This window comes from Paraburkholderia sp. A3BS-1L (assembly GCF_051125215.1).
Classification (GTDB): domain Bacteria; phylum Pseudomonadota; class Gammaproteobacteria; order Burkholderiales; family Burkholderiaceae; genus Paraburkholderia.
The window spans coordinates 402397-460067 of record NZ_CP120445.1; the positions used below are offsets into that span (position 1 = coordinate 402397).

Below are 57671 nucleotides of genomic sequence, written 5' to 3' on the forward strand. Positions count from 1 at the left end.
AACCCGCATTCAAGCAGGAGTCCATGCGCATCGCCGGCCGGCAGGTCGCGACCGACGAAGTGATCGAAGTCCTGAACCCATACAGCAACGAAGTCGTCGGCACCGTGCCGGCGGGTCGTCCCGAGCATGTGCAAGAGGCCTTTGCCAAAGGCCATGCCTACAAGCCGACGCTCACGCGCTTCGAGCGTCAGCGCATCCTGCAAGCCACGGCCGAGGCGCTGCGCGATCGCAAGGAAGATTTCGCGCGGCTCATCACCGCCGAATCGGGGCTCTGCTGGAAGGATTCGCTCTATGAAGCGAGCCGCGCCTACGATGTCTGGTCGTTCGCCGCGCAGCTCACGATCAAGGACGATGGCGAAATCTATTCGTGCGACATCAGCCCGAACGGCAAGAACCGCAAGATCTTCACGACGCGCCTGCCGCTGCTCGGCGTGATCTCGGCCATCACACCGTTCAATCACCCGCTGAACATGGTGAGCCACAAACTCGCACCAGCCATCGCCACCAATAACCGCGTCGTGCTCAAGCCCACCGAGCTCACGCCGCTCACCGCGCTCGCGCTCGCCGACGTGCTCTACGAAGCGGGCCTGCCGCCCGAGATGCTGAGCGTGGTCACCGGCAATCCGCGCACCATGGGCGACTCGATGATCACGGACCCGCACTGCGACCTGATCACCTTCACGGGCTCGGTGCGCGTGGGCAAGTACATCGCGCAGAACGCCGGCTATCGCCGCACGGTGCTGGAGCTCGGCGGCAACGACCCGCTCATCGTGATGGAAGATGCCGACCTCGAGCGCGCCGCGCAGCTCGCGGTCACGGGCGCGACCAAGAACTCGGGCCAGCGCTGCACGGCGGTCAAGCGCATTCTCGTGGTGGAGAGCGTGGCCGACGAATTCGTCGAGCGTGTGCTCGTGCACGCGAAGAAGCTCAAGTGCGGCGACCCGATGGATCCGAACGTGGACGTGGGCACCGTGATCAACGAGGCCGCCGCGCAACTCTTCGAGCGCCGCGTGGCCGACGCTGAAGCGCGCGGCGCACGCGTGCTGTACGGCGCACCACGTCGCGGGGCCCTCTTCGCGCCCACCGTGGTCGACCACGTGCCCTACGACTGCGAGCTCGTGCATGAAGAAACGTTCGGCCCGGTGATTCCGATCATCCGCGTGCCGGACAACATCGAAGAGGTGATCCGCATCTCGAACTCGACGGCATACGGCCTCTCTTCGGGCATCTGCACGAACCGGCTCGACTATACGACGCGCTTCGTCAAGGAGCTGGAGGTGGGCACGGTGAACGTCTGGGAAGTGCCGGGCTATCGCACGGAGATGTCGCCGTTCGGCGGCATCAAGGACTCGGGCAACGGCTACAAGGAAGGCATGGTCGAGGCCATGAAGAGCTATACGAACGTGAGAACGTGGTCGATGCCCTGGGAATAAGGCACTCACGAAGCACGTGTTGCGCGGCCTCTGCTGATGCTCCAGGCACGGCCGCGCAGTAACCCTGGCTGGTCCCCAACAAATCGAACAGGCAACATTGCCACGCTGTTGTCACACGGCAGAACTGCAGGCAGAACTGCAAGAACACACGAGATTTTCCCAGCATCCAAACCCAACGCAAGGAAGGATGGATATGAAGACTCAACTGATCGCCGCGGTGACTTGCGCATTCGCGCTCGCAGCGGGCGCTGTCCACGCGCAATCCAACGTCGTGACCATCTATAGCGCGGACGGCCTTCATGACGGCACGCCGAGCTGGTACGGCAACCAATTCGAAGCATTCACGAAAGCCACCGGCATCAAGGTGCAATACATCGAAGCCGGTTCGAGCAGCGTGGTGGACCGCCTCGGCAAGGAGAAGTCGAACATTCAGGCCGACGTGCTCGTGACGCTGCCGCCGTTCATGCAGAAGGCCGCCGCCGATGGTCTGCTGCAGGCCTACACGCCGGCCGGCGCGGACAAGATCGAGGCACGCGACAAGGATCCGAAGGGCATGTATGTCGCGATGGTCGACAACTATCCGACCTTCATCTACAACTCGGCGGTGCTCAAGACCCCGCCTAAAGCCTATTCCGATCTGCTCGCGCCGCAATACAAGCAGAAGGTGCAGTACTCCACGCCGGGCCAGGCCGGTGACGGCACCGCGCTCATGCTGCAAACCTTTCACGCGTTCGGCAGCAAGGACAGCGGCTTCGATTATCTGCGCAAGCTCCAGGTGAACAACCTCGGGCCGTCCGCCTCCACGGGCAAGCTCACGGCGCTCGTGAACAAGGGCGAGCTCTACGTGGCCAACGGCGACCTGCAGATGAACCTCTCGCAGATGCGCGAGAACCCGAATATCCAGGTGTTCTTCCCCGCCGGTCCCGATGGCAAGCGCACGACTTTCTCGCTGCCCTATTACGTCGGGCTCGTGGCCGGTGCGCCGCATGCCGATAACGGCAAGAAGCTGATCGACTTCCTGCTGAGCGCCGCCGCCCAGCAAGAGGTCAGCAAGACCGCCTACGGCATGCCGGTGCGCACCGACGTGCATCCCACCGACGACAACTTCAAGACGCTCAACGCCATGATGCAGGGCGTCGACGTTTGGTCGCCCGACTGGAATCAGGTCATGCGCGACCTGAAAGCCGACGTGGCGAAATACAACCACGCGATTTCCAGCAACTGATCGAGCGACTCATGGCCAATTCCCTCACCATGGAACGGAGGCAGCAGCAAGCCTCCCCGGTGCCGGCTTCTCTCGCGCAAGGCGCGAGCGGCATCGGTTTCGAAAATGTGTCGGTGGCATACGGCGGGCAGACAATTCTGGATTCGCTCACGCTCACCGTGAAGCCTGGCGAGATCGTCGCGCTCATCGGCCCTTCGGGCTCGGGCAAGACGACCGCGCTGCGGGCCGTCGCGGGCTTCGTGCAGCCGAGCGCGGGACGCATCGTGATCGGCAACAAGGACGTGACGCAGTTGCCGCCCTATGCGCGCAATATCGGCATGGTGGTGCAGAACTACGCGCTGTTTCCGCACATGCGCGTGGAGGACAACGTCGCCTTCGGGCTGCGCGCACGCGGCGCCGAAGCTGACCTGATCCGCGCACGCGTGCCCGAGTGCCTCGGGCTCGTGGGGATGTCCAAGTATGCGAAGCGCTACCCGCGCGAGCTCTCGGGCGGCCAGCAGCAGCGCGTCGCGATTGCCCGCGCGCTGGCAATCCGGCCGCAGGTGCTGCTGCTCGACGAGCCGCTCTCGGCGCTCGACGCGCAGATCCGCCGCTCGATGCTCGACGAGCTCGCCAAGCTGCACCGCAGCCTGCCCTCGCTGACCGTGCTGTATGTGACGCACGACCAGACCGAGGCGCTCACGCTCGCGAATCACATCGGCATCATGCGCGACGGCAAGCTCGTGGCCTATGGCGACACCCAGGGGCTGTACCGGCATCCGCCGAACCGCTTCGCAGCCGAGTTCCTCGGCCGCGCGAACGTGCTGCCGGCGCGCCAGCTGGAGCCGCTCGACGATGGCTTCGCACGCGTGCGTTGCGGCGATTTCGTGATCGAGGGACGCAACCATCACAACCTGGCCGCGAGCAGCGCCTGCTACGTATGCGTGCGGCCGCACGACCTGCACTTCGAGCCGCGCGCGCAGAAGTCCAACAGCGTGACGGGCGTCGTGCGCAGCGTGCAGTGGCTCGGCGAGCTGCACAGCGTGATGCTCGAAGTGGGCGACGAGATGCTGCGCCTCACGCGAGCGCCGCTGTCGAGCCCACCCGAACCCGGCGCCGTGCTGCCCGTGCACTTCGATGCGGCGGACGTCACGCTCGTACCGGAGGGCGAAGGCCATGTCTGATATCGCCGATCTCGCGATAGCGCCGCCGCCGGCGCGCGCCGGCGCGGCCAGGGCGCTCGCGCGCAACCTGTGGATCGCGCCGCCGCTCGTCGTGCTCGCGGCCATCTTCTTCTACCCATTCGGCCTGATCGTGGCGCAGGCGCTGGGCGGCGACACGCACACGCTATCGCTCGAGAACTTCACCACGGTGCTGCATTCGCGGCAGTTTCTGAGCGGCCTTTATCACACGATCGCGATTGCGGTGTGCGCATCGGCGGGCTGTCTCGTGCTCGGCTTCGTGTTCTCGCTCGTGATCGCGTTCGTGCCGTTTCCGGGGGCGCGCTTCGTGGGGCGCCTGATCGACACCTTCATCGCGCTGCCGACTTTTCTGGTCGCGCTCGCATTCACGTTCGTGTACGGATCGGCCGGTCTGCTGAACCAGTCGCTGATGGCGATCTTTCATTTGAACCTCCCGCCCTTCGACTTCCTGTACACGCAATGGGGCGTCGTGCTCTCGGAAATCACGGTCTATACGCCGTTCATCATGCGGCCGCTGCTCGCCTGCTTCTCGCAGATCGACAACGCGCAGATCGAAGTGGCAAGCAGCCTCGGCGCGAAGCCGCTGCGCATCATCCGGCAGATCATCCTGCCGGCGGCGCTGCCCGCGCTGCTTGCGGGCGGCAGCCTCTGCCTGCTGCTCACCGTGAACGAGTTCGGCATCGTGCTGTTCATCGGCGCGAAGGACGTGATCACGCTGCCGCTGCTCATCTACGGCAAGGCGATTCAGGAGTTCGACTACACCACCGCATGCGTGATCGCCGTCATCAACATCGCGCTGTCGCTTGGGCTCTATGCCTGCTATCGCACTGTCCTGTCACTTTTCGGAGGTCGCCGTGCTGCTCTGGGCTAGATGGGCAAGAATGTCGACGTGGAGCGTCGCTGCGCTGCTGTTTTGCGCGATCTACGGGCTGCCCGTCGCGATGATCGCACTCGCGAGCGTGAGCGGGCAATGGAACGGCATTTTGCCGAGCCACTTCACGCTTTCGCACTACACGCGGGCGCTGCACGGCGATTCCGCCGAACTGCTGCGCGTGAGCGTCTTCACCGGCGCGCTGGCGAGCGCCGCGGCACTCGTGAGCGGCACGTGGGCCGCGCTCGCGCTCAAGCGCATGAAGGGCATGTCCAAGCGCGTGCTCGACGTGATCTTCTTCGTGCCGAGCGCGGTGCCCTCGGTCTCGATCGGTCTCGGACTGCTGGTGGCCTTCAGCCAGCCGCCGGTGCTGCTCAACGGCACGGCCACGATCGTGTTCCTCGCGCATTTCCTGCTGATCTCGGCGTTCACATACGGCAACGTCTCGGCAGGGCTCGCGCGGGTCGCGCCCGAATATGGCGAGGTGGCCGAAAGCCTCGGCGCGAATCCGTTCTACCAGCTCACGCGCGTGACGCTGCCGCTCGTTGCGCCCTACCTGCTCGCATCGTTCAGCCTGAGCTTCGCGCTCTCGATGGGCGAGCTAGGCGCTACGCTGATGATTTATCCGCCGGGATGGGTGACGCTGCCCGTGGGCATCTTCGCGCTCTCCGACCGCGGGGCGATCTTCGATGCATCGACGCTCACGATGGTCCTTGGTGCAGCCACGCTGCTCGTGCTGCTCGGGCTTTCGCGCATCTCGAACAAGGCCGCGGTGCGCTAAGACGCTCAGGATACCCAGGGAGATAGCTGGCAGGGAACGCAAAGGGCAATCACGGCGGGCACGCAGGTTGCTGCAGGCACAAAAAAAGCACAGGGAGGAACCCGTGATTCTGATCGTCCTTCATCTCGCAGGCGGCGTCGCGTTGCTGACGTGGGGCCTGCACATGGTCGAATCGGGACTGATGCGCGCGTACGGCGCATCGCTCAAGCGCTTCATGGGGAAGAGCCTCGGCAACCGCTTCAACGCTTTTTTCGCGGGGCTCGCCATCACCGGCGCGCTGCAGAGCAGCACGGCGACCGGCATGATCGCGTCGTCATTCGCAGCGCGCGGGCTGATGCGGCCCGTTACCGGCCTTGCTGTGATGCTCGGCGCGAACGTGGGCTCGACACTGATCGTGCAGGCCTTCTCGCTCGATCTCAGCTGGATCTCGCCGGCTTGCCTGCTGGTGGGCATGGGCATGTTCGAAAAGGGCAAGGGCTCGCGCAACCGTGACATCGGACGCGCCTTGATCGGTCTCGGCCTGATGCTGCTCGCGCTCACCCTGCTCGTCTCCACGGTGCAGCCCGCCGAGAGCGCGCCCGCGCTGCGCACGGTGCTGGGCGCGCTGGCCGGCGAACCCGTGCTCAACGCCGCGCTCGCCTGCCTGCTCACATGGGCCGCGCATTCGAGCATTCCTGTCGTGCTGTTCGTGATGTCGCTTGCGAACCTCCATTCGGTGCCGATGGACAGCGCCATCGCCATGGTGCTGGGCGCGAACGTGGGCAGCGCGCTCAACCCGTATTTCGAAGCCGCCAAAGGCGACGACCGCAGCCGCCGCCGGCTGCCCGCCGGCAACCTGCTGCTGCGCGGCGGCGTGTGCCTGCTGTTGCTCGGCCTGTGCACACCGCTTGCGCAACTGCTCGAGCGCATGCCCGGCGACGCGAGCCACGCGATCGCCAACTTCCATACCGGCGTGAACGTGGGCATTGCGGTGCTGTTCATCGGCGTGCTTGATCCGGTGTCGCGGCTGCTCGAGCGGTTGCTGCCCGCGCCCGGCGTAGCCGACGATTCCGATTCGCCGCGCTACCTCGACATGGATGCCTTGCAGGCGCCCTCCCAGGCGCTTGCGTGCGCGGCGCGCGAAGTCATCAGAATGAGCGAAATCGTCGACGCGATGCTGAGCGCGAGCGTGCCGGTGCTGCTCGCCAACGACCGCCGCGCGGTCAGCGAACTGGCGGACCGCGACGACTCCGTGGACATGCTGCACGATGCGATCAAGCGCTACGTCACGGACATCACGCGCGAACCGTTGACCGAGGAGGACCGGCGCTGGGCTTCGGCGATCATGACAGCCGTGATCAACCTCGAGCATATCGGCGACATCATCGACAAAAACCTGCTGGAGAACGCGCAGAAAAAGATCAAGATGCAGTTGAGCTTTTCACCCGAGGGCGCGGAGGAACTGAGCATGATGCACCGCTCGGTGACCGACAGCTTCCACCGCGCCCAGGCGCTGCTGGTCTCGGGCCGCACGCAGACCGCCGCGCAACTTATCGCCGACAAACAGGCGCTGCGGCGGCTCGAACGCGCGGCGCGCGACCGGCACCTCGAACGGCTGCGCGATGGCCTGCCGGACAGCATTGCGTCGAGTTCGCTGCATCTGGACGTGTTGCGCGATCTCGTGCGGATTCAGTCGCATATCTGCGCGCTTGCTTATCCGCTGCTTGAGCGGGAACGGGAGGAAACGCAGGTGCTGGAGGCGGCGGAGGTGCAGTTGCGCGACGTGAATTGAGGGGGGAAGACGGGCTGTCCTGAAGGCGCCGTTGCGGCGGCGCCTGTTTCGAAGCCACCGAGCGTGACACCCAGCATACGACCATGCAATCCGGTCTGCAATCGCGCAGACCACTTCTCACTCGCTAGCCGTGACGGCTAGTGGAATAGTGACGACAACGCCCCACAGCGGCAATCATTATCGACCCAAGCATAGGGTTGAATACAATTCAACGATTTCCATTATTTATTTTGTCATGGATATAATTATTTTCGCTTTGCTTGGCATGTCGCAGTAATTGAGGATTATCTATCCGGAGAATATTGATCGCCTGGATAAATGATTCGTACTATGACGCCAGATATCGCACGATATTAATAAAATTCGATTAACTGCTCCCGGCTATTCCAGGGTATTCCTCTGCCGTGTTCCGGCAACAAGACCATGCGCTTCGAACCAGACCTGTTTGACAAGCTCTTTTATAACGCGCCCGATTCATCTACGGTACGCAAGATATCGCTCGATGAACTCAAGAATTCGGTGGCGCGGAATATCGAATCAATTCTGAATACGCGCATGATATTTTCAGAGGAGTACATGACCCGATTTCCCGAATGCACCAAATCGATTCTCACCTACGGTCTGAACGATTTCACGGGGCTCAGTCTCTCGAACTCCGAAGCTCGCGATGCCATCGGCGAATCCATCAGGGTGGCCATCAAGCGGCACGAGCCCCGTCTGGTGGGGGCCGAGGTAACGCTGGAGCAGCGTCCGCAGTCTATCGGTGGATTGCAATTCGCCATCAAGGCCATGCTGGTGGTTCACCCGGCGCGGGAGCCGGTCAGCTTCGACGCGCAATTTCAGGCCACGACGGGCCAATACTCGGTCAGCCGTGCCGGCGGCAGGCGCCCTGGTGCTATCGATGGATGAACTGCTGCCTTATTACGAGCGTGAACTGGCGTTCCTGCGGCGCTATTCGGCCGATTTTGCACAGCGCTACCCGAAAACCGCGGGCCGGCTCGGGATCATCGGCGAGCATGTAGAGGATCCACATGTCGAGCGCCTGATCGAATCGTTCGCGTTTCTTGGCGCGCGCATCAGCAAGAAAATCGAGGACGACTATCCCGAGTTTACCGATGCGCTGCTCGAAGCACTTTACCCGCATTATCTTCGGCCCTTTCCGGCGTGCTCGATTGCGCAGTTCGCCGGCGCCCGGCGGCTGCCGCAACGGCGCCGCCGCCCGTTATCGCGCGCGGATCAGAGCTGAAGTCCGACAAGATGGGCGAAACAGAATGCGTTTTCCGCACCGTTCATGACGTCGTGCTGGCCCCGCTGCGGGTGTCGGAAGCGCGCCACGCCCCAATCACCGTGGTGCCGGGTCTCGAGGTCGAGTCATCCAGAGCCGCGGGGCAATGGTATGAACTGATGAAATGGCGCGCGGTTTAGACAAACTGAAAAGGGCACAAGACGATGACAAACCGGAAATTCCGTGTATGGCTGGCGGCGCTCGGTATTACGTTGCTGGCTGGGCTGGCAGCCTGCCAGTCGGCCGGAAAAGAAAAGAAATTTGGCTACTCCATGGGCGGTATCGACCACCTCGCCGATAACCTGAGCGTCACTGACTTTTGGGTCAACGGCGCGGCGGGTCAGCAGGCCGGCACCGGTAATGCAGGTGTGTCTGCGCCTCTCCTGCCGGTCAAATGGCGTCCAGGGATGACGGTGCATGTGGTCTGGGACGTGCGGGATTGGCAGCACGACAAGGGCAGCACATACGTAGCGGATGTGCCGGTCGAACCCTACCCGGAAGACGGCGGCGACCTCTGGGTGCATTTTCTTGCCAACGGCACCGTGCGTGTGGTGGTCGCCGATCATGGGCCGCGCGCACCCGATTACCCCGGCCCTCACGATCCGATTCCGATGAAGGAGCCTTGGTATATGTATCCGGCACGAACTGAAAGCCGTGACTGGGATGAGCGGCTACTGGATGCCCGGATCATCAAACAGCGGTGTGCCAGCGTGTCCGATCCGGCGACCTGCGTGAAGCAGGAGAATGAAAAAATACTCGATGACCAACGCGCGGATGCGCGCCGTTATCTGCCTCAATGCGCATCGATAAAGACCAGCTACGAATCCCAGGAATGCTTGAGAAATGCCGATCAAAGCATGCGTGCCGCGCGCTTCGCCCGACGCTGCCAGGTGTCGCCAGGCTTGCCTGAGTGCGCGCCTCAAAAAAGCACCACGACTACTTCTCATCGTGACGCAGGAGCACCCAGCCAATGAGCGACGATATCAGCCTGTTGCAGGCCGCCGCGCACCCGGGCAACACAGAAGGTGTGACCGCAACGACACAAACCATGAGATACCGTCCGGAAAAATGCGAATTTGCACTCCATATCGGTGTGTTCTTCGATGGCACCGGCAATAACCAGGACTGGGACGAGTCAGGTAAGGGAGGGGGGACGCAACTCGCGCTAAAAAAGACAGCAACGTCGCGCGCCTGTACCGGGCATATCCGACAAACAAACTGAAAGGTTACTACCCGGTCTATATTCGCGGCGTCGGCACGCCATTTCCCCAGATCGGCGAGAAAGGGCCAAGCATGCTGGGAATGGGCTTTGGCGCGGGTGGCGACGCGCGCATCGTATTCGGCCTGCTACACGTGCTTAACGTCATGCACCAGTCACTCGACAACTATGACACGCCCATGATCGAGCGGCAAACCGTCCAGGCGCTATGCAGCAACGCATGGCTGTCGATCCAGACCGGCGTAGAAGGCGGCACTCCCAACACCCTTTCGCCAGCCGATCAACGGGCGCTGGACAAGGTAGGCATGAAAGACCAGGGCGGACTGCTTACCCTCAATGGCCATTCTCACCGGACAACGTTCCTGAAACAGCAGTTCGCACAACTCGCGCAAAAAATCGACGAAATACCCTCTCCGAAGCTGGTCGAGGTCTTTATCGATGTGTTCGGCTTCAGCCGTGGCGCGGCTGAGGCGCGCGTGTTCTGCAACTGGCTCGATGAATGTTGCGACGGCGACACGCTCGCGCAGGTCAAGACGCATATCCGTTTTCTCGGCATTTTCGACACGGTGGCCGCCGTCGGCCTCGGGCCGGCAGCGAGCCGCTGGACCAATGGCCATGAGGCCTGGGGCGAAGCAAAGAATCTGCGTATTTCTCCACGTGTACGTCACTGCGAGCACTATGTCGCGATGCATGAGCAGCGCGAATCGTTTCCCTTGGAGGACGTGAAGACACCCGGCGACGAGCTGCCACCGCGCTGCCGCCAGTTCCGCTTTCCTGGGATGCACTCCGATCTGGGTGGAGGGTACCTGCCTGGAGAACAGGGCAAGAACGGCGGAGACGATGAGAACAAGCTGGCCCGCATACCACTGAACATGATGTATCTGGCGGCCAAAGCGGCCAAAGTACCAATCGATATTCGAAACGCGACCATCCGTGACGGCTGGGACGCATTCGTGATCGGTGAGCAGCTTCAATCCGACTACGACGCCTTCATTCAGGCCAACGGCAACCGGAATGCGCGCTATCACCGACTGCCTGATCGATATTCTCGCGTGGCGCTACGAGTACCGCCATGCCTACGACACGCTGCCGTTCGTGCAAAGCGCCGGCTGCGCCGACCAGAATGATCTGCTCGGCGCACACAAAATATTCCCGAAGAACATCGGCGAAAACGGCAGCGCAACTACTCAAGCCGACAACGCCCAAAACGAAGCCTGCTCGCGGAAGCCATCGCTGCGCAGCCGGCTCTTCGGCAAGAACGGTTCCAAACCCGCACGCACACCACTCTCCCAGGACATGCCGATCCTGCCGAAGGAGCGGCGCGAGATCCTTGACCGGATCATGCAGCGCAGGCCCGGCGAGGATGAGCTGAAATTGTTCAGCACGTACTGCCACGACTCATACGCCGGCTTCAAGCCATTCACATCGAAAGCCGCCGCGCCTCTGCGCAACGCGCCATGGGAAAGCGGTGGCTATCTGCAATACCGCACGCGTTACGCGGGCGAAAGCCTGCGGCTCGCAATGCTCGAATCCCTCCAGCAGGAAGAGGCAATAGCCTCCAGCGCGTAACACGGAGAACCGCAAATGAAAGACGAACACGGTCGAGGCGTTATTCGCCTTCACGACAAAACCACGCATGGCGGTGAAGTCATCACCGCGTGCGACGAGATAATGGCGATGGGGGTCCCAGTTGCCTTGCAGGACGATTTGACGTGGTGTCCTAAATGTAACGGGAAATTCAGAATCCTGCCTGAGATCGGTCAACGTAGTCACCACGGCAAGCGGGTTGCATACCACGATGACCCCACCGAATGCGGCGCCCGTCTGATTTCATCGGTGTAGCCAGACACAACCGCAGTCCGTCGGCCACTGCTGCTGCACCTCGAACCATTCAAAGGCTGACACCATCGCCCAAAGCTCGCCCGCCTGAACCAATACACCCCATGCCACCCCAGCCCCAAGCCCCCTCTCCTCTCGACCACCTACTAACCGAGCCCTGGCGCTTCGAGTTCTTCAACGCGGTGCGCCTGCTCGAACGCTGGTTCGTCGAGCACGGCGGAGCACGGCCACGCGACGCACTCGCCTACCGAATCACGTTTCGCACGACGCTATCGACCACATTTCCACCCAGCGAGATCAAGCAAATCGTGTCGTATAACGTCGCTGGCGAACGTCTGACCGACACGTCGCAACATACGGCCTCCGAGGTATTCCGCGTCGACCTCACCCCAGCCTTCTTTGGCCTGCTCGGCAGCCAGGGCGCACTGCCCCTACGCTATACCGAACAAATCACGAACGAAGAGCATGCTAACCGCGACCGTTCCGGCCGTGCGTTTCTCGACATCTTCTCAAACCGCGCGACAGCCCACTTTTACGCCGCATGGAAGAAGTACTGGCTGCCCCACCACTACGAACTCGACCGAAACGAGCGCTATTTGCCGATTCTGCAATCGCTGGCCGGCATCGCCGACGCCAGCACGCAGCAGATGCTGCACAGCCAACCCGGCGCGCTCATCGGCGATGCGGTCGCAGGACACGGCACAGTGGCACCCCATCGCGCCGTCTCGGCGTATTACCTGCAGCGCACGCTGTCCGATTACTTCGATGTGCGCGTCCGCATCGAGCAATTTGTCGGCCATATGTACGATTTACCGCCCGTTCGGCAATCGCAACTCGGGCAAAGCAATATCGTCCTTGGTGCGACCGCGTTAGCCGGAGAGCGGATCTGGCTGCGCAACCTGCGCGTGCGTCTGGTCATCGGGCCGCTAACGGCCGCGCAGTACGACAAATTCCTCCCTGGTTCGGAGCGCTCGCTCGCGCTTGCCCGCATGCTGTATCTATTGGTCGGCATGACGCTCGAGTATGAGGTCTGTCTCATACTCCATCGCGAAGGCGTGAAACCGATTGAACGCGGCAGCCATGGCCGGCTCGGCTTCAGTGCCTTCCTCTCCACGCGTCCCTCCGGAATCAATCGCCCCGATATGTCTTACAGGTTACGCAGGCCACGTTGAACTTGCCCGAGCATCATTACCAACATGAATGCTCACTCATTCACCAAATAAACTTCATCAATACCACCGCCACCCACTAAGCTAGCCCTACTCCTCCAATATCTAGCGAAGCGATGGCTGAACTCTTTCTGATCAGGCACGGGCAAGCGTCTCTAGGCGCGGACGACTACGACCGCCTCTCCGCCCGAGGCGAGCAACAAAGCCTCTGGCTCGGCGAACATTTCGCTCGCGACGGCATCCAGTTCGACCGCATCATGACCGGTACGCTGCGCCGCCACGCGCAAACGCTCGACGCGATCCGCCGCGCCATGCCCGGCCTTCCCGCCCGTTGCGAAGTCCACGCCGCGCTCGACGAATACGATTTTTACGCGCTATTTGCCGCGCTGCCCGACGAGCATCGCCACCTTGCCGATACCGCGAAGCATGATTCGCGCGAATTCTTCAAAGCCTTGCGGCAGGTTCTGCACCTATGGACCGAAGGCGCGCTCGACGAGCGCGCGCCCGAAACGTGGAGCGCATTTCAACAGCGCGTTGCCCACGCCCGCGCCGCCATTCAGCAAAGCGTCGCGCAGCGCGTCCTGGTGGTCAGTTCGGGCGGCGTCATCGGCGCATTCGTTCAGCAGATCCTGCAAGCTCCCGCTGCAACGGCCATCGCGCTGAACATGCAAATCCTCAATAGCAGCGTGACGCATTGCTATTTCAACCGCGAGGCGCTGCAACTGTCGAGCTTCAACGGCCTCGCCCATCTCGACGATCCGCAGCGTCACGCGTTTCGAACCTATGGCTAGACCATTCGCAAGATCAGCCCCGAACCCGTCAAGCATCGAACGATATGACCACTGAACTCTCCAGCCCGTCGCTCGACCTCGACCGGCTCACGCCCTACCTCGAACAGCATCTCTCGGGCTTTCGCGGCCCCGTGCGGGCCACTAAGTTCCCGGGCGGCCAGTCCAACCCCACCTGGCTGATCGAAGCGCCAAGCGGCCGCTATGTGCTGCGCCGCCAGCCTCCGGGGCAACTGCTCAAATCCGCGCACGCCGTCGACCGCGAATTTCGTGTGCTGAGCGCGCTGGCCGAAACGCCGGTTCCGGTGGCACGCGTCTGGCACCTCTGCGAAGACCGCGACATCCTCGGCAGCCTGTTCTATCTGATGAGCTACGAGGATGGGCGGATCTTCTGGAACCCCGCGCTGCCCGAAATCGACCGCGATGCACGGCGCGACTATTACGCGGCCATCATCACGACGCTCGCGGCGCTGCACGATGTCGATCCCGAACGCGTGGGCTTGAGCGACTACGGCCGGCCGGGCAATTATTTCCAGCGCCAGATCGAGCTCTGGACCAAGCAATACCGCGCCGCCGAAACGGAGCGCATCGCGCCCATGGAGGCGCTAATCGAATGGCTGCCCGCGCATTGCCCGGCCGACACGCAGCGCCCCGCGCTCGTGCACGGCGACTTCCGCATCGACAACCTGATCTTCGACCACGCTGCCCCGCGCGTGCGCGCCATACTCGACTGGGAGCTTTCGACGCTCGGCAACCCGCTTGCGGATCTCGCGTACTTCTGCATGTGCCTGCGTCTGCCTTCGAAGGGGCATATCACGGGGCTGCGCGGCCAGGACCGTGCCGCGCTGGGGATTCCCGAAGAAGAAGAAATGATTGCGCAGTACTGCAAACTACGCGGCCTGCCCGGCATCGCCAACTGGAACTTCTATCTGGCGTTCAGCTTCTTTCGCCTCGCATCGATTGCGCAGGGCGTGAAAGCGCGCGCGCTGCAAGGCAATGCTTCGAATGCGAACGCACACGAAGTGGGCAGCATGGTCGAACCGCTCGCGAGTCTCGCAGCGGAACTGATTGCGTGACGCCTCACCGCGTCGAGACACTCACACCGAATTAAGGAGACGAGATTGACCACGAACCCGTTTGACCTCTCGGGGCGGATCGCCCTCGTGACCGGCGCGAGCCGCGGCATCGGCGAAGCCATTGCGAGGCTGCTGGCCGAGCAAGGCGCCCATGTGATCGTGTCGAGCCGCAAGCTCGAAGACTGCGAAGCCGTTGCCGCCAGCATTCGCGAGAACGGCCACAGCGCCGAAGCGCTCGCCTGCCACGTCGGCCGCATGGAAGACATCACCGCCACGTTCGCCCATATCCGCGAGAAGCACGGGCGGCTCGACATTCTCGTCAACAACGCGGCGGCCAATCCGTATTTCGGCCATATTCTCGATACCGATCTGGCTGCGTACAACAAGACCGTCGAAGTGAACGTGCGCGGCTATTTCTTCATGTCGATCGAAGCAGGCAAGATGATGAAGGCGCAGGGCCGCGGCGCCATCGTGAACACCGCTTCGGTCAATGCGCTGCAGCCCGGCGATCAGCAGGGCATTTATTCGATCACGAAAGCGGCGGTTGTCAACATGACCCGCGCGTTCGCCAAGGAGTGCGGCCCGCTCGGCATTCGCGTGAATGCGCTGCTGCCCGGTCTCACGAAAACGAAGTTTGCCGGGGCGCTGTTCGAGAACAGGGACATCCACGACAGCTGGATCAGTGCGATCCCGCTGCGCCGCCACGCCGAGCCGCAGGAAATGGCCGGCACCGTGCTCTATCTGGTGTCCGACGCGGCGAGCTATACGAACGGCGAGTGCATCGTCGTCGATGGCGGACTGACGATCTAGCTTACGGAGTGAACCCATCATGAATTTCGCTTATAGCCCCAAGGTCGATGACCTGATCCGCCGCGTGCGCCACTTCATGGACGAGCACATCGTGCCGCGCCAGCGCCAATGGCACGAGGAAGTGCACGCGGGCCGCTACCCGGTCTCGTTCATGGAAGATCTCAAGGCCCTCGCCAAAGCCGAAGGCCTGTGGAATCTGTTTCTCCCGCATTTGCACGACGACGAACCCGGCACGCGCCTGACCAACCTCGAATATGCGCCGCTTGCAGAAATCATGGGACGCGTTTCGTGGGCGCCCGAAGTCTTCAACTGCAATGCGCCCGATACCGGCAACATGGAGTTGCTGCACATGTTCGCGACGCCGGCGCAGCGCGAGCAGTGGCTCGTGCCGCTGCTCGAAGGCAAGATTCGCTCGGCGTTCGCCATGACGGAGCCCGACGTCCCCTCGTCCGATGCGACCAACATCACGACCTCGATCCGCCGTGACGGCGACGACTATGTGATTAACGGCCGCAAATGGTTCATCACGAACGCGGCGCACCCGAACTGCAAGATCTTCATCGTGATGGGCAAGACCGATCCCGATGCCGAAACCCACCGCCAGCAAAGCATGATTCTCGTGCCGGCGGGCACGCCCGGCGTGAAGATCGTGCGCAATATCACGGTCATGAACCACGTCTCGCCGGAAGGTCACTGCGAAATCACGTTCACCAATGTGCGCGTGCCGGCATCGAACCTGCTCGGCGAGGAAGGCAGCGGCTTCGCGCTCGCGCAGGCGCGCCTGGGACCAGGACGCATTCACCACTGCATGCGCTCGATCGGCGCGGCGGAACTCGCGCTCGAACTGATGATCGAGCGCGCGCAGGAGCGCAAGACCTTCGGCAAGTATCTGCATCAGCACGGCACGGTGGGCGAAAGGATCGCGAAGTCGCGCATCGAAATCGATCAGGCCCGGCTGCTCGTGCTCAAGGCCGCGTGGCTGATCGACGAGGTGGGCGCCAAGGCGGCGCGCAAGGAGATCTCGATGATCAAGGCGCTGGTGCCGCAGGTTCATACCGCGGTTTGCGACCGTGCGATGCAGGTATTCGGCGCCATGGGTGTGAGTCCCGACACGCCGCTGGCCGATCACTGGACCTGGGGGCGCGCGCTGCGCTACGCCGATGGCCCCGACGAAGTCCACCTCCAGGCCATTGCGAAAATGGAGCTTGCGAGCGGCAAGGAACGGCTCGGCGCGATGGCGGCCTACCTGAACGCCCCGCTGCGCGATTGATCACTCGCGCAGCACGGCGAAAGAAGACCGAAGCGGAACGAACGCATCGTCACCGCACCTCTCGTTTATGATGACGGCAAACGGAGACTGTGAGATGCGTTCCCCCAAACTGGATCTGAATCTATTCGTCGTATTCGAATCGATCTACGAAAAGCGCAATCTGACTCGCGCAGCCGAGGCGCTCTTCATCACGCAACCCGCGGTCAGCAATGCACTGGCCCGCATGCGCAAGGCGTTCGACGATCCGCTTTTTGTGAGCACGTCGACGGGCATGGTGCCCACGCCGCTCACCGAGAACATCATTGGCCGGGTGCGCGAGGCGCTGCAACTGCTCGAAGCGAGCGCGACCGAAGGCGATGTGTTCGTGCCCGCCACTTCGGAGCGAACCTTCCGCCTGAGCATGCCCGACTTGAGCGAGGCCATGCTGCTGCCCGCACTGGGCGAGGTGCTCCAGCAACAGGCGCCCGGCATGAGCATCGAATGCTATTTCACGCCGCGCAGCGAAATGTCCACGGCGCTGGCCACCGGCAAGATCGACTTTGCGATCGACGTGCCGCTCGTCGACGACCCGCAACTGCATCAGGCACCGCTCGGCAACGACCACTATGCGTGCATGCTGCGCCACGATCACCCGTTTGCGGGCGAGACGCTGACCATGGACGATTACCTCGCGCTTGGCCATATTCAGGTGTCGAGCCGCCGCCAGGGGAGCGGCTTCGTCGATGCGGAATTGAAGAAACTCGGCCGGCAGCGGCGCATACAAATGCGCGTGCAGCACTACATGGTGGCGCCGCTCGTGGCGCTGCGCACCGACCTTGCGCTAACCGCGCCGGTCGAGCTTCTGCAACGCCACGACGCGCGCATTTTCGAACTGCCGTTCGAGCTTCCCGATCTGCAATGGCATCTGTACTGGCATCGCAGCAGCGAGCAGGACCAGGCCAGTCTGTGGCTGCGCGCCCAGATTCTCGAGCTCATGAACGGCATGAGCGGCGCGCCCGTGCAGTCCGCGGCGAAGCGCGCGGGGCGCCGGCCCGCGCGCTTCGCCCGCTCATAGCGTCTGCACCTGAACCGGCGCGCCCGGCTTGCCCTCCACGAGCGGGACCACCACCAGATAGCGGCGCTTGTCGCCGGACGTGCTCGTTTCCGGCGTGACCAGTTGGCGAATCTGCCCGAGCGCGTTGACGATTGCGGAACCCGCAGGGTTGGTCATGAAGTTCGCAAGCACCTGCACGTCGCCGGTGCCATCGGGATGATCGGCAAGTCCCAGTGCATAGTGCTGTTTCGGCTGCAAGCCGGTCACGGCGGCCTGCAGAACCTGCACGAGCCCCTGGTCGAACAAAGCAACCGTGGTAGGCGAGTGCGCGGCGTCCGTTGCACTGCCCGAAGCCGCAGAACCCGCCGGCACCAGCGCAACGTGGGCGGTCTGCCCCGCGAGTCCCAGCGGCTGCAGGTTCTGCGTGCCATCGCCTTGTGGCACCGCGTCCGGCACGTAGGTCACAGCCTGCGGAGCCTGGCCGATCGGCACCGTGGCAACCACGGTGTTCGTGAGCGTGTCGATCGCCGCCATCGCATCGGCGTTTTCCAGGCCGACATAGATGCGGCTGCCGTCGCCCGATGGCCAGAGGCCGTGCGGCAAGCTGCCGACCGGAATCGTCGCGACTTGCGAAAAGTCGTCGGTCCGGAACACCTTCACAACATTCAGTCCTCCTACCGTTACATAGGCAAACGTGCCCTTCGCGTTATGCACGATGTTCACGTGATTCGTGATCGGGCCCGTGTCGATGGTCTTGAGCACGGCAAACGGCGGCTTGGCGTCGAACACCTGCACCTTGCCCACGTCCTTGAGCGTGAACCAGACCTGCTTTCCATCCGGCGTGGCGGCAAGATCCGGGCAGAACGGGCTGGCCTGCTTGACCGTGCCCACGATCTTGTGGTCGGCCACCGAGATCACCTCGGTCTGCGGATTGAAGGACGAGCACACATAGCCATACTTCCCGTCTGGCGAGAAAATCTGCATGCCGGGGCCTGCCGGAACGGTAATGCGCGTTTTCTCCTCATACGTCGTCCCGTCGAGTACGGCGACATAGTTTTCGCCGCGCACGGTCACCCATACTTCCTTGCCGTCAGGCGTGAAGAACGCCTCGTGCGGCGAGCGGCCCACGTAGGTGACGTGCTTGACGGCGTTGGTCTGCGTGTCGATGAACGAGACCGAGTTCGAACCGATCGACACCACCGCGATCGTGCGATGGTCCGGCGCATAACCCATGCCATGCACGAGCAATTGCCCCTTGTACAGCGGGCTGAAGTTACCCGGCGACGGATCGCCGAGACGGATCAGGCCAAGCAGCTTGTTATCGGCCGGGTCGATCACCGAGACGGTGTTGGAAAATTGCTCGGCGGCATAGACGCGATCGTGGTGGCTTACCGGAATGTCGGGGGCGGATAGCAATCCTGGGGCCTGCCCGGCCCAGACCAGCTGCGCGGCTGCCATAGCCGCCGCCGACATGGCGACGGTGCAAAACGATATGCGTTTCATCACGGCTCCTTCTGTGTGGGATTCGGCATGCGCATCGGCATGCCCTGATGTGTCGACGGATCAAGGTGGGCTGCGGGTCCGGAGGCTGGCCCTTGCTGCTGATCGGGCGTGCTTGCAGGAGGAGGCAAGGGTTGCCCGAGCGCGAGGCGCATGGCAACGATTTCCTGCTGTTGCTCGACCACGATCTCTTGTGCAATGCGGCGCAATTGTTCGTTGTGCCCGTGGCGCAACTCGGCCTGGGCCATGTCGATGGCGCCTTGATGATGCGGGACCATCATCGCGACGAAATCGCGGTCGATGTCGCCGGTCGGTTTGACCGACATGCCGTCCATCATCCTTGTCATGGCGGCGTCGTTCTCGGCCATGAAGGACGTTTCGTCGGAAGATGCGGCCTGCGAGCCCGCCGCGAATGCAGCCGGACCGCACAACCCGAGAATGACAACGCCGGCCGTAAAGGCGCGCTGGACTATTCGCACGATGGTTCCCCCTGCAAGTCATTGAGTCTTAATGGGGTGAACCAACCGCGTGCGAGATTATTCCGGGTGAGCCGGATATTTCTTGCGTAATCACGCCGACGGCAGGCAAGCAAACGCCGTGGGCGCCGTGCGCCAGGGCGTTATTCCGCTGGGTTTGCGTTGGTCGTGCTATCGGCTCGCATCGGCGTGCTCATCGGGCACGTCCTGGCGCTTGCGCGTGGGCGCAAACAGCGTGCTGCGCGGAATCCATACCTGGCGGAAGTGCTCCAGTTCGCGCTCCTCGGCGAAGACCTGCATCGAAGGCTTGACCAGGTCGTGCCGCGACACCACGCCGAGCAGGCGCAAGGTTTTCGCGTCATCCACGACCGGCACGCGGTCGAGGCCCGTAATGGCGAGCCGCGCCGCCACATTGCGGCAAGTCTCGCCGGGCAAGGCGATCTCGGGCTGCGTCCGGGCAAAAGCCGAGCCAATCGGCATCCCGGCCTTGCCCGGCGCAATCCGGTCGAGCAACGTGCGATCCACCATGCCCACCAGCACGCCGTTCCTGAGCACCGGAAACGCGCGAAACTTCTGCCCCTTGCCGAAATAGTCGTCGAGCACGTGGGCAACCGTTGTGGCCGCATCGATCGTTACTACGTTGCGCGTCATTACCTCGTCGACATAATGGCGCTCGAGCGGATCGATGCTGTATTCGCGGTAGATGTGATAGCCGCGCCGCGCAATTTTCTCGGTCAGGATCGAGCGGCGCATGAACATGACCGTGAAGCCATAGGCCACGGCGGCGGCAGCAAGCAGCGGCAGCAACGCGTTGGCGTCGCCGGTCAGCTCGAAGGCGAACACCGCAGCCATCACGGGCGCGCGCATCATGCCGCCAAGCGCGGCGGCCATGAAGATGAGCGGCCATAGCGCGGGGTCATGGCCCGGCATGTAGGGCCCCATCAGTGCCCCCACGCCCGCGCCCATCATCAGCAGCGGCGCGAGCACGCCGCCCGACGTTCCCGAGGCCAGCGCGATCACCCAGATGATGGCCTTCACCACGACGATGCCGATCACGGCCTGCATGGCCAGATGATTCTGCAGCAGGTCGCCGATCACGTCGTAGCCGACACCGAGCGTGCGCGGCTGAAAATATCCGCCGATGCCCACGGCAATCGCGCCCAACGCGGGCCACCACATCCAGTGAACCGGCAACTTGCCGAACAGGTCCTCCACCTTGTAGAGCCACGTGGACAAGGCCCACGACAACGCGCCCGCGATCACGCCCGCAATGGCCGCCGAGACGATGCCGATCGGCCCGATGGGCAGCGTATGCAGCGGAAACAGCGGGCCGCTGCCCAGAAACAGCGGGCGCGCGAAGCCCGCCACGGCGCAGGCGATGGCAACCGGCAGGAGGCTGCGGGGCCGCAGTTCGAACAGCAGCAGCTCGATGGCGAGCAGCACGGCGGCCACCGGCGTGCCGAACACGGCGGTCATGCCGGCGACGGCGCCCGCCACCAGCAGCGCCTTTCTTTCGGCGCTCGACAGATGGAAGAACTGCGCGATCAGCGAGCCGATCGCGCCTCCCGTCATGATGATCGGCCCTTCCGCGCCGAACGGCCCGCCGCTGCCGATCGCGATGGCCGAGGCGAGCGGCTTGAGCACGGCCACCTTCGGCGACATCTTGCTCTTGCCGAACAAGATCGCCTCGATGGCTTCGGGAATACCGTGGCCGCGAATCTGCTCCGAGCCAAAGCGCGCGATCAGCCCCACCAGCAGCCCGCCGATCACGGGCGCAGCCACCACGAACCACCCTAGCGTGTTCTGCGCAGGCGAATGATTCCCGGTCGACAAGGTCTGGAAGAAAAACAGGTTCGTAAAGAAGCGGATGAGGTGCAGCAGAAAGTCGGCGGCAAGGGTGCTCAGTGCACCGCCCACCGCCGCGATGGCGCTGATGCGCAGAAGCCGGACATCGGTTGCGAAATCGCCCTTGTGCGCGCTGTGCTCGCTCATGATTCCCCTTGGCGGGTGCGGGAGGGTCGGTGTCACCCACGGGGATATTTATATCACAACGTGATGGAACAAATCTGGTCGTTCCTCTCGCCGGCGCAACGTCTTGCGGCGAGAGGGACGACACACGGCAGGTGGAAATGGCCGTTTGCTTACGCGCTCGCGGCCATGCGCACCGGGTTGCGGTATTCGCGCAGCCATTGCTCCCGCTTGCTGGCTGCAGCGCGAATATTGTTCTCCTTCACGTGACCGAAACCGCGAATATCGTCGGGAATGCCCGCCAGCTTGAGCGCCATCGCAAGACGTTCGGCATCGAGCGTCGCGCAGAATTCCTCCACCAGCGCGAGGTAATCGGCAATCAACTGACGTTCGCCGCGCCGCTCCGCCGTGTGGCCGAACACGTCCAGCGCCGTGCCGCGCAGCCCCTTCAGGCGCGCGAGCGCATGCAGGGCCGGAAGTACCCACGGACCAAATTGCTTTTTCTTCAAGCGGCCCTGTTCATCGCGCTTTGCGAGCAACGGCGGCGCGAGATGGAATTTCAGCTTGTAATCGCGGCCCGGCTCGCCTTCGAATTGCTCGCGCAGCTTCGCAAGGTAGACTGGATCTGCATAGAGACGCGCAACTTCGTACTCGTCCTTATAGGCCATGAGTTTCGCGAGATTCACGGCAACCGCACGCGTGAGCGGCAGCTTCGCATTGCCGGTGGCTTGCGTTTCTTTTGCGCGAATCCGCTCGACGGCATCGCGATAGCGCCGGGCATACGCCGCGTTTTGATACGCGGTCAACAACGCTTCGCGCGAGGCGATCACCGTGTCCAGCGACTCGGGCATGCGCACGACAATCGCCTGCTGCGCGGGCTTCGCATGCGCCTGAATGGCGGCTTCGCCGTGATGCGCCACATGGCGGCCCCAGTTGAACGCAAGACGATTCTTCTCGACCGCCACACCGTTGAGCTCGATCGCGCGCAGCAGGCTCGCAAGCTCAAGCGGCAGCCAGCCCTTTTGCCACGCAAAGCCCAGCAGCAGCGGATTGCTGTAGATGGTGTCGCCCAGCAGCGTCAGGGCGAGTGCATTGGCGTCGATGAACTCGCAGCCCTCGCCGATGCTCTCGCGCAGGCTCGCTTCCGTCTGCGCGCCAGGGAATGCCCACTTGGGATTGCGCACGAGGTCCGCCGTGGGCGTCGCGCCGCTATTGACCGCGGCCACCGTCACGCCGTGCTGGGTGCGCGAAAGCACATCGCTCGATGCGCTCACCAGCGCGTCGCAACCGATCACGAGCCGCGCTTCGCCCGTGGCGATGCGCGTCGCATGCAGCGCGCTGGGCGCGGACGCAATCTGCACGTGGCTGAGCACGGCGCCGCCCTTCTGCGCGAGGCCCGCCATGTCGAGCACGGTCACGCCCTTGCGCTCGATATGCGCAGCCATGCCGATCAGCCCGCCGATGGTCACCACTCCCGTGCCGCCCACGCCGGTGACGAGAATGCCGTAAGGCCGTGCAAGCGCGGGCAGCGTGGGCGCGGGCAACGCGTCGAAATCGGGCGCGGCGGCATTGCGCGCGGCTTGGGGCTTGCGCAACTGCGCGCCTTCCGCCGTCACGAAGCTCGGGCAAAAACCCTTCACGCACGAAAAATCCTTGTTGCACGATGACTGATTGATCTTGCGCTTGGTGCCGAGCGGCGTGTCGAGCGGTTCGACGGACAGGCAGTTCGATTGCACCGAGCAATCGCCGCAGCCCTCGCAAACCGCGTCGTTGATGAACGCGCGGCGCGCAGGATCGGGATACGTGCCGCGCTTGCGGCGGCGGCGCTTTTCCGTCGCGCAGGTCTGGTCGTAGATCAGCACGGTCGTGCCCGGCACTTCGCGCAGCGTGCGCTGCACGGTGTCCAGTTCGTCGCGGTGGAAAATGTCCACGCCCGCGGGCAGCGTGATACGCGAATCGTATTTCTCCGGCTCATCCGAAACGATCACGATGCGCTTCGCACCTTCGGCATGGACCTGGTGCACGATCTGCGAAACGGTCAGCACGCCGTCGATAGGCTGGCCGCCTGTCATGGCGACGGCATCGTTATAGAGAATCTTGTACGTGATGTTCGCGTTGGCCGCGATCGCCGCGCGAATGGCAAGCAGTCCGGAATGAAAATAGGTGCCGTCGCCGAGATTCGCAAAAACATGCTTGTCGCCGGCAAAGTGCATTTGCCCGATCCACGTCACGCCTTCGCCGCCCATCTGGCTGAAGGTTTCGGTCTTGCGATCCATCCAGATCGACATGTAGTGGCAGCCGATGCCCGCGAGCGCGCGTGAGCCTTCGGGGACGTTGGTCGAGGTGTTGTGCGGGCAGCCCGAGCAGAACCACGGCTTGCGCTCGACGCCGACCTGGGGCTTCGCGGCCTCGCGCTCCTTCGCCTCGATAATGGCCACGCGCGCCAGCATGCGCGCCCGCACATCGTCAGGCAGATCGGCGCGTGCAAGACGGCGAGCGATGGCCTTCGCGATCAGCGCCGGCGACAGTTCGTAATGCGCGGGCAACAGCCAGTTGCCGCGCGGCACCGACCATTCGCCGCCTTCGTTGTCGCGTTCGTCGAACTTGCCGTAGATCTTCGGGCGCACGTCTTCGCGCCAGTTGTAGAGCTCTTCCTTCAGCGCATATTCGAGAATCTGGCGCTTTTCCTCCACCACGAGAATTTCTTCGAGGCCGGTGGCGAATGCGCGCGCGTCCTGCGCATCGAGCGGCCACACGCAACCCACCTTCATGACGCGCAAGCCGATCCGCGCGCACGTTTGATCGTCGAGGCCGAGGTCGCTGAGCGCCTGGCGCACGTCGAGATAGGCCTTGCCCGCGGTCATGATGCCAAAGCGCGGCTGCGGCGAATCGATGACCACGCGGTTCAGCTTGTTCGCGCGCACGTAGGCAAGCGCCGCATACCACTTCTCGTCGAGCAGGCGGGCTTCCTGCACGAGCGGCGTATCGGGCCAGCGGATATTGAGGCCGCCCGCGGGCATGGCGTAATCGTCGGGCGTGACGATCTCCACGCGGTCCGGATCGAGATCGATCGATGCCGTGGATTCGATCACGTCGGTCACGCACTTCATGGCCACCCACAGGCCCGAGTAGCGGCTCATCGCCCAGCCGTGCAGGCCGTAGTCGATGTACTCCTGCACATTGGACGGATAGAGCACGGGAATGCCCGCCGCGATGAACGCGTGCTCGGACTGATGCGCGACCGTGGACGACTTCGCCGCGTGGTCGTCGCCAGCGAGCACGAGCACGCCGCCGTGGGCCGCGCTGCCCGCGGAATTCGCGTGTTTAAAGACGTCGCCGGTACGGTCGACGCCCGGGCCCTTGCCGTACCACATGCCGAATACGCCGTCACGCGTCGCGCCCGGCCACAGGTTGACCTGCTGTGAACCCCACACGGCGGTGGCAGCCAGATCCTCGTTTACGCCCGGCTGGAACACGATGTCGTTGTCGTGCAGATGCTTTTTGGCTTTCCACAGCGACTGATCGAGCGCCCCCAGCGGCGAGCCGCGATAGCCCGAAATAAAGCCCGCGGTGTTCAGCCCCGCCTTGCGGTCGCGCGCCTTTTGCAGCATCGGCAAGCGCACCAGCGCCTGCGTGCCACTGATGTAAACCCGCCCGCGTTCGAGCGTGTATTTGTCGTCGAGCGAAACCGGGGTGGCCGGCGAGTCGATCGTTACGTCCTGTGCATCGTGTGCAATCGGGTCGCGCGCATTCATGGGGGTTGTGTCTCCAATGGATGATCGTTTTCCGGCGAGTATAGGAAGCCATATTCGTATCGTAAAATCACAAATAGGCAACTCTGATATGCGAAAAACAGATGGCGTTCGATCTCACTCTGCGGCAGCTCCGCTACTTCGTGGCGGCGGCGCAAACGGGCCAGTTCTCGATGGCGGCGGCCAACGAGCACGTCTCGCAATCGGCGATCACCAATGCCGTGCTCGCGCTGGAAAGCGGGCTGGGCACCCGACTCTTCGAGCGCCTGCCCCATGGCGTCGTGCTCACGCCGGACGGTCAGGATTTCTACAATCACGCGCGCCGCGTGCTGGACGCCGCGCGTGATGCGGTGCACAAACCACCGTTCCGCGCGTACGACATGCGCGGGACCGTGCGCATTGCCGCGACCTATACGCTGCTCGGCTATTTCCTGCCCGAATTGCTCGCGCGCTTTCGCGCGACTTACCCGTTCGTGGATTTCGACTTGCAGGACCGCGAACGTCCCGATATCGAAACCGCGGTGCTGAACGGCGAACTGGATCTGGGCGTGGTGCTGCTATCGAACGTCGAACGCCTGAACCGCTTCGGCAGCCATGTGCTCAATCGCTCGCGGCGGCAGTTGTGGATGGCGCCCTCGCATCCGCTCGCGCAGATCGACGCGCCGTCGCTCAAGGACATCGCCGCGCATCCCTACATTCTGATTACAGTGGACGAAGCCGAGCAGTCGACACTGCGCTACTGGAAAAAGAAAAGCGCCAAGCCGAATATCGCGTTCCGCACGTCTTCGATGGAGGCGCTGCGCGGGCTCGTCGCGCATGGTTTTGGCGTGACGGTGCTATCGGATATGGTGTTTCGGCCGTGGTCGCTCGAAGGCAAGCGCATCGAGGCGCGCCCCGTGCTCGACGCGATTCCGCCCATGGAAGCCGGCATGATCTGGCAGAAGAATGGGCAGATGAGCGGGCCCGCCGCCGCGCTGCAACAGTTTCTGATTCATGCGTGCGGAACTTGAGCCCGCGCGTCATCGGCTGGTTGTGCATCGGCGCAAGTCTTTCAACCGGTCGAGACGCGCAAGGAGGTCTTTGGCCTGCTCCTGTGCGTGCATCGGCAGCGCCGGCGTGGCCAGGATCGCGCGGATCCTGGCCTGCCAATAGTCGAGACTCGTCATCGGGCCAGTTTCAGGCACGCGTCCTCCCACCGCCGACTGCTCCAGATAGCAGAGAACATTGCCAATGTGCGCCAGATCTCTTTCGGCGAAATCGTTGCTCAAGATAGATCCCCGTCGCTTGTTGCAGGACTACATGTCCTGTCGGCGTCGCTGCCAATTCAACCTCGTTGCCGCTCGAAAGACGCCGTTGCCCCTGCCGTCTTTTTGATTCGTGATACTTAGCGTATGAATCGAATCTATCGGTACCCATCGTGATGATCGAGGCTGCGCAGCCGCTCTCCTAGCGCACGCGCGCCACCGCGCGCAATAGCGCATCGCCACGCGGCGTCACGCGCGGTAGCGGAACGCCGAATTCCGGCGGGCCGATATCGATCAACTGAAGCTCGCGAAGCGCGCCGAGCTCGATCCGGTCCGGCTCGATCCATTCGGGCGCACTCTTCACCAGCATCAGCGTCGCAAGCTCGTGAGGACTCAACATGACCCTACCTCCACCCGTAAAGCCGAAAACAGAATGAACAAATACCTGCAGCAGCGGCTGCAGGTCAGCGCTGTCGATGGAGCGCCGTGCGGCGCTGGGAACGTTGGCTATCGAGCCGATACGTCACGCCCCCGAAAAGGGCGTCGTCGTTTTTGCGGAGCCAATACCGTTGCAGGCGCAACGTAGCCGGCCAGGGCGAGCAGGACGGCCGCGCTGGATTCCGGCGTAGTGGCAAAAGACGTTCTTTCAGGAACCGTCACGCATCGTCTCCCGTTTTCATCGACAGGCTGGCCGTTGCCACAGCGGCCAATGACCGGCGTCACGGCAGCCAGAAGCTCTGCTGCCTGCATAGGGATGCGCCGCTCAATTTAGAGACTTCATTCTAACTTTGTTAAATCTGTCCCGTTCATTCAGGATGTTTGGGGGTTTCCCCAATTCATGGCGGCCGCCTAATCGTGGTTCGAACACGCCGGTACGTCTCTCGCGGCAGCGCGTTCCTGCGGGGTCGGAGCGAATCGGGGCACAGATGAACTGACATTTCAATGTGCATTGGGCATCACCAGACAGCATTATTGCGCCGGCATCCTGAATAATATGCAGCCCGTTTTCATGCGGGTTTAACACTATCAATCAACGGTTTGTTGTGCCGTCAGTAAAGGTGCGGAATGGGTAATCTCACGACCGAATCCACGGTACAGCTACCAGGAAATATTCTCCGATGTACACACTCAGCTTCCGGCAAAAACTCTGGCTGCCGCTCGTAGTCAGCCTGACTGCATTGCTCCTTGTATCGATCGGCTCCGCATGGCTCTCCTATCAGACACGCATGGAGGAACGCCGCAATGATCTGAAGAATATCGCGCAGGTCGGACTGCGCATCGTCGAGGAATATGCCGCGCTCGCGCACGGCGGCGCGCTAACGCTGACGCAGGCGCGCAAGGAAGCGCTGGAACGGTTGCGCGGCCTGCGCTATGGCAGCGACGGCTACCTGCTCGTGATCGATTCGACGCCCCGCATGATCATGCATCCGATCAAGCCTGGCACCGAGGGCAAGAACCTCTCTGAGGTGGTGGATGCCGATGGCAGGCGCCATTACCTGACCTTCGCGTCCGTCGCCCAGTCCCCGGAAGGCGGTTTCGTCGACTATGTGTTTCCGCATCCGAACGTCGTGCCGGCCAAGGCCGTCGACAAGCTCGGCTATGTCGTTCGCTACGCGCCGTGGGACTGGATCATCTCGACAGGCGCCTACATCGACGACATCGAACGCGCGTTTATCCAGTCGCTCTATGTGTCGGGCGGCGTGTTCGCCGCGGTGGCCGCGCTGCTCGGGCTGATCGTCGTGTACACGAACCGCAGCATCGAGCACACGATCGGCGGCGATCCTCGCACGGCAGCGCACATGGCCGGTGCGATTGCCGCCGGTGACCTGGCGACACCTTTCGCCATTCGCGAAGAGGACTCACGCAGCCTCATGTTCGCGATCAGGCAGATGCGCGACGCACTTGCGATGACTGTCGCGCAGATACGGGCAAGCGCCGGCAACGTCGCGGCCGCTGCGGGAGAAATCGCCAACGGCAACATGGACTTGTCCGCGCGCACCGAAAGCCAGGCCGCTGCGCTGCAAGAAGCGGCGTCGAGCATGCATGAGTTGACTGGAATGGTCCGCAACACCTCGGAAAACGCGCGAGCAGCGAGCGAACTGGCCGGCACCGCCGCGCAGATCACGAACCGCGGGGGCGACATGGTCACGCGCGCCGTCGCAACCATGCAGGAGATTCGCGACGAATCGCGCAAGATGGTCGACATCATCGGCGTGATCGAGGGCATCGCGTTTCAAACCAACATTCTTGCGCTGAATGCCGCCGTGGAAGCGGCGCGCGCCGGCGAGCAAGGCCGGGGCTTCGCAGTGGTGGCGGCCGAGGTGCGCACGCTCGCGCAGCGCAGCGCGAACGCGGCAAAGGAAATCCGCGCTTTGATTGGACAGGCGGTCGAGCGCGTGGGCAACGGTGCGGAACTCGTCGAGGCCACCGGCGCGACGATCAGCGAAGCACAAAGCGCGATCGGACGCGTGAGCAGCATCGTTCACGAGATCGCGGCGGCGGCAGCGGACCAGAGCAATGGGCTGGAACAGATCAATGCCGCCGTCGCACAGATGGACGACAAGACCCAGCAGAACGCGGCACTCGTCGAGCAAGCGGCTGCGGCCACGCAATCGCTCGAGGAGCAGTCGCATCGTCTTCAGGAAGCGGTCGCGGTGTTCAGAACGACAGCGGACGCGCACGGCTAACGTTGCCTCGGACAGGTCTTGCAACTATGCTGATTTCTGCATCGGCAGAGTTTATTTCCCACAAGACCCGACAAGCTCCGGGTTCGTATATTGGTGACAGCCGACCGTAAAGAACGGAACGCGAGGAGACATGTGCCTGCAAGGCTGTCGTGGGTGCGGGCACCTGCACGATTTACCATCGAGGAGCACAACAAGAATGACGTTTCATCGCACTGCCCTTTCCGCCGCATGTATCCTGGGTTTTACCCTGACGAGCGCTTCCGGCGCCTTTGCAGCCTCGCCGGTCGACGTGAAGATCGGCTTCGCAGCACCGCTCACGGGTGGCCAGGCGCACTACGGCGCCGACTTCCGCAGCGGTGTGGAACTCGCCGTCGAGGACATGAACGCCACCAACCCGGTCATCGGCGGCAAGCCCGTGCATTTCGTCCTTGACGCCCAGGACGACCAGGCCGACCCGCGCACCGGCACGACGGTCGCGCAAAAACTCGTGGACGACGGCGTAGCCGCCGTGATCGGCCACTACAACTCGGGCACCAGCCTTCCTGCCGCGCCGATCTACGCCAAGGCGGGCATCCCCGAAATTGCCATGGCCACGGCGCCTACCTACACGCGTCTTGGCCTGCCCACCACGTTCCGTCTGCTGACTTCGGATACGCAGTTGGGCAGCGTGCTTGGCGACTACGCAGTGAAGGGTCTCAAGTTCAAGCGCATTGCGATCGTGGACGACCGCACCGCCTACGGGCAAGGCGTGGCCGTGGAGTTCGCCAAGGCCGCCAAGGCAGCGGGCGCGACCATCGTCGATCAGGAATTCACGAACGACAAGGCCGTGGACTTCCGCTCGATTCTCACGAGGATCAAGTCATCGAACGTGGATGCGGTGTTCTACGGCGGCGCCGACACCCAGGCCGCGCCGATGCTCAAGCAGATGCGCTCGCTGGCGATCAAGTCCACGCTGATCGGGCCGGACATGGTGCAGTCGGAAAACCTGATCAAGATTGCGGGCGATGCGGCGGAAGGCACGCTGGCCGCATCGGAAGGCAGCCCGCTCGACCAGATGCCGGGCGGCAAGGCGTTTGCCGAGCGTTATGAAAAGCGCTTCAATCACCCGGTGGAACTGTATGCGCCGTATGCGTACGACGGCACGATGGCGGTGTTCAACGCCATGAAGAAGGCGGACTCGACTGATCCGCATGTGTTCCTCACGGCACTGAAGGCGACCAACATGAAGGGCGTCACCACCAGCGAGCTCTCTTACGATCAGTACGGAGACCTGAAGTATGGCGGCGTGACGGTGTACAAGGTCCAGGGCGGCAAGTGGGTGCCGTTGCAGACCGTGGGCACGAAGAAGTAACTGCTCGGGAAATTTGCGCGCCGCGCTCGTGTGTTTCGCGAGCGCAGCGCGTTTTAGGCCGATTGCGGATGCGGCAGCCGTCACATCCCTATGGTGAACGGCTGGATGCATTCTCTTAAAACGTTGCCCACTCGCCGCTTGCCGCAGTGATCGCGGCCTTTTCCGGCTTCGACGGTTCCGGACGACGCGTGGTTTTCTTCACCGTGCCATGCACCTTAGGGGCTACAGGCTCCTTCTGGGACATAGCGTCGACCCGGAAGATGGACACCGCTGCTCGCAGGCTTGCCGCCTGATCGGCCATCGACTGCGCCGCGGCGGTTGCCTGCTCGACCAGAGCCGCGTTCTGCTGGGTGACCTCGTCCATCTGGGTCACGGCGACGTTGACCTGTTCGATTCCGGTGCTCTGCTCCGCGGACGCAGCGGCGATTTCACCCATGATGTCGGTGACGCGCTTCACTGAACGGACAATCTCGTCCATGGTCGTGCCAGCGCCGGCAACCAGCTGCGAACCAGCAGCAACATGCGATACCGACGTCTCGATCAACTCCTTGATCTCCTTGGCCGCCACCGCACTGCGCTGCGCCAGGGTGCGCACTTCCCCAGCGACGACAGCAAAACCACGCCCCTGCTCTCCTGCGCGCGCCGCTTCGACTGCCGCGTTGAGTGCCAGAATGTTGGTCTGGAAGGCGATGCCCTCGATAACTGAAATGATCTCGGCAACCTTCTGGGAACTCGATGTAATGTCTTCCATCGTACCGACTACCTGCCTGACCACTTCACCGCCGGACAAAGCGGTCTGCGAAGCCGTTACCGCGAGCGTACTTCCCTGACGGGCGTTGTCGGTGTTCTGCTTCACCGCCGACGTGAGCTCTTCCATGCTGGCAGCGGTCTCTTCGAGCGATGCGGCCTGCTCTTCGGTGCGTTGGGAGAGGTCGACATTGCCCTGCGCGACTTCATTAGCGGCAACGGATATGGACTCGGCAGAGGTCTTGATCCCTTGAACGATAGACGTGAGCCTTGCGCGCATGGCCTCCAAAGACGCCATAAGGCTGGTTGAGTCACCGCGCCTCAGGTGCAGATCCACCGTCAAGTTGCCATTGGCGATCTCCGACGCGACAGACTGGGCGAGTGCTGGTTCACCGCCAAGCTGCCGCAGGATGCTGCGGGTGATGAGGATCGCTGCCGCGGCCCCCGCAAGCATGGAGCACGCAACGATGACCGAGATCAGTACCCGAACGCTCGAGTAAGTGGCAACTGCGTCCTGCTGAGCCTGCACGCTAAGCTGGTCCTCGAAATCCGCCAGCTCTGTCGCATGTGCCAGCCATACCCCCTGGGGTGGTCTGACATTCTGCAGCAGCTCTGTCCTCGCACCGACCGTATCATTCGACAATCCTAGCTGCGCTGCTTTGCGCAGTGGAGGCATTGCCGCCGCCTCGTCCTGCCTCAGCTGTGCAATGAGTGTCCTTTCCCGCTCGGTAGTGCCCGGTTCATCTGCAAACATCCGGGAGAGCTTCTGGTATGCGTCTGCATAGATCTGCTCCTGTTTGCTGATGCGCTCGGCTTCCTTCGCCATTTCCTGCGCATCCGTAAGCAACGCCAGGTTTCGCACGGCAATCGCACGATCCTGTATCGTTGAGCGCAGGCGATTAGCCAAACGCGCTTCGCTGTTATTCACCCGCGCGATCGCGTCCAGCTGTACGTTCAACTGCCACAGCCCGTAAAAAGCGGTCGCCGCCACGGTCAGCAATAGTGCTGCCAACAACCCGAACCCAGTCATCAGGCGGGTGGATACTTTCATGTTTTTCATTGCGGCTCCCAGACCGTGTCAGAACATCCTTCCTTTTGTTTACGGTTGGTTTGCGCGATTGCTGAAGGGATGGGCAGGCCCTGCGACTGCTTGCTCGGGCGAGCTTTCAAGGGACAGAGACGCAGCCAATGACGGCGATGATCTTGAAAGCGGACTCGTGCGAGACGGTGAGCCGAATGGCGGTTCAGGGACGTGTTATGCCGCTAGCATGAGGGGCGCACCCGATACGATCGCCGCACCGGCGCTCAGGCGCCAGTGGGCCCGACAGGAGATGTTGTGGCAGGTTCTCCGGTTGTCAGTCGAACGGCTGGCAAGCCCGGGATACGACCTGCCTGCGCGGATCCCTGGTTAGTGGCATTACTGTGCGCAAGGCCACAGAAATTCGCGAGTATGTCCTGCATGGTCATGGAGAAAAGGATCTTGTCGCGACAGACAGGAAGTCGCAACCGGCAGACCTCCGCAGAATTCGGCGACGTGTAATCCACAGATTGCTCAGGGCGAACAGCGTATGCCGTTGCTGCGTGCTCTTCATCAACCCGCGATTACGCACCGTCAGGTGGCCGAACTGCGTGTCCTTGTTCAATGGAGACAACCATGTCAGCAATTAAAGTCCTTAAACTTATCACCCCTCCGCTGATTACCATTGGAGTCAGGAAACTACTCGCCCCCGAAAAAAGGAAGGGTCTTTTCGATGGCGATGACGCAATGTTCAAGCGACTCACAGCCTCGTCGAGCCTCTATTTTGAGTACGGCTGCGGAGAAAGCACGATTTGGGTAGCAGAGAATACCAAGGCAAAGATCCATAGCATCGACACGAGCAAAGAATGGATTGATTTTGTGCGGAATAGAATCGGCGAAAAAGACGCCATAATTGAGTGGATCGATTGCGGAGAACTGGGGGAATGGGGCGCTCCAATTAGCTATAAAAGGAAGGAAAATTTTTTTAGATACGCCAATGCCCCATGGACAGGCCACCACAACCCCGACATTGTTCTTATTGACGGTCGGTTTCGCGTTCTATGCTTTTTAACAACACTGAAATTATCCAATGAAGGGACGAAAATCATCTTCGACGATTACACGAATCGCCCTCATTATCATATAGTCGAGGACTTCATTCCTCGTGCCGACACTTTCGGCAGACAGTGCCTGTTCATAGTCCCCAACAAGAAAAATATTGACATGAAGCTTATCGACCACATGATTACTAAATTCGAATATGTTATTTCATAATGCGTGACTCCACAACAATTGCAAATCCTCGCCACAGATGCGCACGAGACCAAGCCGTTTCGATACGGCAGATTCATCGTTGAACGCGTCCCTGGGCCGCGTGCTCCCGCACAAGTCACCACGTGGCCAACGATCCTGCAATGCGCACCTTCACGGCCGCCACGCAGTCAAGCGCTGTCGCCAGTACGGGGTTGGGTGACGTATCGCTGTAATAGAGGCGCACTGTCTCCAGAAATCGTGCGCCCTTGAGCGCGAGAATCGCCAGCGCACCGCGCTCCACGCCGCGTCTTGCCACGGTCAGCGGCATCAGCGCAAGAAAGGGATAAAGGCCAAGCATCGTTTCATTCGCCTGGAGCGAAACCGACTGCACGCAACCGGCCGGCAGTTCGAGGCCGCCCTGCTGAAGCCAGCGTTCGAGCGCAATGAACGTGGGCGCTTCACGCGGCGGCAAGATCCACGGCAGGCCTGCCAGATCGGCACGCGCGACGGCGCGGCGTGCGGCCAGCGGATGATCTCGTCCGCACACGATCACAATCGGATCATCCAGCAGCGCGCGCGACGCAAGCCCGGCAACGTCGTCCGAAGGCTCATTGCGGCTCAGCACGATGTCGAGCCCCGCCGCTGCGAGCATCAAAAAGAGCCGGTCGCTCGTCGCCTCGAAGAACGACACGTTCACGTGCGGCGCGCGCTTTTTCAGTTCGAGCACGAGTTCGGGCGCGAACACGGACAACACCGTCGGCACGGCACCCACCGCAATGCGCCCCGACAGGCCGCTGGTGAGCACATCGACTTCATAGCGCGCCCGTTCGATCTGATGGAACACCTCGCGCGCATGACGAAGGAGCACCTCGCCCACAGCAGTGAAATGAAGCCGGTTGCCCACCCGCTCCAGCACCGGCGTGCCGAGTCCCGCCTCAAGGTCGGCGAGCTGCTTCGACACCGCAGGCTGGGTCAGATTCAGCCGTTCCGCGACAAGACGGATTTGCCCGACGCTGTCAAACAGCGTCAACAGGCGCAGGTGGCTCAGCTTCAGGCCTGCCTCGAAAAAGCGTTCGATCGGATCCATGGGGTTCTGGCGCGGAGGGCGGTTCTTTTACGAATAACTAAAAGTTATTCGTACAGCAAAAATGGTCACTTGCTTCTCATGCGCAAGCGTACCACCATTGACGGCAGGAGACGCAGCCCGGCCATCCCACGGGCTGCCAGCGAAAACATCCATCATGCGACCGACCAACGTCCTTTTCATTCTTTCGGATGAGCACCAGCACGGCCTCATGGGCTGTGCGGGTCACCCGTTCATCCGCACTCCGAACCTCGACGCGCTGGCCACCCGTGGCACGCGCTTTTCCAACGCCTACACGCCCTCGCCCATCTGCGTGCCCGCGCGCGCGAGTCTCGCAACCGGCCGTCACGTCCACGACATCCGCTGCTGGGACAACGCACTCGCCTACGACGGCGTGCCCAAAGGCTGGGCGCATCATCTCGCCGAGCACGGCGTGCTCTGCGAATCGGTCGGCAAGCTGCATTACCGTTCGGAAGATGCGCCAGTCGGGCTTCATCGGCAGCATCATGCCGTGCATATCCTGGAAGGCATCGGGCAGGTGTGGGGTTCGGTGCGCGAGCCGATGCCCGAGACGATGGGCCGCTCGCCGCTCTACGACAAGATCGGCGCGGGCACATCGAGCTATAACCGCTTCGACATGCGGGTCGCGGACACGGCCGCCACCTGGCTCTCCGGGCATTCGCGCGACGAGCAGCCATGGGTGCTTTACGTCGGACTGGTTGCGCCGCATTTTCCGCTCGTCGTGCCGCAGGAGTGGCTCGATCTTTATCCGCCCGAGTCGCTCGATCTCCCGTTGCTGCATCCTTCGACGGGTTATGTGCGTCATCCGTGGGTCGAACGGCAGGCGCGCCACATGGACCACGACGCGGCCATCGGTGGCGAGGAACGGCGGCGTCTCGCGGTGGCCTGCTATCTCGCGCTCGTCTCGTTCATGGACGCGCAGGCGGGCAAGGTGCTTGACGCGCTGCGCGAACACGGCCTCGAAGAGACAACCACGGTCATCTACAGCAGCGACCACGGCGACAACCTGGGCAAGCGCGGCATGTGGAACAAATGCCTGATGTATCGCGAATCGACGGGCGTGCCCATGATCCTTGCCGGCCCCGGCATTCCGGCGGCCAACGTGAACGAGACGGCGGTTTCGCTGGTCGACGTTCAGAACACGCTGCTCGATCTGGCCGGCTGTCCGCCCGGCTTGATGACGGGGCCGGGAACGTCGCTGGCGCAGCTCGCTAATGAGGCCGCGCAACCCGATCGCCTCGCCTTCAGCGAGTACCATGCCGTTGGATCGGAAACGGCGGCCTACATGCTCGCCGATGCACGCTACAAGTATCACCACTACGTGGGCCTGCGCCCGGAGCTGTTCGATCTCCAAACCGACCCCGAGGAGCTGAACGACGTGGCGAACGATCCCGCCTACGCCAGCGTGCTCGCGCATTACGAGGCGCGATTGCGCGCGCTGCTCGACCCCGAAGCCATTGATGCCGCCGCGAAAGCCGATCAGGCGCGCCTCGTGGAGGCATTCGGCGGGCGCGAAGCGGCCCTGAAAACCGGCACACCGGCGGCAACGCCCGTGCCGGCTGCCTGAGACGCGCAACCAGGCCCACAACGAGGCACACAGCGCGCCTGCATAGACCACAACGACAAAACAGACCGGAGACGACGATGCACCCAGCCCAACACACCACCGTGGCCGCGCCGGCCGCTCGCGACGGCCTGAGGCGCAAATGGAAGACGGTGATACTCGCGAGCCTCGGCGGCTCGCTCGAAATCTACGACTTCATCATCTACGGCGTATTCGCACGCGAGATTGCGCGGCAGTTCTTTCCGGCCGCCGATCCGCTTGCCTCGCTCATCAGCGCTTTCGGCGTGTTTGCGATCGGGTACGTTTCGCGTCCGCTTGGCGGCATCGTGCTCGCGAGCCTCGGCGACCGCTTCGGGCGGCGCGTGATCTTTCTCGTCTCCGTGCTCGCCATGTCCGCTTCGACGATCGGCATCGGCCTGATTCCGGGCTACGCGAGCATTGGCGTATTCGCACCCGTGCTGCTGGTGCTGCTGCGTCTCGCGCAAGGCTTCTTTCTCGCGGGCGAGCTGCCCTGCTCGATCACCTACGTCGTCGAAGAGATACCGCAGCGCGCGAGCCTCGTGGGCGGACTCGTCGTGTTCTGCCTGAATTCTGGAGTGCTGACGGCTACGCTGATGAGCCTCGCGCTCCATGCCACCCTCGATGCCGCCGACGTCGTGACTTATGGCTGGCGCATCGCGTTCATCTTCGGCGGTCTGATCGGCCTGCTGTCCTACTGGCTGCGCACCTCGCTCGAGGAATCGACGGAATTCCAGCGCCTGCGCAGCCACAAGTCCAGGCGGCCGTTCCGCACGGTCCTGCGCGCGTGGCCGTGGCACATCGTGGCGGGCGTGGGGGTGGCGGGTATCGTGAATGCCGCCAACAGCTTACTGTTCGTCGTGCTGCCTTCGTATCTCACGACTGTGCTGCACGTGGCGGCGCCGCTCGCGAGCGCGGCGCAGAACGTTGGTATCGCAACGATGTCGGCGTCGCTGCTCGTGTGCGCGTGGCTCGGCGACCGCATTGCGCCGCGTCTCGTCCATCGCGCGGGCGCGCTCATCATGCTTGCGGGCAGCTATCCGTTTTATCGCCTCGTTGCCGCGCACGCAATCGATCCTTTCACGATGTTCGCCGTAATCGGCTTCGTCGGCGGCTTCGTGAACGGAACATACGCGTTTTTGCTCGCGGACCTGTTCCCCACGAACGTGCGCTTCTCCGGCATCGCGCTCTCGCTCAATCTCGCGACAGTGGTCTTTACCGGCATTACGCCGCTCGTCGTCACCGACCTGCTGCATCGCATCGGCCCCATTGCGCCTGGCATCTACATGACGGCGATTGCGTGCATCGGGCTCGTCGCCGGTCTCGCGCTAAAGCGACTCGGCGGCAAGGTCGAGCGCGTGAGCCATGCCAACTGAGACGCCCTGCACGCACTTCCCTCCCGCTCCCGATTAAACGATCGCCATCCGAACCCATGCACGCTTCGCCCACCATCTCCCTGCACGACGCACTCGCGAACGCCATTGGCGCCGAGCGCGTGAGCGCCGACCCGACAATCGCCGACGCGCACGCCGCCGACTGGAGCGACGCGCCGCGCTGCGCGCCGTCGCTCGTGATTCTGCCGCGCACTCCCGAAGAGGTTGCCCGCGCACTAGCGGTGCTTGCCCGCTACGGCCAGCCGGTGGCCGTGCAAGGCGGCCTGACCGGCCTTGCCGGCGCGGCCACGCCGCAGGCCGGTGAGGTCGCGCTCTCGCTTGCGCGCCTGAACGCCATCGAGGCGTTCGATACGACGGGCGGCACCGTGACGGTGCAGGCCGGAGTCGTGCTCGAGCAACTGCAAACGCAGGTGGAAGCCGACGGTTGGTTCTTCCCGCTCGATCTCGGCGCGCGCGGCTCGTGTCAGCTCGGCGGCAACGCGGCGACCAATGCGGGCGGCAATCGCGTCGTGCGTTTCGGGACCATGCGCGAGCGCATCCTGGGCCTCGAAGTCGCGCTGCCCGACGGCACCGTGCTTTCGATGCTCAATCGCGTGACAAAGAATACGACGGGCATCGACCTCAAGCAGTTGTTCATCGGATCGGAAGGCTTGCTCGGCGTGATCACGCGGCTCGTGCTCAAGCTCGAACCGAAGCCCGCCGCCGCGCAGACGGCGCTCTGCGCCCTGGGATCGTTCGACGCCGCCGCGCGGCTGCTAAAGGCGCTGCGCATGCGCCTGCCAGGCCTCTCATCCTTTGAACTCATGTGGGACGACTTCCTGGCGGCGGCGTGCGAGGTAGCGCGCCTGAAGTCGCCGTTTTCGACGCGTTATCCGATCTATGCGCTGGTCGAAACGCTCGGTGACGCCGATGATGACGCGCAACGCGCGCTCGAAAGCGCGCTCGGCGACATGCTGGAAACCGGAGTGATCGACGATGTGGTCGTCGCGCAATCGATCGAGCAAGCAAAGCAGCTGTGGGCCGCACGCGAATCGGTCGGCGAATTGCTCGCCGCTACGCGCCCGCACGCGGCATTCGACGTGGGCGTGCCGATGGACGAAATGGAGCACTGCGTCGCGACGCTGCGTGCGCGCCTTCGCGAGCGCTTTCCTGAGCAGCGTCATCTGTTTTTTGGCCATCTCGGCGACGGCAATCTGCATGTCCTGAGCGGCCCGTTTGCCGGCGAAGCCGCGCTGCTCGAAGTCGAGGCACTCGTTTATGAAGCCGTGCGCGATGCAGGGGGATGCATATCGGCGGAACACGGCATTGGCGTGGTCAAACGCACCTTCATCGGTCTGACGCGCTCCGAAGCAGAACTCGATCTCATGCGCAAGATCAAGAGCGTTATCGACCCAGCTTCCATTCTGAATGGCGGTCGAGTCATTCCTTGACTGCAATAGTGCTGCCTTGATCGGGGCGACGTTCGATTGCTCTGTTTTTCGCGCTTCAGTGGAAAACCCATCTAGCGGTCAGCAACGCGGCTCTCCCTGAGAACGCGCCGCCGAATCCGATCTAACGCACTCCGATTCGTCCCATGGCCTGATCGAGGGCCAGGAATCAATCCGAACAGAACGCGCGCCGCAAGCCGGGGCTTTATCGCTCGCGGCCTTTCGCTCCGCCCCCAATTTGTATTGATTAGACAACTTCAAGCAGGCTTACGCCGAGTAAGCCGCAAGAAATCCCCGCAAATTCGGCTACAAATCACCTTTGCGTAAACCCTCATATCCGCAAAGTTGTCTATACAATATGCTTCGAGCGTGGCAGTAAACCTACTTGCCTTAGCGATCAATTTTCTATGTGGAGGAAGTCCGTGACTTCGCGTTGCCAGGATACCCATCAAGTTACGGCGCTGTGCATCACCCCCGGAACGCTCACGCTCCCGCAGTTGCGCACCGTGCATCAGAACCCCGTGCGACTCTCGCTCGACGCCAGCGCCAATGAGGCCATCGAGCGCAGCGTGGCCTGCGTCGAGCAGATCATCGCGGAAGACCGCACGGCCTATGGCATCAACACCGGCTTCGGTCTGCTCGCTTCGACGCGCATCGCGCGCGAAGACCTCGAAAATCTCCAGCGCTCGCTGGTGCTCTCGCACGCCGCAGGCGTGGGCCAAGCGCTGGACGATGCGCTCGTGCGCCTGATCATGGTGCTCAAGATCAACAGCCTCGCACGCGGGATTTCGGGCATCCGCCGCTCGGTGATCGACGCGCTCATCGCGCTCGTGAACGCCGAGGTGTATCCGCGCATTCCCGTGAAGGGTTCGGTGGGCGCTTCGGGCGACCTCGCGCCGCTCGCGCACATGTCGCTCGTGCTGCTGGGCGAAGGTGAGGCGCGCCACGACGGCCGCTGGATGCCGGCGCGCGAAGCGCTCAAGATCGCCGGTCTCGAGCCGCTCAGCCTCGCCGCGAAGGAAGGTCTCGCGCTCCTGAACGGCACGCAAGCCTCGACCGCCTACGCGCTCAAGGGCCTGTTCCTTGCCGAAGACCTCTACGCCGCCGCCAGCGTGTGCGGCGCGCTGAGCGTGGAAGCCATGCTCGGCTCGCGCGCACCGTTCGATCCGCGCATTCACGCCGCGCGCGGCCAGCGCGGCCAGATCGACGCTGCCGCGGTGTATCGCCACCTGCTGGGCGCATCGAGCCCGGTGGGCGCATCGCACGCGAACTGCGAAAAGGTCCAGGACCCGTATTCGCTGCGCTGCCAGCCGCAAGTCATGGGCGCGTGCCTCACGCAGATCCGCAACGCCGCTGAAGTGCTCGAAGTGGAATCGAACGCGGTGTCGGACAACCCGCTCGTGTTCCCGGAGGAAGGCGACGTCATTTCGGGCGGCAACTTCCACGCCGAACCCGTTGCGATGGCCGCCGACAATCTCGCGCTCGCGATTGCGGAGATCGGCTCGCTCAGCGAACGCCGCGTCTCGCTGATGATGGACAAGCACATGTCACAATTGCCCGCGTTCCTCGTGGCGAACGGTGGCGTGAATTCGGGCTTCATGATCGCCCAGGTGACGGCCGCGGCGCTCGCCTCGGACAACAAGGCGCTCGCCCACCCCGCCAGCGTCGACAGTCTGCCGACCTCGGCCAACCAGGAAGACCACGTGTCGATGGCGCCCAATGCCGGTCGCCGTCTCTGGGAAATGGCCGACAACGTCAAGGGCATTCTCGCGATCGAATGGCTTGGCGCGTGCCAGGGGCTGGACTTCCGCGAAGGCCTGAAGACCACCGACGCCCTGGAAACCGCACGCTATATCCTGCGCAAGGATGTGCCGTTCTACGAGAAGGACCGCTACTTCGCGCCCGATATCGAAGCAGCGAGCGCGTTGATTGCCCAGCGCCACCTGAGCGCACTGCTGCCCGCCGCCACGCTGCCGAGCCTGTAAAGGCCGCATCGCGTATCAAGCACGCACGGCCCTGAGGAATCCCGAGCAATTCCCGGTGATCCTCTGCGGCCGTGTCCAGGAGAAGACGAAGCGGGCCGGCGGTTAGCCAGGTTGGCGCCAGCCACCGGGGCCGGCCCGCTCAAGGAAAGAGACATTGGAAAATCTTCAACGTAATCTCGGCGCCCGCCACATCCGGTTCCTCGCAATCGGTTCGGCCATCGGCACGGGACTATTCTACGGATCGGCATCCGCGATCCAGCTCGCAGGCCCGGCGGTCATCCTCGCCTATATCTTCGGCGGCGCAGCGGTCTATATGGTCATGCGCGCGCTCGGTGAGATGTCCGTGCGCAATCCGATATCGGGCTCGTTCAGCCGCTACGCCGGCGACTACCTCGGCCCGCTCGCCGGCTTTCTCACCGGCTGGACCTATATCCTCGAAATGATCATCGTGGGCCTTGCGGACGTCACGGCCTTCGGCATCTACATGGCCTTCTGGTTTCCGCACGTGCCGCAATGGATCTGGGTGCTGGCAATCGTGCTGCTGATTTGCGGCCTCAATCTGTGCAATGTGAAGATCTTCGGCGAAATGGAGTTCTGGCTCGCACTCGCGAAGATCCTCGCCATTGGCGCGATGATCATCGGCGGCGCCGCCATTCTCGTGCTGGGCATCAGCATGAATGGCGAGCAGGCGCACGGGCTCTCGAATCTCTGGACCCACGGCGGTTTCGCGCCGCACGGCGTGGGCGGCCTGATCGCCTCGCTCGCGGTGGTGATGTTCGCGTATGGCGGGGTCGAGATCATAGGCATCACGAGCGGCGAGGCGAAGAATCCCGAAGTGGTCCTGCCGCGCGCGATCAACGCGGTGCCGGTGCGTATCCTGCTGTTCTACGTGCTCACCATGGTGGTGCTGATGGCGGTGTTCCCGTGGAGCAAGATCGACGGCCAGGGCAGCCCGTTCGTGCAGATCTTCTCGGGACTCGGCATCAAGTCCGCGGCGACGATCCTGAACGTGGTCGTGATTTCCGCAGCGGTTTCGGCGATCAATAGTGACATCTTCGGCGCGTGCCGCATGATGTACGGCATGGCCGCGCAAGGCCAGGCGCCGCGCGTCTTCGCGATCACGTCGCGTGCAGGCGCGCCCTGGGTGACGGTGCTCGTGATGGGCGTGGCGCTGCTTGGCGGCGTGCTGCTCAACTATCTGATCCCTGACCAGATCTTCCTGATCATCGCTTCGATCGCGACGTTCGCCACGGTATGGGTCTGGCTGATGATCCTGCTTTCGCAGGTGGCCATGCGCCGGCGTCTGTCGAGCGACGAAGTGCGCGCGCTGAAATTCAAGGTGCCGCTGTGGCCCGTCGGCCCCGCCGTGGCGATCGCGTTCATGATTTTCGTGATCGGCATTCTGGGCTACGAGCAGGACACGCGCATTGCCCTGTTCGTCGGCATCGGCTGGATCGCGCTGATGACCGTGGGCTGGTGGGCGTGCAGCAAGCTCAATGGCGAGCCCGCTTCCAGCGAGGAAAAACGCGAGCTGGTGAAGCAGAGCTAACGCGTTATTGCAGACGGTATTGCAATGCGCCCCGTATCTGGCATATCCGGATACGGGGCGCATTTTTTATTTCACCATGATTCCAGCCCGGTACTTCGCTGGACGAGGCCGAACGGCGCTTCCAGTACAGGTCCGCAAGGCTCCCGCAGCCGATGTGTGACGCGCAACGGCCTGGTGCCCTCATTCGTCGCGAGTCGGATCGTACGGCACGACCTGCTCCTGTTCCTCCGGATGATTGCGCGCGACGATTGCCCTTGCGGGCGTCGTCGCACTCAAATTGAACGGCTGATGCGGCACATCGGGCGGAATGAACAGAAAATCGCCGGCTTCGGTGATTACCGACTGACGCAGCCCCGGGCCATAGCGCGTCTCGACGCTGCCCTCGAGCACGTAAATGCCGGTTTCGTAGCCGCAATGACTATGCGGCTCGGCGTGCGCGCCGGGCGGGATGACGACCAGATGCATCGACAATCCCTTCGCTCCGGCCGTCGTGGAGGAAATGCCGACGAAGTAAGGCAAGCGCTGAGTCGTGGCGAGTTCCCTTGCGGGATGAACCGTAACCACAGCGGCCTGTGCGTCATTCGAATCGCGTTGCATGATGTGCCCTCTGCATCGTTCAGCCCGAATTCTCCTGCGTTTCGGTCCGACCGCGCTCCTGGTCGCTTTCCTGGCCGCCCCGGTTTTCGTCCGCCAGTTCAGCGTCGGGCCGCCAGGCCCACGCCTCGAACTGCTCGGGTGGCACGGGTTTCGAATAAAGAAAGCCCTGAGCGAAGTCGCATCCCACCGCTTTAAGAAACGCCTCTTGCTCCGCCGTCTCCACGCCCTCGGCAATCACCTGAATACCGAGCTTGTGCGCGAGCACCACCATCGCTTCGCAAAGCGCCTGATTATCTGCGTTCACGCTCAAGTTCTGCACGAACGACCGGTCGATCTTTAGATAATCAATTTCGAAGCGCTGGAGATAAGCCAGCGACGAATAGCCCGTGCCGAAATCGTCGATCGAAATGCCGATGCCGGCACGGCGCAAGGTCCGCAGCTTTTCATCGATATTCGATTCCGACTGCAATAGCAGGCCCTCGGTGATCTCCACGGCAACGCTGCCGCCGGCCGCGCCTTCGCGCGCGAGATATTCGGACCATCGCGCACATTGCATGCTGTCCTGGCGGACCTGCACCGGAGACACGTTCACGCTCACCTGAAACGCGCCGTGATACCGCTCGCGCCAACGCCGCGCGTGCTGCATCGCCTGCAGGAATACCCAGTCGCCTATCGGCACGATCAATCCCGTGTCTTCGGCCAGCGGAATGAATTCGAGCGGGCTGATCATGCCGCGCACCGGATGGAACCAGCGGATCAGCGCCTCGGCTTTGCACACCGTGCCGGTCGCCAGTTCGATGATCGGCTGGTAGAAGAGTTGAAACTGATTTTCCGGCAAGGCGGCGCGCAAATCGCTCGTGAGCCGCAAGCGTCTTTCCGCCTCCACGCGCATGGCGGGCGTGAAGTAGCAGAAGCGATTGCGTCCAGCGTTCTTGGACGCGTACATGGCCTGGTCGGCGTTCTTGAACAGCATGTCGAGTTCGCCGGCATCGTCGGGATAAAACGTAATGCCGATGCTCGCGGAAATGAATTCTTCGTCCGCACCAAGCTTGAATGGCAAGGCCAGGCCCGCATTGATCGTTCGCGCGATCCGCTCTACCTGCTCATCGTCGTCGAGTTCCGGGAGAATGACCGTGAACTCGTCGCCGCCCAGGCGCGCCACCGTGTCCGTTTCGCGCACGTACGCGTTGATGCGCCGAGCCGCCTCCACCAGCAGCACGTCGCCCGTGTCATGTCCGAGCGAGTCGTTGACCTCCTTGAAGCGGTCGAGGTCGATCAGCATCAGCGCCATGCGCCGGCCCGAGCGGCGTGAGCGCTGCGCTTCATGCTCGAGACGCTCATGGAACATCTGGCGGTTCGGCAAGCCCGTGAGCGCGTCGAAATTGGCCTGCCGCCAGATTGTCGCCTCGAACGCCATGCGGTCCGAGAGGTCGCGCCCGACAGCCATCACCGAATTCACCTCGCCAAAGAGGTCGATTTCCGGCGTGATGCGAATATGCGAGCATTGCTCGGCGCCTTCCTTGCCGATCCATCTCAGCTCGAATTGCGCGCTTTTCCCGCTGGCAATGACTTCGCGGATCTTCCTTTCGTAAATGAGCGCGTTGGGGCCGCCAGGGAGTTCCGATGGCCGCTTGCCGAGCGCCTCGACAAGACGGCTCCCGGACGACGCGCAAAACGCAGGATTCGCATAAATGCGGCGAACGTCGCGATCGTAACGGGTAATGGTATCCGGCGAATTTTCGATCAAGGTGCGCGACTCGCGCTCGCGCGCCACGAGTTCGGCCGTGCGCTCGACAATGGTCTGTTCGAGCGAGGCGTTGATCTCGTTGATCTTCTGTATTTTCTGGCCGATCGCGCCGCGCATTCGCTCGAAGCGCAATTCGAGCCTCGCGAGCTCGTCCTGCCCCCGCGCCGCTGTTCCCGTCGGCGCGCCGTCCTCGAACGGCACGCCCGCATCGTCGCCGGCATCGTGCATCTTGCGCACCAGCTTGCTGAGCGGCTCCGAAATGCTGCGCGAAATGAAATACGCCAGAAAGAGCGAAAGCAGAAAACCCGAGATGCCCACCAGCACGATCTGGTTGCGCACCGCGCGCGCCTCGGTCGTCAGGCTCGTTTCCGCAATCGTGCTCACCACGAGCCAGCTTGTGCCGGGAATGCGCGTATAGGCGACGAGGTAGCGCTCGCCCTGAATGCCCGGCACGCTCAGGAAGCGGCTTGCATCGCCTGCTGGCCCGTTGGCTTCGATGCGCCCTGGCAGGCCGGACACCCATGGCTTATCGCCGTGAACTGTGGCATCGTCGGCGCGGATAATGACGGCTTTGCTATCTGCATCGAGAATGCAGATCTCCATGCCGCTTCGCGAAGCCACGTTGCTGAAGATCGTGGAGAAGTACTGCGGTCTCACCACCAGAACCAGATTGCCGATTTTCCGGTCGTTGCTCTTGTCGAAGATCCCGGTGACCACACCCAGGTTTTGCTCGCCGACGCCGTTATCGTAGCTGCCCCAGTAAGTGCGTTCGTTCTGGGCCCCGGCGCGCTCGACGAGGCTGGTGACGCCGCGCGTCAATTGCGCGAACGCCTGCGTGTCGAGAATGCGATTGTTCTTGTCGAGCAGATATTTCTGGTTGATGAAATCCACCGAACCGAAATGTTCGAGCAGCAGGCGCGCGATGTCTTCGCGTGCCTCGCTGCCGCGCCCGGCGCTCGCCGCGCCGGCAAGCGCACCTTGCAGCCGGCTCGACACCACGAGCAGCCTGCTCTCGGTCTCGATCTGCTCCATGCGCATGCGCACGTTCTTGGAGACCTGCTCGACCACTTCGCGCGAAAGGACCTCGGCATTCTCCTTGATCGCCGCGACCGATTTCACGTACGAGATGCAGCCCGAAATGATCACGGGCAGCAGGCACAGCAGCACGAACGCCGCCATGAGCCGGTGACGGATCTCGACGCGACGAAGCAGATCCTGCGAGAGGTAGTCGAATGCGGGTCGTAGCGGAGCGGGGATCAAGTTCATTATTTGTATTGCATTTTCGCTTCGTTCTTGACCGACCGGTCCAGTCGCTTCGCGGCTTGCCCTGGTGTGATCTTGTGAAGCAGCACATCCTGCATGAGCCCATGCACGTATTCGATGGTATTCGACGGCAGCGACGAATAATACGGACTCGCCGTGACGGGATAGCGGCGGACCGCGTTGGTGTAATCGACGATCACCGGGTCGCTCACCGCGGTGCCGGCATTTTCGCGGAACGGTGAAATGTTATGCCGTTTCTTTTGCAGAATCAGGAAGCCCGGGCCCGCCATGAATTCCAGAAAGCGCACGGCTGCGGCCTTGCGCGGCGTTTCGCACACGGCAAACCCGGTTTCGCTGCCGAGCACCGGCACGACCTGCGCGCCGCGCGCATTCCACGGCGGCACGAATACGCCGGTCCGAAAGGCGTTACCGTGCAGCATCGAGCCAGCCGACCAACTGCCTTCGAAAGCCATTGCCACCTTGCCCTCCTTGAAGAGCCGGATGCCTTCGTCGTAGCCCGTCGTCATGAAGGCGGGCTGAACGTATCCGCGTTCGGGAATCAAAGCCATCTTGGCGAAGATGTCCGCCACCGCCGGGGTGTCGAGATTCAGCGTGCCGTCAGCCATTTTGTTGCGCCAGTCCGCCTCGTTGGCCACTACGTCGTTGGCAAAACCCGAAGCAAAGGGCCCGTTGCCGAGCATATTCGGAAATCCGCCGCTCCACATGATGGGCGTGAAGCCCGCCCGCTTGAGTTGCGCGCACATCCGCAGGAAAGCATCGAAGTCGGTCGGCGCCTGGGTGATGCCGGCCTTTGCGAACATTTCCCGGTTGTAATAGATCATGGTCGTCGCAACGCCGCCCGAAATGCCAAACCCCTTACCGCGGCGGCTGGTCCAATCCGCCTTGAGGGGAGCCAGCATGTTATTCCACGCGCCGGTCCGCCGTAAATCAGCAAGAACGCCCTGGTCCGCGAGTTCGGCCGAGTAGCCGTTGGGATTGACGCTCACGAAATCGGGCAGCGTGCCCGCCGCCACGCGCGGCTTGATATTTTCCTCGACCGAATTGCCGATCATGAACTGGACGTCCACGCGCACGTCGGGATTGAGCTTGCTGAATTCGGCGGCAATCTGAAGCATTTCCTGCGGCCAGTCGGGCGCCCACACCAAAGCGGTGATGGTGGTCCGGGCGGCAGGAGGCGTGGCTGGCGTAGCATCTTTGTGCGCGTGGCAGCCGGAAAAGAGAAGCAGGACAGCCAGGCCAGTCAAACCGTATCGCCACCACCAGAAGAGCTTGGCTCGTCCCATGCAAGGCTCGCTTTCAGATTGATGAGGATGGCACTTCATCGGAAGCCGGGCCGGTTCACAATGATGCCTCATCTGTCTATCGGCGGGAAAAATCGATCCTTTAATTTACTCGCTGCAATCGTGACAATTGCCATGCAGCGTCATTCGAATCGCCTTCAACGGGTAATCAAAGTGCGTTCAAGCGATTGAGAATCTCATCGAACAATGGCCGCACGTCGACGTGCTCGTTCAGACAATCCGCTATCAGCGAGTCGAATCCGGCCGCGCCATCGGTGGAAACCGGGGCTACGCGTTGTGCAAGCTCTTGGAGCAGGCAGCCGAACGCGCGCACCTCGATCCGCTCGAACGCCTGCGCCCGTGCCGGATCGTCCGTTTCATGAAACGATGCTGCGCCGAAGTCGCCGAGTAACGCGTGGCCCGCGCCGTCATGAAGGATGTTGTGTGCGTAAAGATCGCCATGCATGATCCCGCGCCGGTGCAAGTGCCGCGCCGCGGAAGCAATCCCTCGCGCGATCCGCAATGCGGCTGACCGGGTGAACGACACATCGTTTGCATACACGTCGCGCGTGCATGAGTCCAGGCTCGGCGGCCCCGCGAGATTGCCGAACGCCGGGTCGATCAGCGCCATCGCGAGACCATGCTCGTCGAGCGGATGCCCCGTGATCTTGCCCAGCACCGGAATCAGATTGGGATGCTGCCCGGCTTGCAGGCAAGCCGCCATTTCGAGGTCCGGCAAGCCATCGCTCGTTACCGCGCCCTTGAACAGCTTTACCGCAACGGCGCCGGACGGATGGCCGTCCTGCAAAAGACGCGTCGCGCGATGAATCACGCCCGATGCGCCCTCGCCCAGCGTCTGCCCGAGCGCAAGCGTATGCCAGTCGATATCGGGCACCGGCGCGCCAGCCAGCGCCGTGCGCTCGCGCGCGGCATTCAGCGGGTTGCCGGCATAGGCGAGCCACGCGAGCCGCGGCAGGCGCAGCAGCCAGTCCGGCAACGCATCCAGTCGATTCGCGGAGATCCGCAGCAGTTCGAGGCAGCGCAATCCGGCCATGGTTTCCGGCAGCGCGCGCAGCCGGTTGCCGGCGAGCATCAGTTTCTGCAGATTCGCACGCTCGCCCAATTCCTGCGGCAGTGTCTCGATGGCGTTGTCGGTCAAAATCAACCAGCGCAATTGCGGCGGCAGCGCACTCGCCGGCACGTGCCGGATCTGGTTCGACTTGAAGCCGACCATGCTCACCGAGGCACAGTCGCCCAGCATGTCCGGCAACGCCGTGAACGGATTGTTCGAGGCAAACAGAATGCGCAGCTTGCGCAGCCTCGGCAAATCGTCGGGCAGCGCGCTCAGTGCATTGCCGGAAAGGTCGAGCACTTCGAGCGTATCGGCAAGCTCGAAAATTTCGCGCGGAAATTTGGTCAGCCCGCAGGCGAGCTTGATCTGTCGTGCGCCGGCGAGCTGGCCCGCGCGCAGTTGTTCGAGGGTGGAGGTCGTCACGCGTGGAATGAACCGGCCATGGCAAGGAATTCGGAAAGCGCCGGCGCGCAACGCGGCGCCGGTCGTGCGCAATTCTAACGGGAGTGCGCCGAAGTGCGGCCCTTCGCGCTGGGCATTGCGCCACTCATTGCGCCATTTCCAGATCCTTGATGACGGCGGCCAGAAAGCGCGCCGCCTCTCCGCCGGTGACCACCCGATGATCGAACGTCAGGCTCAGCGGCAAGATCCGGTGTACGGCGGGCGCGCCCTCGTGCGCCACGACCTGATCGTGCATGCGTCCCGCGCCGAGGATCGCCACCGTGGGCGGCACCACCACGGGCGCCGCATATTTGCCGGCAATCATGCCGAAGTTCGATAACGTGATCGTATTGCCGCGCATTTCCTCGGGCGGAATCTTGCGCGCCCGGATATCGGCGCGCATGCGGTCGAGTCCGGCGCGCAAGTCCGCCGCGTCGCGCTGCGCGACGTCGCGCAGCACCGGCACGAACAGGCCCTCGGGCAAATCGACGGCAATGCCGAGATCGATTTTCGCGAGCACATGGCGCCGCTCCATCTTCGCGTCGAACCAGGCATTCAATCCCGGCTCCGCACGGCACCCGGCCACCAGCGCACGAACCAGACGGATCGTGACATCGGTGTGCGGCGGCCATGCATGGATGTCGGCATCGTCGATGACGGTGGCGGCCGCCACCTCGTTCTGCGCGCGCGCCATGTTCTGCGCCATCGCCCGCCGCACGCCGCGCAGCACTTCGGGCGGACCGAGTTCGGCGAGCAGCCGCGCCGCGCGTTGCACATCGGCCGCCGTGATGACGCCTTCGGGGCCGGACGGCGTCACCATCGCCAGATCGACATCGAGCTTGCGTGCCAGCGCGCGCACCGCGGGCATCGCCTTGATCGCCCCATGCCCCGCTCCCGCGCCACTGCCGAGCGCGGCGGCCGCCTCCTGCACCGTTTGCCGGCCCACCTCCATGTGGCCGACCACGGTGCCCGCATCGGCATCCTCGGCGCCCGCGCCATCGCCTTCGAACGCACATAGCGGCGCGCCCAGGTGCACGATGTCGCCCGGCTTGCCGAACAGCTTCGCGACGCGCCCCGCTTGCGGCGACGGAATCTCGACAATCGCCTTGGCCGTCTCGACCGAGACGAGCGGCTGATCCGCGAGAATCTCGTCGCCGCTCTTGACGTGCCATTCGACGATTTCCGCTTCCTGGAGGCCTTCGCCCAGATCGGGCAGCTTGAAGATTTTCATGGCTTCACTGCGCCTCCAGCGCTTGCCGCGCCGCCGCGACGATGCGCGCCGTGCCGGGCATATAGTGGCTTTCGAGCCGATAGAGCGGAACCACCACATCGTATCCCGTGACGCGCTGCACCGGCGCCAGCAGCGAATAAAGACCGCGCTCCGCAATGCCGGCGGCAATTTCGGCACCCACGCCGCCCGTGCGCGAACCTTCGTGCACGATTACGCAGCGGCCTGTTTTGGATACCGAAGCAAGAATGGTGTCCATGTCGAGCGGCTTGAGCGTGGCCACGTCGATCACCTCCGCACTCACGCCTTCGAGCGCCAGCAGGTCGGCCGCCGCCAGCGCTTCCTGCAGCGCACCGCCCCAACCAACCAGCGTAATGTCCGCACCGTCGCGCAGCACGTAGCAGCAGTCGAGCGGCAGCGCCTCGCCGTTGTCCTCCACCGACTGCCTGAAGAGACGATAAAGGCGCGTGGGCTCGAAGAAGATCACCGGGTCCGGATCGCGAATCGCCGCGAGCAGCAGGCCGTAAGCGCGCGCGGGCGACGAAGGGGTCACCACGCGCAAGCCCGGTATGTGCGCGAACAACGCTTCGGGGCTTTCGGAGTGATGTTCGGGCGCATGGATGCCTGCGCCGCTCGGCGAGCGCACCACGAGCGGACACGCCAGCCTGCCGCGCGTCCGGTGCCGCAAACGCGACGCATGATTGAGCAGATGATCGATCGCGGGGTAGATGAAGCCGCTGAACTGAATCTCCGCGACGGGCTTCAAGCCCATTGCAGCCATGCCGACCGCCGCGCCGCCGATCGCCGTTTCCGCAAGCGGCGTATCGATCACGCGCTGCGCGCCAAAGCGTGACTGCAAGCCCGCCGTGGCGCGAAACACGCCCCCGTTCACGCCGATGTCCTCGCCGAGCAGCACCACGTCCGGGTCATGCCCGAGCGCCCACGCGAGCGCCAGATTGATCGCCTCGACCATGTTCAGATCAGCCATGATCGTTCTCCGTGGCCGGACCCGCCGGTGCAAACCGCTGCGCCATCGAAAGTTGCTCATGCATGGCGCGCGGCAGCACCTGGTAGAGATGGTCGAACATCGACGCCACCTCGGGCGGCGCAACCGCGAGATACGCCGCAACCGCCTGCTCGACCTGCTCGTGACAAGTTTTGCCGAACTGCTCGTCTTGCGCCTTGTCCAGCACGTTCATGCGCATGAGGTAAGCGCGCAGGCGGCGCAGCGGCTCGTGTTCCCATTGCTGGCTGAGCACCTCGGCGTCGCGGTAGCGCGTGGCGTCGTCTGCGGTCGTGTGATCGCCGAGGCGATAGCTGAGCGCCTCGATCAACGTCGGGCCCTCGCCGCGCCGCGCCTTCGCTAGCGCCGCCCCCACCACCTGGTGCACGGCAATCACATCGTTGCCATCGACCTGCACGCCGTCGATGCCGGCGGCGATGGCTTTTTGCGCGAGCGTTTGTGCGGCGCTCTGCTGGCTGCGCGGCAGCGAAATCGCCCACTGGTTGTTATTGATGACGAGCACGAGCGGCGCGCGCCACGCGCCCGCGAAATTCATCGCCTCGTAAAAATCGCCTTTGGAAGTGGCGCCGTCGCCAAAAATCGTGACGGCCACACGCGGCTCTTGCCGAAGCAGGAAAGCATAAGCCGCGCCCGCCGCATGACAAACCTGGGTGCCAATCGGCACGCAATTGGGAAAGTCGAAGCGCGGCCCGGCAAAGTCACTGCCCCGCTCGTCGCCGCCCCAATAAAGCAGGCTTTCGGTCATGGTGACGCCGCGCAGCAATTGCGCAGCGTGATCGCGATAGGAGGGAAACAGCACGTCTTCGGGCCGCATCGCGCTGGCCACGCCCACGCCGATCGCCTCCTGGCCCAACGACGAAGCAAAGGTGCCGAGCTGGCCCGTACGTTGCAGGGCCACGGCCTTGGTATCGAACGCCCTGGTGAGCACCATGGCGCGATAGAGCGGCAACAGCGCGGCGGGGTCGCTTGCGAAGGGCGGCAGTGGATGAACGGGTTCGCCGTCGTGCCCGAGGTACTGCGTGTAGCCGATTTGAAAACTGGCAGCCGTGGTCATGACGGCCTCCTTGGTGTTTTCAAATATCGTAGGTCTTATCGCGCGGGTGTGCTGTGACGAAGATTTTACGCAGCGCTGAAAACCACCGCGCCCCGATGGGAAACCTCGGTGAATGCCCGCACGAAGCGATAAGTCTGCCCGCCAATGGTGAGTTCATTGAACCCCGAACTTGTCACGCCCAGCACCGCGCTCGCCACGGCATTGCGGATTTTCCCGTACCGTGTCCAGTCCTCTTCGGGCTCGCCCGCGTCGCCGAGGAACACGTCGCTGCTTTCCGCCTGGCTTCGAACCAGAATCAGGCTCTTGCCCTTGTCGAGCAGAAGCTCGAGATATTCGGCCAGCGTGGCCAATGCCTCGGCATCGGCGTCGTGAGATTCGCGAGAGGTTGAAATCATGAGGGCACCTGCGCTGATTGGAACTGCACGGCATTACGGCTTCTATCGTACACGGCCATGACGCAATTGCGCGCCGACTTGCCATTTCATCCACACGATCGCTGAAAAAAGCGGCACGCCACTTCGCTGCAGCAGGCGTACCATCAATGCTTACCCTGCGGCGAACACCGCTTGATCAAAGGGGAGCCAACATGAGACGTCTTTACTTCCTGGCACCTGACATACCCACGGCGAAAGCCGTCGTGGACGACTTGCTGCTGGCGCGGATTACGTGGCGGCATCTGCACGTTCTCGCGAATCACACCGTCCAGCTCGATCAATTGCCGGGCGCCTCGTTGCTGCAAAGCAGCGACGTCGTGCACGCGCTCGAACGCGGCGTGGCGCTAGGCGGCGCGGCCGGCGCCATTGTGGGTCTCGCGGCGCTGGTTTTTCCGCCGGCCGGACTGGTCATCGGCGGCGGAGCGGTCGTGACGTTGACGTTGGCGGGCGCGAGCTTCGGCGCGTGGACCGCCGCCATGATCGGCGTGGACGAACCGAACGCCCGGCTCCAGCGCTTTCGCGAAGCGATCCGCAACGGGCAATTCCTGATCATGGCCGATGTGCCCGCCGCGCGCGAGGAGGAAATTGCGCAGACGGTCGCAAAGCATGTCCCCAGAGCCGATCCGGAAGGCGCCGAACCGACCACGCCGATATTCCCATGAGCGCGTGGCCGAGTCTTCGCGCGGCCGCGCAAATCATGCAGAGGCCGGATTCCGGAATGTCACGGAATGCGCGAAACCCGCGAAACATGCGAAACGCGATAGCTGCCCGCGCAACTACTGGTCTTGTGCCAGCGCGGTGAGACGCGCATCACCCGCGTCTTTCGCCGCGCGTTGATTGACATAGGTTTCGTCGGATACCAGTACGCGGCGCACGTCTCGCGCGGCGAAGTCGACCAGCGAGATAACCCATACCCAGCCGCCAGTGCGCTCGGCGGTGTGCACGAATGCGCGCACGTCGGCGTTGTTGCTAGCGTTCATGTGACCTCCGTGGAAAAAGATCGAATAAGCACTACCCGTTCCTGCCATCCCGGACCCGCTTGCGCGCATCTCCGTGATGAGCATCCGGTGGACGCGCGCCGTCTTTGCCTGGCTGCCCGCGTTGCCTGCTGCGCCAGCTCATCAAGTTGACCACCAGCGCCGCAATGAACGTCACGACAGTGGAACTGGACGACGCAATGAGCGTCATTTGCGCGGATTTCAGCGGCGGCGCTGAACGACTGGATTGGGTGGCCGCGGAGAACGACATGATCGCGGTGCCGCGCGGCAAGGCAGGCGAGGCACCGCTCGACTGCACCGCGGCGACCTGCGGGAGCGGATGCATCGATTTATATCGGACAAAAAGGGCTGTCGTTACACAAAAGAAACCCACAAAAAGTCCGATAAACAATCGGCAAAGCAACTCTAGCCGCGTGGGGATGGCCATGTCCGCCTCCGTCGTCTTCAACGGTTGCCACATGCTTTATATTGCGCCGGAATACGAGGAAACGCGAAAAACCCGCCAAAAAATAACCCTCGCCGATTTGCCGATCGCACACGGCGGCAATCTCAATCGTCGAACTTCCCGGCCTGAAGCGCCTCATCGAAATCGGTGATCCACGGAGCGAAATGGTCGGTGTCGTAGATCTCCGTCTTGCCGTTGACTATACGTGTCACCGAAACCTGCCGGATTACCGCCTTCCCGGCGCCAGCAGAATCGCTTTCCTTATCCGTGATCCTGAATTCACCGAGTTCGAACCCTCGGCTTAGAAGAATCGCCTTGACGTCCGCCTGTTCATCCCAGGAAAACTCGGCAAAGTCGTGGTCAGCCATGTTCATCTCCTCGGCGCGGCGGGCGCGAATGTCGTGGCACGGTGACAAGGTGAATCCAATCTTAGCCGACACATTGCCATTGTTCGGCCAAAGTTGCCATCATGCATCCGCGTCAAAATTCAGACGTTTGCAGATGTGTTTGCAGATGTGCCGCTTGCCTCGCACGCCAACGATTGCCCATCTGCACCCGGAGGCGAAACGCAACGCGCTATGCTTGCCGTTTCGACAAGGACCTGGCAAGGAGGCCAGTAGGCATGGAAAGAACGGTGACGGTGGCGGGCGTGGTCGGCACGGGGCTGATGGGCGTCGGCATTGCGACGCAATGTGCGCTGCATGGCCTGCGCACGATCGTGCATGACGTCGATCCCGCCCGGCTCGCGAGCGTGGCGGCGAAGGCCGAGGCCGTGCTCGACGAACTCATCGACGCCGGGCGCATCGATGCCGCCGAGCGTGCAGCCGCGCTCGCGCGCATCGAAACCACGGGGCAGCTCGACGCCATGGCGCAGGCACAGTTCGTTTTCGAAGCGGTGCCCGAAGTGCTCGACCTCAAGCACCGGCTCTATGCGCGGCTCGGCGCCGTGCTAGCCGCCGATGCGATTCTGGGGAGCAATACGAGCGGCTTCGAACCCGATTTGCTAGCCGGCCCCCTGCCCGCGCCCGAGCGCTTCGTGATCGCCCATTTCTGGAACCCGCCTCATATGATTCCGCTCGTCGAGGTGGTGCCGGGCCGCGCGACCGCGCGCGAGGTCACGGCGCGCACCGAGACGCTCATGCGCGCGATCGGCATGGAGCCCGTCGTGCTCGCCAAGTCGATTCCCGGCTTCGTCGGCAACCGTCTGCAATTCGCCGTGCTGCGCGAGGCGCTCAACATCGTGCGCTCGGGCGCAGCGAGCCCCGACGTGGTCGATCGCGTGATGAAGGCGTCGCTTGGCCGCCGCTGGGGCATCGTCGGGCCGCTCGAAAGCGCGGACATGGGCGGCCTCGATACCTTCGTCGATATCGCTTCGCATCTCATGCCCGCGCTCGCAAAGGACGAAGACGTGATCGATCTGCTGCGCGAGCAGGTGGCCGCCGGACGCGTTGGCGCGCGCAGCGGCGCGGGCTTTTACGACTGGGACGAGGCGCATCTCGCCCGCGTGAAGGCGGCGCGGCGCAAGCTGATCGCGGGCGATTGAACTGTGATTGCGCTGCGATTGAATGGCCAATCGAGTGATCGATCGAGCCGCCAGTCCGGCTCAATCGATCGGGCTCATGCCGCCTTGCGGGCGTCGGCAATGCGCGGCGGCGCTTCGGAGCGTGCATAGAGCCGCTCCAGATAGGCCTGCAAACGCGGAAAACCACCGAGCATCTGGAATTCGTTGGCCCAGTCCATCAGGTACACGGTCACGCAATCGGCCGCCGTGAGCCGGTCCCCCACGATGAATGCGCGTGTTTCCAGATGCTTTTCGAGCACCGCCGCCATGGCTGCGAATTCGTCGCGTGCCAACTCGATATCGGCGGGCAGGCGCTTGTCCGCCGGATAAAGCATCGAGTGCTTCGTGATGCGCCACAGGGGCTGCTCGAGTTCCGTCACCGCAAACAGGATCCAGCGATAAGCCTGCGCCCGCGCGTCCAGATCGGCCGGCATCAAGCCTTTCTCCGGATATTTGTCCGCGAGGTACAGCACGATCGCCGCCGATTCGGGAATGACCCGGTCGCCGTCGATCAGCACCGGGACCTTGCCGGCCGGATTGACGCGCAGGAATTCCGGCCGCTTATGCTCGCCTTCGAGCAAATTGACCGATATGAACTCGAAATCTGCGTCGACTTCCTTGAGACCCCATAGCGCACGCTGCGAACGGGTTCCACCAAATCCGTAAAGCTTCATCACGATTCTCCAAAGTAATCCGTCGAAAAGCGCCTGCGCGGTTCAGCCCGGAGGAATCGGCAGCACCGGCATCACCTCGACCGCATCCCCGGGAAAGATCGTGAAATGCGGATGGCCTTCGAACAGCTTCATGGCCTCGTCGATGGAAGCGCTGCGCACGACCGTGAAGCCTGTTAGCGCATTGGTGGTGTCCTTGATGCCGTCCGGGCCAATGCGTTTGGTCTTGCCGAGCGGTCCGCCGAGTTCGACGATGTCCGCCTTGTGCTGCTCCACCCACCCCTTCCATGCCGCGATGCCCTCGCGCTCGCGGGCGTGCCGCTCGTCTTCGGGAAGAGCCCACCACGCCTGCGCGCGCGGGTTGTCGTGACTGCCGAGAAAAACGGCGAGAAACAATTTCTGGTCGCTCATGCGTCCTCCGTCTGCTATTGCGAGCAACGGGATGTTGCTCATCCGGCCTTGACAATATAGGTTGATATCAACATAATTGCAACATGTCACGCGCAAAGAAAATCCCTTTCGAAACCACGCTCATGGTGCGCGATTGCTGCCTGTGTCTGCACATGCAGCGCGCGGCGCGCAACCTCGCGCGCATTTTTGACGAAGCGTTGCGCCCGCTCGACCTCACGAATGGTCAGTTCTCGCTGCTGATGTCGCTCAACCGGCCGCATCCACCAGCCATCAAGGATGTGTCCGCGCTGCTGGCCATGGACCGCACCACGCTCACGGCTGCGCTTAAACCCCTGGAGCGCCGCGGCCTCGTCAGCATCGAACAAGACCCGGACGACAAACGCAGCCGCCTGCTCAGCCTGACACCCGAAGGCGAACGCCTGCTCGCCGAAGCATTCCCCGTGTGGCAGCGCACGCACGCCGAGATCGAGCAACCGTTCTCCTCTGCAGAGGTCGACCGGCTGCGCAAACAGTTGCGTGCGCTTTCATAAACTCATTATGCATGACTACGCAATTCGTTGACAAATCAACTTTATTGCGCCTGATTTCTCCCCTCGTTAGCCGGAAAGGCTTTCCGCAGACGTTATAATTCTGG

51 protein-coding genes and 1 pseudogene (1 of these 52 running past the window's edge) are annotated in these 57671 nt (G+C 62.9%); 31 read left to right on the forward strand and 21 right to left on the reverse strand.

What is annotated here, in order from left to right; translation table 11 throughout:
* The 19 genes and pseudogenes from phnY to P5W99_RS32635 all read left to right on the forward strand — a co-directional run.
* On the forward strand, positions 1-1433 hold the 3' portion of the coding sequence (gene phnY, locus P5W99_RS32545; protein WP_421028658.1) for a phosphonoacetaldehyde dehydrogenase. It extends 16 nt beyond the left edge of the window; the window shows 1433 of its 1449 coding nt (coding positions 17-1449); its start codon lies off the left edge, out of view; the stop codon is at positions 1431-1433.
* A gap of 193 nt (positions 1434-1626) precedes the next feature.
* The gene (locus tag P5W99_RS32550) at positions 1627-2658 is read left to right on the forward strand and encodes a 2-aminoethylphosphonate ABC transporter substrate-binding protein (protein ID WP_434666477.1); all 1032 of its coding nucleotides are present in this window, start codon (positions 1627-1629) and stop codon (positions 2656-2658) included.
* An 11-nt stretch (positions 2659-2669) separates the two neighbouring features.
* A complete protein-coding gene (locus P5W99_RS32555) occupies positions 2670-3821 on the forward strand; it encodes an ABC transporter ATP-binding protein (RefSeq protein ID WP_421028660.1) in 1152 nt (383 codons plus the stop codon).
* A complete protein-coding gene (locus P5W99_RS32560) occupies positions 3814-4710 on the forward strand; it encodes a 2-aminoethylphosphonate ABC transporter permease subunit (protein ID WP_421028661.1) in 897 nt (298 codons plus the stop codon). Before P5W99_RS32555 ends, P5W99_RS32560 begins: the two co-directional genes overlap by 8 nt.
* Positions 4711-4720: 10 nt before the next feature.
* Positions 4721-5491, forward strand: a complete 771-nt coding sequence (locus P5W99_RS32565) for an ABC transporter permease subunit (RefSeq protein ID WP_434666481.1) — start codon at positions 4721-4723, stop codon at positions 5489-5491.
* A gap of 103 nt (positions 5492-5594) precedes the next feature.
* On the forward strand, positions 5595-7262 hold the full coding sequence (locus tag P5W99_RS32570) for a Na/Pi cotransporter family protein (protein WP_421028663.1): 1668 nt from the start codon (positions 5595-5597) through the stop codon (positions 7260-7262).
* A 423-nt stretch (positions 7263-7685) separates the two neighbouring features.
* On the forward strand, positions 7686-8171 hold the full coding sequence (gene tssE, locus P5W99_RS32575) for a type VI secretion system baseplate subunit TssE (protein ID WP_434666485.1): 486 nt from the start codon (positions 7686-7688) through the stop codon (positions 8169-8171).
* Positions 8164-8651: pseudogene (locus P5W99_RS32580) on the forward strand (type VI secretion system baseplate subunit TssF); the annotation flags it as partial. The gene tssE and the pseudogene P5W99_RS32580, both read left to right, overlap by 8 nt.
* Before the next feature lie 60 nt (positions 8652-8711).
* Complete coding sequence (locus tag P5W99_RS32585; RefSeq protein WP_434666488.1) at positions 8712-9521, forward strand: DUF3304 domain-containing protein; 810 nt, start codon at positions 8712-8714, stop codon at positions 9519-9521.
* Positions 9518-9769: a hypothetical protein gene (locus P5W99_RS32590; protein ID WP_421028666.1), complete on the forward strand. Its 252-nt coding sequence runs from the start codon at positions 9518-9520 to the stop codon at positions 9767-9769. Before P5W99_RS32585 ends, P5W99_RS32590 begins: the two co-directional genes overlap by 4 nt.
* Before the next feature lie 71 nt (positions 9770-9840).
* The gene (locus P5W99_RS32595; protein ID WP_434666490.1) at positions 9841-10893 is read left to right on the forward strand and encodes a phospholipase effector Tle1 domain-containing protein; all 1053 of its coding nucleotides are present in this window, start codon (positions 9841-9843) and stop codon (positions 10891-10893) included.
* Positions 10862-11335: a hypothetical protein gene (locus P5W99_RS32600; protein ID WP_434666492.1), complete on the forward strand. Its 474-nt coding sequence runs from the start codon at positions 10862-10864 to the stop codon at positions 11333-11335. The genes P5W99_RS32595 and P5W99_RS32600 overlap by 32 nt, the downstream gene beginning before the upstream one ends.
* A gap of 15 nt (positions 11336-11350) precedes the next feature.
* Positions 11351-11608 (forward strand): PAAR domain-containing protein, encoded by a 258-nt coding sequence (locus tag P5W99_RS32605; protein ID WP_421028669.1) that lies wholly within the window; start codon positions 11351-11353, stop codon positions 11606-11608.
* 101 nt (positions 11609-11709) lie between these two features.
* Complete coding sequence (tssG, locus tag P5W99_RS32610; protein ID WP_434666496.1) at positions 11710-12777, forward strand: type VI secretion system baseplate subunit TssG; 1068 nt, start codon at positions 11710-11712, stop codon at positions 12775-12777.
* 113 nt (positions 12778-12890) lie between these two features.
* Complete coding sequence (locus P5W99_RS32615) at positions 12891-13565, forward strand: histidine phosphatase family protein (protein WP_421028670.1); 675 nt, start codon at positions 12891-12893, stop codon at positions 13563-13565.
* 44 nt (positions 13566-13609) lie between these two features.
* Positions 13610-14638 (forward strand): phosphotransferase, encoded by a 1029-nt coding sequence (locus tag P5W99_RS32620; RefSeq protein ID WP_434666500.1) that lies wholly within the window; start codon positions 13610-13612, stop codon positions 14636-14638.
* Positions 14639-14683: 45 nt separating this feature from the next.
* Positions 14684-15448 carry an SDR family oxidoreductase gene (locus P5W99_RS32625; protein WP_421028672.1) on the forward strand — a complete coding sequence of 255 codons (765 nt, stop codon included), beginning with the start codon at positions 14684-14686 and terminating at the stop codon, positions 15446-15448.
* A 19-nt stretch (positions 15449-15467) separates the two neighbouring features.
* Entirely contained in the window at positions 15468-16718 is a 1251-nt protein-coding gene (locus P5W99_RS32630; RefSeq protein WP_421028673.1) for an acyl-CoA dehydrogenase family protein, read from the forward strand.
* A gap of 94 nt (positions 16719-16812) precedes the next feature.
* The gene (locus P5W99_RS32635) at positions 16813-17772 is read left to right on the forward strand and encodes a LysR family transcriptional regulator (RefSeq protein WP_421028674.1); all 960 of its coding nucleotides are present in this window, start codon (positions 16813-16815) and stop codon (positions 17770-17772) included.
* On the opposite strand, the gene P5W99_RS32640 is transcribed toward P5W99_RS32635, so the two are convergent.
* From P5W99_RS32640 to P5W99_RS32655, 4 genes are all read right to left on the reverse strand, one after another.
* Entirely contained in the window at positions 17767-19254 is a 1488-nt protein-coding gene (locus P5W99_RS32640; protein ID WP_421028675.1) for a YncE family protein, read from the reverse strand. The genes P5W99_RS32635 and P5W99_RS32640 overlap by 6 nt on opposite strands.
* The gene (locus tag P5W99_RS32645; RefSeq protein ID WP_421028676.1) at positions 19254-19730 is read right to left on the reverse strand and encodes a DUF305 domain-containing protein; all 477 of its coding nucleotides are present in this window, start codon (positions 19728-19730) and stop codon (positions 19254-19256) included. Before P5W99_RS32645 ends, P5W99_RS32640 begins: the two co-directional genes overlap by 1 nt.
* Positions 19731-19898: 168 nt before the next feature.
* On the reverse strand, positions 19899-21719 hold the full coding sequence (locus P5W99_RS32650) for a chloride channel protein (protein ID WP_421028677.1): 1821 nt from the start codon (positions 21717-21719) through the stop codon (positions 19899-19901).
* 149 nt (positions 21720-21868) lie between these two features.
* Positions 21869-25450: an indolepyruvate ferredoxin oxidoreductase family protein gene (locus P5W99_RS32655; RefSeq protein WP_421028678.1), complete on the reverse strand. Its 3582-nt coding sequence runs from the start codon at positions 25448-25450 to the stop codon at positions 21869-21871.
* A 101-nt stretch (positions 25451-25551) separates the two neighbouring features.
* Between P5W99_RS32655 and P5W99_RS32660 the strand changes: the two genes are divergently transcribed.
* Positions 25552-26457: a LysR family transcriptional regulator gene (locus tag P5W99_RS32660; protein WP_421028679.1), complete on the forward strand. Its 906-nt coding sequence runs from the start codon at positions 25552-25554 to the stop codon at positions 26455-26457.
* A 9-nt stretch (positions 26458-26466) separates the two neighbouring features.
* Here the strand turns inward: P5W99_RS32660 and P5W99_RS32665 are convergent, their stop codons facing one another.
* Both P5W99_RS32665 and P5W99_RS32670 read right to left on the reverse strand, forming a co-directional pair.
* On the reverse strand, positions 26467-26715 hold the full coding sequence (locus tag P5W99_RS32665; RefSeq protein ID WP_421028680.1) for a hypothetical protein: 249 nt from the start codon (positions 26713-26715) through the stop codon (positions 26467-26469).
* Between the two features lie 178 nt (positions 26716-26893).
* Positions 26894-27091, reverse strand: coding sequence for a hypothetical protein (locus tag P5W99_RS32670; protein ID WP_421028681.1), 198 nt, complete (start codon positions 27089-27091; stop codon positions 26894-26896).
* A gap of 718 nt (positions 27092-27809) precedes the next feature.
* Between P5W99_RS32670 and P5W99_RS32675 the strand changes: the two genes are divergently transcribed.
* Positions 27810-29378, forward strand: coding sequence for a methyl-accepting chemotaxis protein (locus P5W99_RS32675; protein ID WP_421028682.1), 1569 nt, complete (start codon positions 27810-27812; stop codon positions 29376-29378).
* 196 nt (positions 29379-29574) lie between these two features.
* A complete protein-coding gene (locus P5W99_RS32680; RefSeq protein WP_421028683.1) occupies positions 29575-30729 on the forward strand; it encodes a branched-chain amino acid ABC transporter substrate-binding protein in 1155 nt (384 codons plus the stop codon).
* A 115-nt stretch (positions 30730-30844) separates the two neighbouring features.
* Here P5W99_RS32680 and P5W99_RS32685 read toward each other — a convergent pair whose 3' ends face one another.
* The gene (locus tag P5W99_RS32685) at positions 30845-32536 is read right to left on the reverse strand and encodes a methyl-accepting chemotaxis protein (protein ID WP_421042770.1); all 1692 of its coding nucleotides are present in this window, start codon (positions 32534-32536) and stop codon (positions 30845-30847) included.
* A gap of 594 nt (positions 32537-33130) precedes the next feature.
* On the opposite strand from P5W99_RS32685, the gene P5W99_RS32690 reads away from it, so the two are divergent.
* Positions 33131-33769 (forward strand): hypothetical protein, encoded by a 639-nt coding sequence (locus P5W99_RS32690; RefSeq protein ID WP_421028686.1) that lies wholly within the window; start codon positions 33131-33133, stop codon positions 33767-33769.
* Between the two features lie 115 nt (positions 33770-33884).
* On the opposite strand, the gene P5W99_RS32695 is transcribed toward P5W99_RS32690, so the two are convergent.
* Positions 33885-34835, reverse strand: a complete 951-nt coding sequence (locus P5W99_RS32695) for a LysR family transcriptional regulator (RefSeq protein WP_421028687.1) — start codon at positions 34833-34835, stop codon at positions 33885-33887.
* A 154-nt stretch (positions 34836-34989) separates the two neighbouring features.
* On the opposite strand from P5W99_RS32695, the gene P5W99_RS32700 reads away from it, so the two are divergent.
* The 5 genes from P5W99_RS32700 (at position 34990) to P5W99_RS32720 (ending at position 42790) form a co-directional block, all read left to right on the forward strand.
* Entirely contained in the window at positions 34990-36420 is a 1431-nt protein-coding gene (locus P5W99_RS32700; protein ID WP_421028688.1) for a sulfatase-like hydrolase/transferase, read from the forward strand.
* A gap of 77 nt (positions 36421-36497) precedes the next feature.
* Entirely contained in the window at positions 36498-37811 is a 1314-nt protein-coding gene (locus tag P5W99_RS32705) for an MFS transporter (protein ID WP_421028689.1), read from the forward strand.
* A 56-nt stretch (positions 37812-37867) separates the two neighbouring features.
* Entirely contained in the window at positions 37868-39259 is a 1392-nt protein-coding gene (locus P5W99_RS32710) for an FAD-binding oxidoreductase (RefSeq protein WP_421028690.1), read from the forward strand.
* Between the two features lie 419 nt (positions 39260-39678).
* Positions 39679-41241 (forward strand): histidine ammonia-lyase, encoded by a 1563-nt coding sequence (gene hutH, locus P5W99_RS32715; protein WP_421028691.1) that lies wholly within the window; start codon positions 39679-39681, stop codon positions 41239-41241.
* A 154-nt stretch (positions 41242-41395) separates the two neighbouring features.
* On the forward strand, positions 41396-42790 hold the full coding sequence (locus tag P5W99_RS32720) for an amino acid permease (protein WP_421028692.1): 1395 nt from the start codon (positions 41396-41398) through the stop codon (positions 42788-42790).
* 180 nt (positions 42791-42970) lie between these two features.
* Here P5W99_RS32720 and P5W99_RS32725 read toward each other — a convergent pair whose 3' ends face one another.
* The 8 genes from P5W99_RS32725 to P5W99_RS32760 all read right to left on the reverse strand — a co-directional run bounded on the left by P5W99_RS32725 (position 42971) and on the right by P5W99_RS32760 (position 52912).
* A complete protein-coding gene (locus P5W99_RS32725) occupies positions 42971-43387 on the reverse strand; it encodes a cupin domain-containing protein (protein WP_421028693.1) in 417 nt (138 codons plus the stop codon).
* Between the two features lie 19 nt (positions 43388-43406).
* Positions 43407-46400 carry a bifunctional diguanylate cyclase/phosphodiesterase gene (locus P5W99_RS32730; RefSeq protein WP_421028694.1) on the reverse strand — a complete coding sequence of 998 codons (2994 nt, stop codon included), beginning with the start codon at positions 46398-46400 and terminating at the stop codon, positions 43407-43409.
* Positions 46400-47701: an ABC transporter substrate-binding protein gene (locus P5W99_RS32735; protein WP_421028695.1), complete on the reverse strand. Its 1302-nt coding sequence runs from the start codon at positions 47699-47701 to the stop codon at positions 46400-46402. The genes P5W99_RS32730 and P5W99_RS32735 overlap by 1 nt, the downstream gene beginning before the upstream one ends.
* A gap of 166 nt (positions 47702-47867) precedes the next feature.
* Entirely contained in the window at positions 47868-49193 is a 1326-nt protein-coding gene (locus P5W99_RS32740) for a protein kinase (RefSeq protein ID WP_421028696.1), read from the reverse strand.
* A gap of 124 nt (positions 49194-49317) precedes the next feature.
* Positions 49318-50442 carry a dihydrolipoamide acetyltransferase family protein gene (locus tag P5W99_RS32745; RefSeq protein WP_421028697.1) on the reverse strand — a complete coding sequence of 375 codons (1125 nt, stop codon included), beginning with the start codon at positions 50440-50442 and terminating at the stop codon, positions 49318-49320.
* A 4-nt stretch (positions 50443-50446) separates the two neighbouring features.
* Positions 50447-51427 (reverse strand): alpha-ketoacid dehydrogenase subunit beta, encoded by a 981-nt coding sequence (locus tag P5W99_RS32750; RefSeq protein WP_421028698.1) that lies wholly within the window; start codon positions 51425-51427, stop codon positions 50447-50449.
* Positions 51420-52517: a pyruvate dehydrogenase (acetyl-transferring) E1 component subunit alpha gene (gene pdhA / locus P5W99_RS32755; protein WP_421028699.1), complete on the reverse strand. Its 1098-nt coding sequence runs from the start codon at positions 52515-52517 to the stop codon at positions 51420-51422. Before pdhA ends, P5W99_RS32750 begins: the two co-directional genes overlap by 8 nt.
* Before the next feature lie 65 nt (positions 52518-52582).
* A complete protein-coding gene (locus P5W99_RS32760) occupies positions 52583-52912 on the reverse strand; it encodes a hypothetical protein (protein ID WP_421028700.1) in 330 nt (109 codons plus the stop codon).
* A 191-nt stretch (positions 52913-53103) separates the two neighbouring features.
* Between P5W99_RS32760 and P5W99_RS32765 the strand changes: the two genes are divergently transcribed.
* Complete coding sequence (locus tag P5W99_RS32765) at positions 53104-53613, forward strand: DUF1269 domain-containing protein (protein ID WP_421028701.1); 510 nt, start codon at positions 53104-53106, stop codon at positions 53611-53613.
* Between the two features lie 114 nt (positions 53614-53727).
* On the opposite strand, the gene P5W99_RS32770 is transcribed toward P5W99_RS32765, so the two are convergent.
* The 3 genes from P5W99_RS32770 to P5W99_RS32780 form a co-directional block, all read right to left on the reverse strand.
* Positions 53728-53931 (reverse strand): hypothetical protein, encoded by a 204-nt coding sequence (locus tag P5W99_RS32770; protein ID WP_421028702.1) that lies wholly within the window; start codon positions 53929-53931, stop codon positions 53728-53730.
* A gap of 31 nt (positions 53932-53962) precedes the next feature.
* Positions 53963-54376 (reverse strand): hypothetical protein, encoded by a 414-nt coding sequence (locus tag P5W99_RS32775; protein ID WP_421028703.1) that lies wholly within the window; start codon positions 54374-54376, stop codon positions 53963-53965.
* A 122-nt stretch (positions 54377-54498) separates the two neighbouring features.
* Entirely contained in the window at positions 54499-54762 is a 264-nt protein-coding gene (locus P5W99_RS32780; RefSeq protein WP_421028704.1) for a hypothetical protein, read from the reverse strand.
* A gap of 254 nt (positions 54763-55016) precedes the next feature.
* Here P5W99_RS32780 and P5W99_RS32785 point away from each other — a divergent pair, with 254 nt between their 5' ends.
* Positions 55017-55937, forward strand: coding sequence for a 3-hydroxyacyl-CoA dehydrogenase family protein (locus tag P5W99_RS32785; protein ID WP_421028705.1), 921 nt, complete (start codon positions 55017-55019; stop codon positions 55935-55937).
* Positions 55938-56011: 74 nt separating this feature from the next.
* Here P5W99_RS32785 and P5W99_RS32790 read toward each other — a convergent pair whose 3' ends face one another.
* Positions 56012-56629: a glutathione S-transferase family protein gene (locus P5W99_RS32790; protein ID WP_421028706.1), complete on the reverse strand. Its 618-nt coding sequence runs from the start codon at positions 56627-56629 to the stop codon at positions 56012-56014.
* Between the two features lie 42 nt (positions 56630-56671).
* Positions 56672-57037: a hypothetical protein gene (locus P5W99_RS32795; RefSeq protein ID WP_421028707.1), complete on the reverse strand. Its 366-nt coding sequence runs from the start codon at positions 57035-57037 to the stop codon at positions 56672-56674.
* An 83-nt stretch (positions 57038-57120) separates the two neighbouring features.
* Here P5W99_RS32795 and P5W99_RS32800 point away from each other — a divergent pair, with 83 nt between their 5' ends.
* Entirely contained in the window at positions 57121-57567 is a 447-nt protein-coding gene (locus P5W99_RS32800; RefSeq protein WP_421028708.1) for a MarR family winged helix-turn-helix transcriptional regulator, read from the forward strand.
* Positions 57568-57671 lie beyond the last annotated feature (104 nt).

Bases quoted from the DNA above. Each gene is read 5' to 3' on its own strand.
- P5W99_RS32550 (WP_434666477.1), top strand. From the start codon at position 1,627: ATGAAGACTCAACTGATCGCCGCGGTGACTTGCGCATTCGCGCTCGCA.
- P5W99_RS32555 (WP_421028660.1), top strand. From the start codon at position 2,670: ATGGCCAATTCCCTCACCATGGAACGGAGGCAGCAGCAAGCCTCCCCG.
- P5W99_RS32560 (WP_421028661.1), top strand. From the start codon at position 3,814: ATGTCTGATATCGCCGATCTCGCGATAGCGCCGCCGCCGGCGCGCGCC.
- P5W99_RS32565 (WP_434666481.1), top strand. From the start codon at position 4,721: ATGTCGACGTGGAGCGTCGCTGCGCTGCTGTTTTGCGCGATCTACGGG.
- tssE (WP_434666485.1), top strand. From the start codon at position 7,686: ATGCGCTTCGAACCAGACCTGTTTGACAAGCTCTTTTATAACGCGCCC.
- P5W99_RS32585 (WP_434666488.1), top strand. From the start codon at position 8,712: ATGACAAACCGGAAATTCCGTGTATGGCTGGCGGCGCTCGGTATTACG.
- P5W99_RS32590 (WP_421028666.1), top strand. From the start codon at position 9,518: ATGAGCGACGATATCAGCCTGTTGCAGGCCGCCGCGCACCCGGGCAAC.
- P5W99_RS32595 (WP_434666490.1), top strand. From the start codon at position 9,841: ATGCTGGGAATGGGCTTTGGCGCGGGTGGCGACGCGCGCATCGTATTC.
- P5W99_RS32605 (WP_421028669.1), top strand. From the start codon at position 11,351: ATGAAAGACGAACACGGTCGAGGCGTTATTCGCCTTCACGACAAAACC.
- tssG (WP_434666496.1), top strand. From the start codon at position 11,710: ATGCCACCCCAGCCCCAAGCCCCCTCTCCTCTCGACCACCTACTAACC.
- P5W99_RS32615 (WP_421028670.1), top strand. From the start codon at position 12,891: ATGGCTGAACTCTTTCTGATCAGGCACGGGCAAGCGTCTCTAGGCGCG.
- P5W99_RS32620 (WP_434666500.1), top strand. From the start codon at position 13,610: ATGACCACTGAACTCTCCAGCCCGTCGCTCGACCTCGACCGGCTCACG.
- P5W99_RS32630 (WP_421028673.1), top strand. From the start codon at position 15,468: ATGAATTTCGCTTATAGCCCCAAGGTCGATGACCTGATCCGCCGCGTG.
- P5W99_RS32635 (WP_421028674.1), top strand. From the start codon at position 16,813: ATGCGTTCCCCCAAACTGGATCTGAATCTATTCGTCGTATTCGAATCG.
- P5W99_RS32640 (WP_421028675.1), bottom strand. From the start codon at position 19,254: ATGAAACGCATATCGTTTTGCACCGTCGCCATGTCGGCGGCGGCTATG.
- P5W99_RS32650 (WP_421028677.1), bottom strand. From the start codon at position 21,719: ATGAGCGAGCACAGCGCGCACAAGGGCGATTTCGCAACCGATGTCCGG.
- P5W99_RS32655 (WP_421028678.1), bottom strand. From the start codon at position 25,450: ATGAATGCGCGCGACCCGATTGCACACGATGCACAGGACGTAACGATC.
- P5W99_RS32660 (WP_421028679.1), top strand. From the start codon at position 25,552: ATGGCGTTCGATCTCACTCTGCGGCAGCTCCGCTACTTCGTGGCGGCG.
- P5W99_RS32670 (WP_421028681.1), bottom strand. From the start codon at position 27,091: ATGTTGAGTCCTCACGAGCTTGCGACGCTGATGCTGGTGAAGAGTGCG.
- P5W99_RS32675 (WP_421028682.1), top strand. From the start codon at position 27,810: ATGTACACACTCAGCTTCCGGCAAAAACTCTGGCTGCCGCTCGTAGTC.
- P5W99_RS32680 (WP_421028683.1), top strand. From the start codon at position 29,575: ATGACGTTTCATCGCACTGCCCTTTCCGCCGCATGTATCCTGGGTTTT.
- P5W99_RS32685 (WP_421042770.1), bottom strand. From the start codon at position 32,536: ATGAAAAACATGAAAGTATCCACCCGCCTGATGACTGGGTTCGGGTTG.
- P5W99_RS32690 (WP_421028686.1), top strand. From the start codon at position 33,131: ATGTCAGCAATTAAAGTCCTTAAACTTATCACCCCTCCGCTGATTACC.
- P5W99_RS32695 (WP_421028687.1), bottom strand. From the start codon at position 34,835: ATGGATCCGATCGAACGCTTTTTCGAGGCAGGCCTGAAGCTGAGCCAC.
- P5W99_RS32700 (WP_421028688.1), top strand. From the start codon at position 34,990: ATGCGACCGACCAACGTCCTTTTCATTCTTTCGGATGAGCACCAGCAC.
- P5W99_RS32705 (WP_421028689.1), top strand. From the start codon at position 36,498: ATGCACCCAGCCCAACACACCACCGTGGCCGCGCCGGCCGCTCGCGAC.
- P5W99_RS32710 (WP_421028690.1), top strand. From the start codon at position 37,868: ATGCACGCTTCGCCCACCATCTCCCTGCACGACGCACTCGCGAACGCC.
- P5W99_RS32725 (WP_421028693.1), bottom strand. From the start codon at position 43,387: ATGCAACGCGATTCGAATGACGCACAGGCCGCTGTGGTTACGGTTCAT.
- P5W99_RS32730 (WP_421028694.1), bottom strand. From the start codon at position 46,400: ATGAACTTGATCCCCGCTCCGCTACGACCCGCATTCGACTACCTCTCG.
- P5W99_RS32735 (WP_421028695.1), bottom strand. From the start codon at position 47,701: ATGGGACGAGCCAAGCTCTTCTGGTGGTGGCGATACGGTTTGACTGGC.
- P5W99_RS32745 (WP_421028697.1), bottom strand. From the start codon at position 50,442: ATGAAAATCTTCAAGCTGCCCGATCTGGGCGAAGGCCTCCAGGAAGCG.
- P5W99_RS32750 (WP_421028698.1), bottom strand. From the start codon at position 51,427: ATGGCTGATCTGAACATGGTCGAGGCGATCAATCTGGCGCTCGCGTGG.
- pdhA (WP_421028699.1), bottom strand. From the start codon at position 52,517: ATGACCACGGCTGCCAGTTTTCAAATCGGCTACACGCAGTACCTCGGG.
- P5W99_RS32760 (WP_421028700.1), bottom strand. From the start codon at position 52,912: ATGATTTCAACCTCTCGCGAATCTCACGACGCCGATGCCGAGGCATTG.
- P5W99_RS32765 (WP_421028701.1), top strand. From the start codon at position 53,104: ATGAGACGTCTTTACTTCCTGGCACCTGACATACCCACGGCGAAAGCC.
- P5W99_RS32770 (WP_421028702.1), bottom strand. From the start codon at position 53,931: ATGAACGCTAGCAACAACGCCGACGTGCGCGCATTCGTGCACACCGCC.
- P5W99_RS32775 (WP_421028703.1), bottom strand. From the start codon at position 54,376: ATGGCCATCCCCACGCGGCTAGAGTTGCTTTGCCGATTGTTTATCGGA.
- P5W99_RS32780 (WP_421028704.1), bottom strand. From the start codon at position 54,762: ATGGCTGACCACGACTTTGCCGAGTTTTCCTGGGATGAACAGGCGGAC.
- P5W99_RS32785 (WP_421028705.1), top strand. From the start codon at position 55,017: ATGGAAAGAACGGTGACGGTGGCGGGCGTGGTCGGCACGGGGCTGATG.
- P5W99_RS32790 (WP_421028706.1), bottom strand. From the start codon at position 56,629: ATGAAGCTTTACGGATTTGGTGGAACCCGTTCGCAGCGTGCGCTATGG.
- P5W99_RS32795 (WP_421028707.1), bottom strand. From the start codon at position 57,037: ATGAGCGACCAGAAATTGTTTCTCGCCGTTTTTCTCGGCAGTCACGAC.
- P5W99_RS32800 (WP_421028708.1), top strand. From the start codon at position 57,121: ATGTCACGCGCAAAGAAAATCCCTTTCGAAACCACGCTCATGGTGCGC.